The sequence below is a fragment of the Marinobacter sp. EVN1 genome (assembly GCF_000475375.1).
In the GTDB taxonomy this organism is placed as follows: Bacteria; Pseudomonadota; Gammaproteobacteria; order Pseudomonadales; family Oleiphilaceae; genus Marinobacter; species Marinobacter nauticus.
On sequence record NZ_AXCB01000023.1, the window covers coordinates 230,685 to 286,640 of the forward strand.

A 55,956-nucleotide genomic window follows, 5' to 3' on the forward strand; every position below is an offset into this window, starting at 1 on the left:
CTCTGCCGATACCCACCGGGGCATTGCCGGCCATCTGGCCAAATTCTCTGGCTGCGACGTACTGATCCCGGATTACCGGCTGGCGCCGGAGCATCCGTTTCCCGCCGCGCCAGACGATGCCGAAGCCGTATATCTGGCCTTGATCAACCAGGGGGTAAGCCCCGGCTCCATTGCCCTGGCCGGAGATTCCGCCGGCGGCGGTCTGTCGGTGGTACTGGCCATGCGATTGCGCGACCACGGTCATCCACTGCCCTCATCCGTCACCTGCTTCTCGCCCTGGACAGATCTGTCAGAAAAGGATCTTTACACTCCGGAATGTGAACCGGTCCTGCACGCTGCCTGGACCTTCAAAGCCGCGAAAATGTATGCCAACGGCGTACCTTTGACGCACCCGCTGGTGTCGCCTGTCTACGGTGACCTGAGTGGCCTGCCTCCCCTGCTGATTCAGGTCGGAAGCCAGGAAGTTCTGCTCAACGACGCCCGTCGATTGGCGGAGGCGGCCAAACAGGAACACGTGGAAACCACGCTGGAGATCTACAACAATCTCTGGCACGTATTCCAGGTGCACGCCGCGCAGCTTGACCGGGCCAGAGACGCTCTGGCCGTTGCCGGGCGTCACATCAGACATCATCTTCAAGCCTGACGACACCCCGGATCAAAGCTTCCTTTCGAACCTTGGGCCAGCGCTTGACCTGCCATTCCAGGCGGGAGGCGCGGCTCCTGTCGCCGGCAGGCACATGGAACTCCAGGGTTAACGGCCCTTTACCTCTCAGGCTCCGGGCACCTTTGGGTGCCCCCGCCTGATGCTCGGCAAACCGCCGCTCCACATCTGTGGCAATTCCGGTGTAGAGACTACCCGATGCGGTGCGAACAAGGTACAGATACCAGTTTTCAGCCATGGCTCAACGCCTGCTCCCGGTCACGGACCTTCTTCTGCTGCAGCCATAATCCCGCAATGATCAGCACCAGCCCGACGTAGGTCGAGGTGAGAATAACTTCGCCCAGAATGAAGTAGATAAACACCAGGGACAGAAAAGGCGAGATAAAAATCAGATTGCTCACTTTCGAGGTGTTTTCTGCTTTTTTCATGGCCTGGGACCACAGCATAAAGGCTATGCCCATTTCAAAAACGCCGACGTAAACCGCAGCGGCCATCGAACTCCCGACCGGCATGACCAACCCCGCCGTCTGCCAGCACACCAGCACAATGACCGGCAGTCCAAATAGAAAATTCAGAAACAGGCCTACCACCGGGTCCCGGGTATCCCGGGTGGCAATAATCCAGTAAGACGCCCAAACCAGCGTGCTGCCCAACGCCAGCGAGACACCGAGGGGGTCCGAGAATGAGAGCGAGGTTACGGCACCGCGGGTGGCGATCACTACCACTCCGGCGTAACACACCAACCCCGCCAGAATATCGATCCTGCGCAGTTTCTGCCCCAGAAACGGCACCGACAGATAGGCCAGCACCAGTGCCCAGGTGTAGTTCAGAGGCTGGGCCTCTTGGGCGGGCAGACGGTCGAACGCGCCAAACAGCAGAAAGTAATACAGACAGGGATTGATCAGCCCCATCAGCATGGACTGCAGGTATTGGCCCCGCCGCAAACGGAACACCAGTCCCCAGCGCCCCTGTAGCATGAGGATAGCCGCCATCACGACGATGGATGCGGCACAGGCCACCAGCAGCATCTGAGCCGGCGCAAGATCCGCCAGTGACAATTTGAAGGCGGTAGCAACGGTCGACCACAGCAGCACCGTGGCAAGGCCGTACATCATGGCCTGTTTCTGATCAGTCATGCCCATGCTCCAAATCCGACTCCAGCCAGCGATACAGTGTTCTGCGATTAATGCCGAGTATCTGGGCCGCCCGGCGTTTATTACCATCAACGGCAGCCATGACCCGGCGCACGTAATCCTGCTGGAGCATCTCCAAGGTGGGCCATTCGGAAAGTTTCCCGGGCGAAGCGGCAACGGCAGCCTGAACAATCCCGCCCTGGCGCTTCCGGATGCGTTCGGGCAAATGCTCGGGCTGTATGGTATCGCTTTCACAAAAAGTGACCGCCCGCTCAATCGCACTGGACAGCTCACGCACATTGCCCGGAAACGGATAATCGCGGAGTATCCTTAACGTAACGTCACTGAACTTCAGGAACCCCCGGCTGTGACGACGTGCTGCCTCACCCAGAAAATGCATGGCCAGCAATTCAACATCCTCATCCCGCTCCCTCAGGGGAGGCACCGTTAACGACAGGGTTTCGAGACGATAATACAGGTCTTCGCGGAAATGGCCCTGCTCAACAGCCCGAAGCAAATCCACATGAGTTGCCGCCAGAATGCGAACATCCACCATTTCCTCATGGTCAGCTCCCACTGGTTTGATGCAGCCCTCCTGCAACACCCGAAGCAGTTTGGCTTGCAGAGCCAATGGCATTTCACCAATCTCGTCCAGCAGCAAGGTGCCACCGTTCGCCTCTGCAAACAGCCCCCGACGGGCCTGCCGTGCACCGGTAAAAGCACCAGCCTCGTGACCGAAGAATTCACTTTCCATCAAGTCTCGCGGTATACCGGCACAATTCACCGCAAGGAACGGCCGTGCTGAGCGCTCACTTTGCTGGTGGATTGCCCTCGCAACCAGCTCTTTCCCGGTTCCACTTTCGCCATTAATCAGAACCGCGGCCTGACTGCGGGCAACCTGGCGAATGTCTGACCTGAGGCGATCCATCATCGCACTGCCGCCGATCAAGCCCATGCTTTCATCGCCGCCGCGCCCGGACTGATACTCCGCCAACTGCCGGTTCAGATCCGCCTGGGCCAGCAACCGTTTGATCTTTAACCGGAGATGATCCGTTGAGAGCGGCTTGGTCAGAAAATCATCAGCGCCGGCCTTCAAAGCATCGACCGCCTGGTCCACCGTCCCAAACGCGGTAATCACGATAAAGGGAATACCGGGATGCTCGGCCTGCTGAAGCGACAGAATCTCCAGACCGTCACCATCGGGCAAGCGCAGATCCGATACGATCAGGCCCGGGCGTTCGTCTGCCAGAGCAGTCCGCGCCTCGGACACCATACTGACCCTGCGTACGCGGTATCCATCCACTTCCAACTCCTCCATCAGCAGCTGGCCAAGGCTGGCGTCATCTTCGACCAGCAGGATCGTGACAGGCCGGCTGCTCATTGCCCCACCTCTTTCGGAAAATACAGCGCCATACCACAACCACCCAACTCGCTATCAATCACCTCAACGGCCCCCCCGTGTTCTTTCATGACACTCTGAACCACTGCCAGCCCTAACCCAGTGCCTTCGCCGGCCGGGCGGGTGCTGAAGAACGGCTCGAAAACCCTGGCGTGATGCTCCGCCGGTATACCAGGGCCATCGTCCTCGACCCGGAACACCCAAAACTCCCCGGTCTCGCCGACTGAGAGCGCGACCTGTTCCCGGCCAGCCTGACACGCATTTCTCACCACATTCAGACACGCCAGGCCAACCCGGAGCGGCTCCGCCCGTGTCGGCATCGGCCTGTCAAAAGCGTCGGCTTGCAGCGAAACCGCCTGGCAGCGCCTGTCTTCACGGGCGCGGGTAACGACGTCCTCGAGAATGTCTGCCAGGTTTACGGGTCGCCGGGACTCGGGCACATGCCGGAAACAGTCCAGCAGTTGCTGGATAATCATGGTCATCCGGTCCACCTGATGTTCGATATCATCCAGATGCCGTTGCTGCTCCTGCTCCAGCCCGGCCCTGGCCAGAATGCGGGCCCGGCCCTGAATAACGTTCAGAGGCGCCCCCAGTTCATGAGCTACCCCACCTGCGACCCGGCCAATCATCGCCACTTTCTCCTGGTATTCCAGCTGTTCTGCCAGGGCCCGTTCCCGGGCAATCCTGTCTTCGATTTCCGCCTCGGCCTCGGCCATTCGTTCGCCCAGAGCACGAATGCCCTGCTGAATCTGACACAGCTCCTGTGGCCCTGCCTCCGATGTCTCCAACTGCCAGGCGCCCGGTTGCAGAGAAGCCATGCTCTCCAGCAAACGGTTCACATGTCGCCCCACGGTGCGGTAATGCCCCAGAACGACAACGAGGATGATGGTGGCCGCAATCATCGACCAGATCACCACTGCCCACCAACGGCTGGTGGCCACCAGATCATGGAAATCACTGCGTTGCCGCGTTACCTGCAACAAACCCTGAATCCGCCCGTCTTCCGCAACCAGCGGCGTGAACTGGGAAAACACCGACTCGCCATCCACCCAGCGAAACGCGCCCCCGAGCTCACCACTGGCGATTGCCTTTTCGGCGCTGGCGCTATTGGTGACATCGGAGTCAGCAACACCGAGACTGGCCACCCGGTCACCCCCGGCGTCAAACACCGAGGCCCCGGAAATGCGCCCGATCTGGAAGATGGATTTCAGGGATTCGCCCAGGACCAGTTCATCGCTTTCGGCCAGCGCCTTACTCACCGGCCCGCTGACCGCTCGCGCCACCAGTTCCAGGTCTTCACGAAGGCGATCGTTCAGAGCGCGCTCTACCGCCCCCATGCCAATGTAGATAGCAATGCCACTGAACAGCAGCAGCGGCACTACAATACTGAGCACCAACGTTAATTGCAGCGACCGGAACAGTGCTCCCACCCGTTTTCCCATCAACGCCATAAACACCACTCTGCAGAAATGTCACAGCCTTTCTGCCACATGTGGCATTTTGCCACAAGACAGATTACTGAGCTTTAACCATAGAAAATCCATAAACCACTGTTTTTATTGCCTTTATAGAGAAATTAAAACCTGGCACGGGAATCGCTACTGTCACATCGACATTCACAAGTTTGTGGCTGGACGACCGAGCCGGCCTCATTAAAACCAGGAGTAAAGCTATGAACAAACTGCTTGTATCCATCACCGCATCTCTGGCACTGCTGGCAACCGCACCGGTGATAGCACAACAGAACCCGGCCCCGGCCGAACAGGGCTCGGGTTACAGCAACCCCGCCGCCGCAGGCAGCCAAAGCACCAATTACAGCGATGCTGAGCTGAAACAATTCATTGAGGCACAATCCGGTGTTATGGAAGTGCGCGAAGAATACATCGAGAAGATCGAATCAGCCGAGTCTCAGCAGAAGGCCCAGGAACTGCAGATGGAAGCCAACGACGAGATGGTCTCGGTGATCGAAGACGTGGGTATCGATATCCCCACCTATAACGCCATTGCCACCGCCTATAGCAGTGAGCCGAAGGTACGCAACCGCGTTGACGCTCTGATGTAAATTTCCTGCATCCGGTTCGTCGTCTGGCCCCGCTTCGGCGGGGCTTTTTTGTGGCTGTTCGTCTGGCGTTTACACATCGGCCTTTTCTCCTCGGTCTGTTGTGTTACCTTTTCCCTCTAGACTCAAATGCGCCGGATTCTGGAGCCCTGAATACAATGACCAAACGCCACCCGCTTCTCAGCTTCAGCCTCGTTGCCACTGCGGCAGTGATGCTGCTGACCGGCTGCTCCGACAATGGCTCCTCGTCAGCCGCGCAGAGTTCGGCGGACGGCAAACCAGAGTATCCGGTCACCTGGCGCTTTGCCCTGGAAGAGATTGAAGGCAGTGTTCAGCATCTTTACGCACAGCAGTTCAGGGAACAGGTCGAAGCGCTGTCTGGTGGAAGGATTGAGGTCGATGTCTTTCCTTATGGCTCTTTGGGCACCTCGGCCCAACTGACAGAACTGACTCGCAACGGCTCAGTCAACCTGGCCTTTGCCTCGCCCGGCCACCTGGCCGATACCGTTCCGGAAACCGGCCTTTTTAATCTTCACTTCCTGCTTCCGGAAGAACAAGAACCGGCCCGTCGCCTTCTGGAGGCGCCCGAGTTTATTTCCGCATTTGAACCGGCCTACCACAACGCTGGCCTGCAACTGCTGGGGTTCGTGCCGGAAGGCTGGATGACCTGGACGGCCAACAACCCCCTGAGAACCCCCGCCGATTTCCAGGGGTTAAGATTTCGCACCATGACCTCGGAAACCGCAGCAGAGGCTTTCCGAAGCTATGGTGCTGACCCCGTACAGACGCCTTTCGCCCAGGTATACAGCGATCTCCAGCTCGGCAACATCGACGGCCAGAGCAACCCGGTGTTTGCTATTGAGGAAATGGGGTTCCATGAAGTCCAGAACGTCATGACCATGGCCAGGGCCTCACGGTTTATCGCATCTGTTGTGGCCAATGAGGACTGGTTCGCAGGACTCCCCTCGCAGGAACGGAAATGGCTGGAGGAAACCATTGCACAGTTATCCGAGGAAGCCTGGACTCTCCAGGAGGACCTGAACAAGGCGCGGCTGGAGACCATACTGGAACAGGGCGGTATCCGGGTCGTACGGCTAACGGAAGCTGAAAGGGCGGCCTTCCGCGATGCGAGCCTGCCCGCCCGGCAACGCTTTATCGAACTGACCGGAGAGAAAGGCCAGGCGCTGATTCAGCGGGCAACGTCGATTGCGGGTGACTGATCAGCCCTGCCCGGATCAGGCTTTCTGAGCCTGCAGATAAGGGTAGGAGACCATCGGGACACCCTCGTCACCACAGATCTCCGCGGCCCTTGCGGTCAGGTCTGAAATGAAACGCGCCTGCTCTCTGGGCTCCAGCGGGTAGGCTTTCAACCGATAGCACATACCGGCTTCCCGTGCGGCAACCGTGACCAGCACCGGCTGGTAGGTTTTGGTGAGCGGGCAGGCAAAGATCGCATCCCGGAACAGGCCCAGCATCCGGCCGACATCGTGGTTCGGGTCCAGAAAAACCTCGGCCACGCACATCAGGTTATCCGTGCCGTCATTGCCATTGGCCAGCAGTGTATTCCACAGCAGGCTGTGGGGAATCACAATCACGGTATCATCCAGCGTCACGATTTCTGCGGCCCGGGTACCGATACTCCGCACCTCACCATAGCGACCGTTCACTTCGATCCAGTCACCCGGTCGGTAAGGCATTTCATAGAGCGTAACGATACCTGCAATGAGGCTGTTGGCGTAGTCCTTGAACGCAAAACCCAAGGCAAGACCCAGGGCACCGAAGATGGCAATCATGTTCTCGAATGAGGGTTCCACCAGAATGGGCACCACCACAATGATCGTCAGAACAATGACCAGAAGCCGGAAAAGAGGAACGGATGCGAGAAGGTACAGCCTCGGTTTTCCCGATAGTTTCGCAGCCAGTACCGGAACTGCTTTCTGAACCATCAGGATCAGCAACGAAGCCGCAACGATGACCGCCAGGGCTTCCAGCAAAGCCTCGGAGGTAATTGAAGACAGTGCGTCCTTGATACCGAAATCGCCCATAACCGTTTCTCCTAGAAGCTGTCCACCGGATACCCTTTGGATTGCAGATACCGCCGCACAGCCGGATACGCCAATGCCTGCACCCGAAAGATGCCTTCCTGCTCATCCCCGGTCACTACATCGGCTCGTTCCAGCCGGGACAGCGCTATCCGCAATTCTTCGCCAGGCAACCCCGACGTCAGCTCCAGCTGCCCCAGGCTCAGGCCGCCATGCATCAACAACGCATGCAGCAGGTAGCCAGACCGCCGGGCTGAACTCTGGGGCACGGCAGGCAAACTCAGCTGATCCAGTGGCGCCACCCAGCACTGGCGGCCCTCTTGATGTGCATCCCCTTCCCCTTGCTGCTGCGCCTCATCCTCGGGCCGTGCCCGAAGAGTTCGGCGCCAGATAGCCAGGGCAACCCCCGGATTTCCCCGAGCCAAAGTGGCCAGATCCCGGGTAAACAGGCTGTATTTTCGCTCGTCGTCCCCGGTTGGCGCCGGCAGTACATACAGGCCATCCTGGGTCATTCTCGCCGTCAGTGGTCCTTGCGAGCGCTCCCCCGCCAGATGTCCAAGCCAGTTGGTAAGACGATCCCCCGACAAAGGGCTGGGGGTCAATGGGGCCAGGTGGAGCTCTGGCAGGTACTGAGTCCAGAACTGCCAACACCAGCTGGAACAGCCAATGATGCCCTCACCCACTTTATCCCGCGCCAGGCGCGCGAATAATTCACGCAACAAGCCAAGACCGGACCGGTGTCGCAGCCAGAAATCTGCCAGTTCCGGTATTACCCAGTCATCGTCCTGAAGCTGGTGATCCCACCAGCCGGTAATGTCTCTTTCAGGCATTAACAGATTGTCCGGCGGGGCGATCACCCGCCGCCCCGAGGCCCCCAAAGCTTCGGCAATACCTGAGAATGGTGGTGCCACCAGAAAACTGGCCTTGCGTGACTGCCCGCCTGACCGGCGCAACTGTTCCAGCTCGTTCAATAAAGCCCGGGCAAGTTCTTCACGATCCGGTACCGGGGCATAGTCCTGAATCTGGCGTTCCGACAGGGTAGGCAAATCATCCAGACTTCTGAACGCCTGTTCGTCAGGATGAATGCCCGCTTTTAACTGATCCAGAATATCCCGGAGACCACTGCGAATGGTTCTGCGGACGGAGGTCTCCGGAACCCGCCATTGCTCCAGAGGAATCAGCCCGCCAGGCAGGCATGGGTGATCAGCTTGGTTGTTGTCTGTCAAAGGAGATACTCCGGGCCTATTCAGGCACCAGCCAATCCATGGAAGGCGACAGACCGAGCCGATCGGGGCCGGTCAGATCCGACATCATGGCCGCAAAACGTTCATCGAACCCCCAGGGCGGGTTCACAATCAGCATCCCGGAACCCACCATGCCCCGTTCGGGCGGCTGATCCAGCATAACCTCGCACTGAAGAATCTTGCGCACCGAACCGGACGCCCTCAGCGAATCCATCAGCTGTTGCTCCAGGCCACTGGTTAACAGGGGATACCAGATAAGATAGACGCCATGGCGGCATTTTTTCCACGCGTCCATCAATGTCCGGGCTACGGCCTCATAATCGGTTTTGATTTCGTAAGAAGGATCAATCAGCGCCAACAGTCGCGGCTGTGCCGGCGGCAAGCATTTCAGGAGCCCTTTCAGGCCATCCTCATGGCGCACCTTCACCCCCACTTCATCCGCCCACTGAGCCAGCTGACGCTCTTCAGAAGGGTGCAGCTCGAAAGCGGTGACGGAATCACCCGGACGGCAAAATTCCGCAAACCATGCCGGTGAGCCCGGATACGTCCGTAGCGGCCCATTGCCTGGGTTGTACCGCGCCAATACCTCCAGAACCGGCTGCCAGTCGCCGGTGGCCAGTTGCTCCCGGATCCGCCACAAGGCCTGAACACCAGCATCAGCTTCGCCGGTTTTTCTTGCCCGCTCGCTGCCCAAATCGTAACGGGCGCTGCCCGCGTGGGTGTCAAAACAGGCTATGGCAGATTTCTTGGATTGCATCATGGCCAGCACCAGTGACAGTGCAGCATGCTTCTGAACATCGGCAAAGTTGCCGGCGTGGAAGGCGTGAAGATAACTCAGCATAAAAGGCTCCCGGAATCAGGAGCCCATTAAGCCGCAGTCACCTTGACCACGCAAGCGGCCCAACAATCACCTATATCAAAAACCCCTTGCTATGTAGGGTTTCCAAACCCATAATCTGAACGCTAATATTTCTTATTTACAAAAAGACCTCATCAACATGGAGTTTGAAATGAAAAACCTGTTTCGCCCAGCCCCATTGGCACTGACCATTGCCACAGCCCTTACCGCGGGCTGCGCAAACGCGCCCTGGTCCGCCGAGCAAAGTGCGCAGGCCACCAAAGCATCGGTGGTAACCCATTACGCCGATCTGGCCCATGCCACCTACGAGGATGCCCTGATTACTGCGCGTGCGCTGGACGAGGCTACTGACCGTCTGATTGCCAACCCCACCGAAGCCAACCTCAAAGCGGCAAAAGAAGCCTGGCTGGCCTCACGGGTTCCTTACCAGCAGTCAGAGGTTTTCCGCTTCGGCAATGCCATCGTGGATGACTGGGAAGGCCAATTGAACGCCTGGCCACTGGACGAAGGCCTGATCGACTACGTCAAAGCCGACGACTACCAGCACGAACTCGGTAATGCCGGTGCAACCGCCAACATCGTTGCCAGCAACAGCATTAACGTCGGCGGGGAAACTCTGGATGTGGCAACACTCACCCCCGAACTGCTGGCTGACCTGAACGAAGTGGGCGGTTCCGAAGCCAACGTAGCCACCGGATACCATGCGGTCGAATTCCTGCTGTGGGGCCAGGATCTGCACGGTTTTGAAGGTGGCGCAGGCGAGCGCCCGGTTACTGACTACGCCAAAGGCAACGACTGCACCAACGGCAACTGTGAGCGCCGTGCCCAGTATCTGGATGCCGTGACTGATCTGCTGGTCGATGATCTGGAGTGGATGGTTGCCCAGTGGGCCCCGGGCACCTCAGACAACTACCGTTCCCAGCTGACGTCCGCAAACGCCGACGAGGGCATCCAGAAAATGCTGTTCGGTATGGGTTCCCTGTCCCTCGGCGAGCTGGCCGGTGAGCGCATGAAAGTTGCCTTGGAAGCCAACTCCTATGAAGACGAACACGACTGCTTCAGCGATAACACCCACAACTCGCACTACTACAACGGCCAGGGCATCCAGAACGTGTATACCGGCACCTATCGTCGCGTAGATGGCTCTGTGGTTTCAGGCCCGTCCCTGTCTGACCTGGTTGAGCAGACCAACCCGGAGCTGGATGCTCGCCTGAACCGTCAGCTGGACGCGTCAATGGAAGCCTTGGCGCTCATGAAAGCCCGCGCCGAGAGCAGCCAGAACCCGATGGCCTTTGACACCATGATCGCCCCGGGCAACGCGGAAGGCACCCGCATTGTCAACGGTGCTATCATGGCGCTGGTTGAGCAGACCGGCTCTATCGAGCAGGCTGCACGGCAACTGGGCATTGAAGCCCTGTCACCGGACGACGCCGGCCATTCATTCTGATTGATCCGGTTGCAGTAAGCGGATACCGGGAGATAGAAACTCCCGGTATCCTGCTAACAAGAACAAGCCATGGAAAACCCTCCTTTATGCCCGAAGGTCGATTTTCCATGGCTTCTTCCATTCTGAAACGCGAGTAGTTATGAAACGAGCACTCATCTTCTGTCTGTTGCCGCTGGCCATCAGCACTCAACCCCTGATTGCAGAGACTCACGCTGGTTACCCGATACAAACTACACCGGCCACGGGCGGTGAAGGCACGGTCAATCAGGCCGACACCAACGCCTACTCCCTGCCCCAGGGCAACCTGTCCATGACCAAACGCCTGGATTTCAGCGTTGGCAACAGTTTCTTCCGCAATCCCTGGGTGGAAGCACCGGCCAGCACCGATGCCCGGGACGGCCTGGGCCCCCTGTTCAATACCAACTCCTGCCAGGGTTGTCACATCAAGGATGGCCGCGGACACCCGCCCGGCGTTGATGAACCGCCTGTCTCCCTGTTCCTGCGGCTGGCAGTACCCGCCGATCCGGTCAAGGATGCAGAACTCCTGCGCAAGCACGGTTTCAAACCTGCACCGGTCTACGGCAGTCAATTGCAGACTGCGGCCCTGCCGGCCGCAAAACCGGAAGCGGATCTGGTGATTGACTGGGAGCCCGTTCAGGAAACACTTGGGGATGGAACGGTGGTTGAACTGCGCAAACCGGAATATCGCATCGAGAACCCCAACTATGGTCCTATGCCGGCAAATTTGCTGGTCTCTCCCCGGGTGGCACCACAAATGATCGGCATGGGACTGCTGGAAGCCATCCCTATTGCCGATCTTGAGGCATTGGCCGATCCGGAAGATACCGACAACAACGGGATTTCCGGCAAGCTTAATCAGGTGTGGGATGTCGCCAGCCAGCAAACGCTGCCGGGCCGGTTTGGCTGGAAAGCCGCGGAACCGGATGTGCACCAGCAAAGCATGGGCGCCTTCGCCGGCGATATGGGCCTGACATCGTCCATCAAACCCACCACCGACTGCACCCCGGAACAACAGTGCGAACGGTTTACTCACGGTGGTGAGCCCGAAGTGAGCGACAAGGTCGCCGACTTTGTCACCTTCTACGCCAAGAGTCTGGCGGTACCTGCCCGTCGGGATCTGGGCGCTGAATCCGTGCAGAAAGGCGCCAGGCTGTTCAATGAAACCGGCTGTGCCGGTTGCCACACCCCGAAACACCGGACCGGAGAAGTGGCCGACCGCCCGGATCTGAGCAACCAGACCATCTGGCCCTACACCGACCTGTTACTGCACGACATGGGCCCGGCCCTGGCAGACGGCCGGGACGAGTTCCTCGCTGACGGCAACGAGTGGCGCACGCCACCGCTTTGGGGCATCGGCCTGGCCCAGGTGGTTAACCCCCAGTCCGGTTTTCTGCATGACGGCCGCGCCCGCACGCTGGAAGAAGCCATTCTCTGGCACGGTGGCGAAGCCCGGCCGGCAGCTGACCGCTATCGTCAGATGGCCGAGTCGGAGCGCAGCGCCCTGATCGATTTTCTGAATTCACTCTGAGGATCCACTATGCAACCGATCACCAGACTGTTCTTCGCCTCCGCCCTGCTTGTCTGCACTACGGCGGCACTCGGGGCCAACGCCGATACCCAGGCCCGCGAACAGTGGCATGGCGCAATTCAAAACGGCTACGAATCGCTGGCAACCAAAACCGAACAACTGGCATCGGCGGCGGTCGGCTACTGCAACGCACCGACGTCCGACAGCCGACCGGCCCTGAACGATGCCTGGCTCGATGCCTTCCTGGCCTGGCAGCGGGTCCGCTTTGTTGACTTCGGCCCGGTGGAGAACAACAACCTGTCCTGGCAATTCCAGTTCTGGCCGGACCCGAAAAACCTGGTCGCTCGCAAGGCCCGGTATCTGCTTGGCACCGAAGCCCCCGTTAACGCCGAGGTGATCAACCAATCCGGGGTGGCGGTTCAGGGCTTTCCCATGGCCGAATACCTGCTGTTCGACGAGCAACTCAACAGTGGAGAGAACGCCCTGCCCGCAGCCAAAAACTGTGAGGTGCTCTCGGCGGTCACCCGGCATATGGCACGTAATGCCCGGGGGCTCGCAGACAGCTGGGCGAGTTTCAAACAACACTATCTGGACACCGGGCCATACCGCGACACCACCATCAAAGCCGGCATGACGGCGCTTGAAATACTGGAAGAGCGCCGGCTGGCGCAGCCCATGGGGCTAAGGGGCAATGGCAAACGCAATCCTTACATCACCGATGCCTGGCGCAGTGGCCAGAGTCTGATGGCGGTGGAAGCAACAGTGGCAGGGCTCGAGAAATTCTACCTTCCCGGACTGATCACCTCACTGAAAACCGACGGCGAGACCGAACTGGCAGAGCGCATTCAGAGGCAGTTTGAGGAAGTGGCTGACAACTTTCCGGAAGCCCATGGTGCCATGGCAACGCTCATGGAGAGTGATGAGCGGTTCCGCATTCTGCAAGGGCTCTTTGTGGATGTTTCCCAGCTTTCAACGCTGATCAATGACGAAGCCGCCGTGGCACTTGGCGTAGTGCGTGGCTTCAACTCAAGTGACGGCGACTGAACAGGTATACCCATGCTCATCCATCGCAGAACCCTGATCAAAGCCACCGTCGCCGGAGGTATGGCCGCCACCTTCACCGGCTGCTCGTTGCTCCCCCGCAAAACCGGCCCACAGCCCGAACGCTATGCCGGCGCGGTTGGCCTGCCGGATGGACGCTTTGGCGTGAGTGCCTTTGATCGATCCGGCAACGTTCAGTGGCAGGCGCCGGTAGACACCCGATGCCACAGCGGCTGTAACCGGCCCGGCCGAAAAGATACTCTGTTTTTTGAGCGCCGACCGGGCTGGTCGTTCTATGTGTTTGATGCAGAAACCGGCCAACGCAGACACCGCATCATGGCCCCCGAAGGCGAACACTTTGTCGGCCACGGCGTGTTCTCACCTGATGGCCGGTGGCTTTACGCCACGGCCAGCCGCTACCAGCCCGGCGAAGGCATTGTCGCCGTCTACGATGCCGAGCAGGACTATAAACGGGTGGACACCTTTGAACTGGCCGGCATCGGGCCCCATGAGCTTACCCTGCATCCTGACGGCAACACTCTGGTCATCGGCCTGGGCGGCATTCTGACTCACCCTGATTACGACCGCATCAAACTCAATCTGGATACCATGCAACCCGCCCTGATTCTGATGGATCGCCGGTCCGGCCAGATCGTTGGCCGCTTCGCCCCTGCCCACCACCAGCAGAGCTCCCGCCACGTCAGCGTCAGTACCGAAGGCAAAGTCTATGTTGCCTACCAGTACCAGGGACCGCTCTACGAGAGACCTCCGCTGCTGGCGCGCATAGAAGATGGGCAACTCCGGGAATATCGCTTTGACCCGGAAACCCAGGCCGCTCTCGGCAACTACATCGCCAGCGTGGTGGCCCATCCTGAAAACGACCTGATCGCCGCCGCTTCCCCCGTGGGCGGCACCGCTATTGTCTTCCGCGGCAAGACCGGGGAGCTGGTTGCCAAAGCCCGCATCAATGACTGCGCCGGCATTCAGACTCTGGCAGGAGGCGATTTCCTGGTGTCCTCGGGACAGGGCCGACTGGTGCAACTGAGCGCCGGACAAGCTGCGAAAGACATCGCGCGGCTACCGGTACAGTGGGACCACCACCTTGTTTAACGCGCACTGGCTGATCCTCCGGCTTAAGCACACCCGAGCTAACTGGTATGCTTGGCAAACATTTTTCCGGAGGACGGCCCTTTGCCAGCAACCAAACCCGACACCATCGACCAGCTCTACGGACTGATTGCCAACGAAGAGGACGCACGGGTCTGTAAAGACATCCCGGAGGAAGCCTGTCTGGAAGTACCCCGAAACTTCTTCCTGATTCTGTTCAGCAATGTGCTCACCAAACTTGGAGACTTGCTGATCAGCCCCAAGACCGTGCTGGCCTGGCTGATGAGTGCCGTTGGCGCACCGGCTCTGGTAGCCTGGTTGGTGCCTATCCGGGAATCCGGCTCCATGGTGCCGCAGATGGTGATCGCCGCCTGGGTGCGTCGCAAGGCGGTGCGCAAATGGTTCTGGACCCTGGGCAGTTTCGGGCAGGCCGTCAGCGTGGCTGCGATGGCGGCAAGCGTGTGGTTTCTTGAAGGCTATGCGGCCGGTGGCGGCATTGTCGCGGCGCTTATTGTGTTTTCACTGGCCCGGGGATTCTGCTCGGTCTCCATGAAAGACGTTCAGGGCAAGTGTATCCCCAAAACCCGCCGGGGCCGGCTGTCTGGGCTGGCAACCACCATTGGTGGCACCGCCACGGTGGTGCTCACAGGACTGCTGTTCTGGGATCGGGGCGACCCCAGCATTGCGTTCTACACCACATTGCTGCTCCTGGCAGCTACGCTGTGGGTGATTGCCGGGGTTCTGTTTGCCAATGTGGAAGAGTATGCCGGGGAAACAGGGGGCGGTGGCAACGCGATCAACGAGGCTTTTAAAAGTCTGTCGCTGCTACGGGACGATGCGCCCTTCAGGCATTTTGTCATCACTCGTGCACTGCTTTTGTGTTCGGCTCTGGCGTCTCCCTATTTCGTGGTGCTCGCCCAACAGGAATCCGATATTGGCTGGATGCTGGGCGTCTTTCTGCTCGCCAGCAGTCTGGCCAGCTCCCTGAGCGCCAGCTTCTGGGGTTGGGCCGCCGACACCTCCAGCCGCCGAGTGATGATTCGGGGTGCCGCCATGGCCAGCTCGGTCTGCCTGGTGGTTGGTGTTCTGGCACTGGTGCTGGGCCCCGGGTTTGGCGGTGCCTGGTTCTATCCGGTCGCGTTTTTTGTGCTGAGTATTGCCCATGCCGGCGTGCGCCTGGGGCGCAAAACCTATCTGGTGGATATGGCCGGAGGCAACAAACGGACAGACTACACAGCGGTCAGCAATACCGTTATCGGTGTGTTGCTGCTGGTAACCGGGGGGTTCACAGCCGCCATTTCCATGATTTCGGACGTGGCGGTGATTCTGGTATTGGGGCTGATGGGGCTGGCGGGCATGCTGAGCGCATTACGCCTTGAAGAAGTGACGGAAGACTGAGCCATCAAGACCCCGTTAAATCGGGGTCTTGCCATCGTTCAGGGCCAGGGCACCTTTGACAATTCGGTAGATCACCCAGATCGCAATACCCAGCAGAATAAACCAGCCCACAATCAGCATGGTGGTAATCACCCCGATGACTGTCCACAGCAAACCAATCCAGAAGGTGCGGATCTGCCAGCGGAAATGGGGCTCTATCCAGGTACCACGGACATCATCCAGTTTGACGTAGTTGATGATCACGCCCACCAGTGCCGTCACCCCCCCCAGGAAAAAAGACAACGCCTGCAGGATGTAAACCACCACCGCCAGATTCCTCGTGGAGCTGGGCTCCTGTGATTGCTGGCCGTCAGGTTTTGCGGGGATATACTCGGTTTCGGGCACAGGCGTTCTCCTTGTTACGTCCCCGGCAGTCTATCACAGCCTTGGCGGGTGCCCAGTGCGATCAATTCCCCGCCGGCCGATACCCAACCCGGAACCCGCCCCAGTGCTTGCCGTTCACATAGATGGGCACCGACAGATCGTGCATGATTTCACCGGTGTCCCGGCGATAGGTCTGGAGCAGCATACTTTCGGTATGACTCCCGCAGCGAATGCCAGTGCGATCATTGAACAGTCGCTTGCTCCGGCTTTTCACCAGGTCCACTTCCGGATTACCACTCGGCGGGTGGGCAAAATCCTTGTTATGGGTAGGCACATAACCGTCCGGCGCGCAGGCGATGGAGAACACAATGGCCTCATGGGATTTCTTGATGGGCTCCTGTATTGCCGGAAACATCTGGTCAGTAAACCGATCGAAGCTGCTGGAATACTGTTGGGGCTGGGTGTTGGCAATCGGTGTTCGCTTTTTGTCAAACAGCGCCGCTTCACTCAAACGGCCCTCTCGAATTGCCGCCTCAAACAACTGGCCAATCTGCTGCGCCCCTTCCAGTGCTTTCTCATAAAACGGCCGGTGGTAGCTTTCGCTGCTGTTCAGCGCAAAGGCAGCATTCGCCTTCTCCGCCAGCTCCATCAACGTGGAAGCCTGGTCCGCCAGCGATGCCACACTGGTATCACTTTCGGATATATGGTCACGGACAGACTCAATAGCCGAAAACACCTGGGCCAGACTCTGCTCGTTGTTCTGGTCGATCTCGGCAATACGGGCAACCTGCTGCTGAACCCGGTCGGATTGATCCCGAATCTGATCCAGCTGGCCGCCAACGCTCTCTACAGATGTCAGCCCGTCTTCCACGGTTTTCGCCAGAGATTCAATGCGGGACACAATCTTGGTTGTGTCATTCTGAATTTCGTCGAGGGTGTCCGCCACTTCACTGGTGGCCTGGGCAGTGCGCCCGGCCAACTGCCGGACTTCATCAGCCACCACCGCAAACCCTCGCCCCTGCTCACCGGCGCGGGCCGCCTCAATAGCGGCATTCAGTGCCAATAGATTGGTCTGCTCGGCAATGCCCTGAATGGTTGAGGTCACGCCCTGGATCTTGCCAGATTTTTCGTGCAAGGCCTGAATCAGCCGGAGGTTTTCTTCCGATTGCTGATGCACCAGGCGCACACTTTCAATGGCCGACACCAATGACTGACGCCCTTCCACACTGACTTCGCGATTCTGCAGAGCCATGGTGGCAGCGTTGGTGGCCTGTTCCGACGATTCCCGAACCGATTCTGTGATCTGGCCGGCGTAATCGGCCATCTGGGCGGTTTCTTCCACCTGTCTGTCCAGGCGCTGCTTCACCTGATCCGCCGCAAACGAGACTTCGGCGGCCGAGATGGCACTCTTGTCGGCACTGGCCGAGAGCGTTTCAACCAGGGCCTTGCCAGCCCGGGCATCGGCCAGAAGCTGCGCACATTGAGCCCGCAACGGGTGGTTATCAGCCAGGGAGCCATCATTCAGGCCGTTAATCCCACGCTCTATTGGTTCCAGCACCCTCAATATCAGATAGCCGGCCGCGGCGGCGAGACCAACCAGGAGTCCGATCAACAGAGACGCGGCATCGAGCCCCATCATCGGAGCCACCAGAATGCAGGCAATACCGAGCGCAACAGCAATGCCCACCCCCCATAAAATTGCAGTGCGATCGAGTAAACCCATGGTGCCCTCATCTTTATCATTGCTAACGCAAGCATGTTGTTATTGCAGGCCATCCCTGAGAGTAAAGAAATGATATGGGTTAATAACTGCTACTTTAGTGTGTTTATCAGCTATCGGCCGCCCCTCGATTTTCTTTATTTGCGGTAGCTACCTTTCAGCGTCACTCACAAGGTGCTTTAGGGCTATAGGTCCACTGCAAAAGTTTCTTCTTCAATATGTCACCGATCTGAATCAAAACTGTCACTTACCTTGGCGATCCTTATTTTCTTCGTCGAACTGCCGACCGTCTTGGTCAGCAAATCGAAACGTCCTCCATTCAGTGTCGTGACATAAGGAGAGTAAAATGGGACATCATCCAGTCGAAGACAGCAATCGAAGCAACAATCGGCCATTTGATGAAGTGATCAAAGCGCGTCTTTCGCGACGTAAACTGCTCACTGGTACAGCGTCTGCAGCCACTGTGGGTGTTCTTGGCTCATTGGGCCTGAGCGGCTGCGGAGGCAGCAGCAGTTCAAACAGCCCTGCCACGAGTCCGGACTCTGTTACGATGAACCCGACACAACTGGGTTTTTCTTCGATCCCGGGTGGAATTGAAGACCGGGTTATTCTACCCCCTGGTTATAAAGCTGACGTTCTCTACGCCAAAGGCGACCCCCTGTTCTCCGGCCTGGCGCCCTTCAAAAACGACGGAACCGATGTTGATTATGACAGTCGATCAGGCGATGAGCATGACGGCATGCATTTCTTCGGCATGAATGCATCAGGACAGTACGATCCCGAGGCGTCCGACCGAGGAATTCTGGTTCTTAACCACGAAAACCTTGAAGACAACACGCTGCATGAGACTGCGACGGCCAAAGCAGATGCCATTTTCGCCAACGACATTCAAGAGCTCAAAAAAATCGTTGACCGTGAGATGAACGGGCACGGCGTCTCCTGTGTCGAAATTCGTAAGGAGAACGGTAAGTGGTCCGTCATCACGGATTCACCCTACAATCGTCGCCTGACTGTTTTCACCGAAATGCAGATGCAAGGGCCTGTTGCAGGAGAAGATTTCGTCAAAACCAAACTGACGCCAACCGGAACAACTCGCTACGGCACGATGAACAACTGTGCCAACGGCTACACCCCATGGGGCACGTATCTCGCAGCAGAAGAAAACTGGTACGCTTATTTTCGCGTTGGCAATGTCGATGCCCTGTCCGAAAAGCAGAAGGGCTGGCTCGCACGTTACGGCATCAGTGGAAATGGCTGGGCATACCGCCAATGGGATGAAGTGCCAGGGGATCAATATCAGCGCTTTGGCGTAAACACCAGCGGCTCAACGGCAACCGAGGACTTCCGCTATGAACCCAACCTTCATGGCTACGTGACCGAAGTTGACCCGTTCCGCCCTACACAAAAGCCCAGGGTACGAACAGGACTGGGTCGTTTTTCCCATGAAGGCGCCTGGGTTGCACCAGCGAAAGAAGGTGCCCCTATCGTTATCTATTCGGGCGATGACTCTCGCCGCGAGTACATGTACAAGTTCGTATCGAAAACAGCGTGGACCGAGTCCGACCGCAATGGTGGTTTGGCGGCAGGCGACAAATACCTTGATGAGGGCACACTCTACGTTGCGGTATTCAATGATGATGGCACCGGTGCCTGGAAGGCTCTGACCATTTCCAATCCGGAGCTCAACGGCGACCACACCTACAATGATGACGGCACAACTTACCAGTACAGCTTTGCCTCTGAGGCAGAAGTTCTAGCGAGCGCCCGCCTGGCAGCCGACGTCTTGGGCGCAACGCCAATGGATCGACCCGAATGGGCAGTGGTGCACCCCACCAATGGCGATGTTTATCTGACATTGACCAACGGTAATCCCAGCAACCGTCCGTCCACTGACCTGGATGCAGTAAACCCCCGTGCGGTAAATTCCAACGGCCACATCATTCGCTGGCGCGAGCAAGACGGAAACCATGCCGCCACCGCTTTTGAGTGGGACATTTTCCTTTTTGGCTCGAGTGCCGATGCTTCCGCAGACTACAATGTTTCTGGCCTCACCCCAGACAACGAGTTCTCAAGCCCGGACGGACTTTTTATCGACCCACGCGGTGTAATGTGGATCCAGACTGATGACGGCTCCTCCGGGATTCGCAGCAAAACGAACAACCAGATGTTGGTCGCCATTCCTGGCAGAGTAGGTGACGGCGAAAGCGTTACGGTCACGACATCTGACAACAACGGCCAGGAATCAGTAAACACTTTCATTGGCGGCGACGCAGATGCGGTCAAGTTGAAACGATTCCTTGTTGGACCAAATGGATGCGAAATAACCGGCATCTCGATGACGCCGGACGCTCGCTCCATGTTCATCAACATCCAGCATCCCGGAGAAGGCGGCTCTAAAGAGGCCTTCAACACCGACGTAAGTAATTGGCCTGCCACTTCCCGCGATGCGACCGCATTCGGTGAGGCTGGCAATAGGCCACGTTCAGCTACTATCGTTATCTACCGCGAAGATGGAGGGGAGCTCGCACTTTAATGGTGGGATAAGGAGACCTTAATAAAAGCCTGGCCAGACTCTGTGCTGGCCAGGCTTTTCACTATTGAAGCGAGTAATTACTGAGTCATTTCGTCATAGCCTTCTTCCATGGAGTCAGCTGCTTCTTCCATGGAGTCACCCGCTTCATCCGCGGCTTCTTCAATCTCGTCGCCAGCGTTTTCGGCACCTTCCTGCATTTCACCAATCACGCCTTCATCCTGACCCGTGGCTTCTTCCCAGGTCTCTTCGGTGGCGTTAGCGGCGTCGTCCATCATTTCCTCGGCATTTTCACCCGCTTCTTCAAAATCCGCGCCTTCATCGCTCTCAGAGCTGCAGGCAGAAAGCCCAAGCGTGGCAACCAGTGCGAGTGCGCTCAAGGTAAACTTGTTCATAACATGTCCCTCTGTCGGTATATGTGTACAACGCCAACAGAGTAGAGGCAGCCCGCGGTCAATAGCAATTACCGGGCGATTACTCTTTCGTTAACCGCTCGCCGTCGATCATGATGATGTGGTCCGCCGAGACCACCTGTCCTTTTCCCAGCACCACGAAATCCCGCCCGGCCCGGCTAAGCACTTCCCGGATAACGCCGTGAACCACGCAGACCTGCCCATTCGGGTCCTGATAGATGATTTCCGCCAGTTTCATGGCGCGCGCGTATTCCTGAAGCCGTTGTTGCAACGTCCAGGACATAGTAGCCGGAGATGGATTGGTGGCACTCATTCGACGCTTCCCTGTTTTTTTTTGTTTCCAGAAGTCTGGACCACAAGCTCTGGATTCGCCAGCTGGAGCCTGATTGTCATTAGAGGCCAGTTCGCTTAACCAGACTCTCTTACTTGTTGTATTGCAAGATTGTCCGACATAAATTGAACAAACAAACACAACGAGTTCCACGGAGAGCCCATATGAACGCCAAAGTGAAATCCTCGCTCGACACGCACCAGGTCGCCGCGCCCCGGAAAACCGGGGCACCGGATTCAAAAGACACCGCCACCAAGGCCGAGACCTGGAAAGATCCCAAGCGCTATATGTGGCTGTTGGGGCCTGCGCTTCCAGGCATTGGACTTGCCGCTCTGACTGGCTATGCCCTGGCCCCGAAACGACTGAAGGCTCTGGCCTGGACCGGGCCGGCACTGGTGCACGGCATTATTCCGGCACTGGACCGGGCGATTGGTGAAGACAAGAGCAATCCTCCTGAATCGGCGGTAAAGACCCTGGAGCAGGACAAGTATTACGACCGTATTGTGAAGGCGTTTATCCCCACCCAGTACGCCATGACCTTCATGGGCGCCTGGCTGGCCAGCCGGAAAAACACACCACTTGAGGACAAGATCGGCCTGACCCTGACCGTAGGCGCCATCAACGGGGTAGGCATCAACACCGCCCATGAACTGGGCCATAAGTCCAATAAACTGAACAAACTGATGGCCATGGCCGCCTTGGCTCCCACCGCCTACACCCACTTTGTGGTTGAACATAATTTTGGTCATCACAAGCGGGTAGCCACACCTGAGGACCCCGCCAGCAGCCGAATGGGCGAGAGTTTCTGGAAGTTCCTGCCCCGAACCGTGTTCGGCGGCATCAAGTCGTCGGTCAAGATCGAAAAGGCTCGGCTGGAACGCAAGGGTAAGAGCTTCTGGAGTTTTGATAACGAACTGCTACAGGGTTGGGCCATGACGGCCGGGTTCTTTGGCGCCACGACGCTGGTCTGTGGCCCAAGGGCGGTGCCGTTCCTGGCGGCGCAGGCGGTTTATGGCGCGAGTCTTTTGGAGAGTGTGAATTACATCGAGCACTATGGCCTGTTGCGGCAGAAGGACAAGAATGGCAAGTATGAGCGCACGAAGCCGGAGCACAGTTGGAACAGCAATCACATTGTGACCAACCTGTTCCTGTATCAGTTGCAACGGCATTCTGACCACCACGCCCATCCGACCCGGAGTTTCCAGGCCTTGCGCCATTTTGAGAAGGCGCCGCAATTGCCAGGAGGGTACGCATCGATGTTGTTGCCGGCCTACCTGCCCCAGTGGTGGTACGAGACGATGGATAAGCGGGTGATTGACCACTATGAAGGGGATCTGTCGAAGATCAACTGGGACCCTGATCGCAAGGAGGAGTTGATGGCCAAGTATGCGGATTACGCTGCGAAAGTGGCGGCGGAGGCTGCGGCTCGGGGGGCAGACTCTGCTTCTGAGTCTGAAGCTGCCTGAGATCTGACTGGTTTATTGGCTTGATTGCTGGCCCTAGCCTGTCGGTTATGGTGCCGGCTGCGGGTTGGGGCCACCCTTCCGGGAGACGCCGTGAACCCATCCATGGGGGCTTGAGCGCAGCATCCCTGCTGCGCACACTCCCGGAAGGGTGGCCCCAACCCGCCGCTTTCGCTTCCGTGGGATAGTCGCTGATTCGACGATTCGCTACGGACTAAATCTCGATTAACAGGGCAATCCTGCTACTTGCCTTTGAACACCGCCTCTCTTCTCTCCAGGAATGACTGGATTCCTTCTTTTACATCTTCGCTGGCCATGACCGGGCGTAGTTCCGGGAACAGGCGTTCCTTGGCCGCTTCCTGGCCTTCGGACACGACAATCTTGGACGATTTCAGGCTGCCCTGAACGCCCAGAGGTGCGGCTTTGGCAATCTTTTCGGCGATTTCCATGGCTTTGTTGAGCTGTTCGCCGGGTTCCACCAGTTCCTGAATCAGGCCCCACTGGTAAGCCTGTTCCGCGGTCCATTCATCACCAGTGAGCAGGTAGCGCTGGGCGTTGCCCCAACCGATTTCCCGCTGCAGGCGAATGGTGGCGCCACCGCAGGCGAAGATGCCGCGTTTCACCTCCAGCTGAGCGAAGCGGGTGCCTTTCGCGGCCACGCGGATGTCGGTGTTGAGCATCATTTCGACGCCACAGGTGAAGCAGATGCCCTGGGCGGCGAATACCACGGGTTTGGTGAGGCTATCGCCGGTAATGTCAAAGGGGTCGAGTTCGCCTTCGCCGGGTTCAATGCCTTTACCGTTGGCGAACACGCCAGCCCAGTCATCCAGTTGCAGGCCGCTGGTGAAGTGGTCACCTTCAGCGTACATCACTGCCACGCGCAGCTCCGGATCGTTCTGGATCTGGTAATAGGCGGCAGCGATTTCGTGGTACATGGCCCGGTTCATGGCGTTCATTTTTTCCGGGCGATTCAGTCCGATCAGCAAAATATGATTTTTCTTATCAACATTTACCAGAGCCATTGCGCTTTCCTTTCATGTTTTCTTGTCAACAGGCTATGCCCATGTGCGGGCGCGAACGGCTGGGAGTCCTTTCAGGGACCGTCTTTGGCCATGGATGGCCAAAGTCGAGCGCACATGGACGTGCTCGTAGCGTGTCCCTGAAAGGACTCCCAGCCGATCGTGCCTGCTCTCAAACCAGCAGGCTACATCAAGAACAAAAGCACCAAACTCAGAACCAATCAGCCTTCATATTCAGGCACGTATCATCCTGATTCCGCAGCAGCACCAGATCCTGAGCCACGGTGGGTAATTCCCAGTGGAAGAAGTACTGGGCGGCCTGCAGTTTGCCCTGGTAGAAGTTGCGTTCGCTGTCGCTGTTGGCAGACCCCAGTGCGTGGGCTGCGGCATTGGCCTGCCGCAGCCACATCCAGGCCACGATAATGTGGCCGAACAGGTGCAGATAGCAGCTGGCGTTAGCCAGGGTTTTGTCGACTTCGCCGCCCATCAGGGATTTACCCAGGCTCTGGGTGACTTTTACCGCCTGCTGCAAAGTCTCACTCAGAGACAACGCCCACTGCTGGCAGCGCTCAGTGATGGCCGCCTGCAGATCCACCTGCATTTCCTGCATCAGCAACTGCAGGCCGTGGCTCTGGTCCTGCCAGATTTTACGGCCCAGCAGGTCCAGAGCCTGGATGCCGTTGGTGCCTTCGTGGATGGGGTTCAGGCGGTTGTCGCGCCAGCACTGCTCGACCGGGTATTCGCGAGTGTAGCCAGCGCCGCCGTAGACCTGGATTGCCAGATCGTTGGCTTTCGGACCGTATTCCGAGGGCCAGGCTTTGATCACCGGGGTAAGCAAATCCAGCAGCTTGCCGGCTTCCATTCGTTTCTGCTCATCCGGGTGGGTGTGCTGATCATCCATCAGGCGGGCGCCGTAGAGGCAGAGAGCCAGGCCGCCTTCGCTGTAGGCCTTCTGGGCCAGCAGCATGCGGCGTACGTCCGCGTGGTCGATGATGGGTACTTGAGGGCTTTCCGGATTCTTTTCGCTGGCCTTGCGGCCCTGCAGGCGGTCCTTGGCGTATTCCAGGCTGTGCATGTAGCCCCGATAGCCAATCACAGCGGCGCCAAAGCCAACGCCGATGCGGGCTTCGTTCATCATCTGGAACATGTACTTCAGGCCCTGATGGGGTTCACCTACCAGGTAGCCGTGGCAGGGGGCATCATCGCCGAAGCTCAGGGCAGTACTGGTAGTGCCGCGATAGCCGAGTTTGTGGATCAGGCCGGCGAGGCTGACGCCGTTGCGGTCGCCCGGATTGCCGTTCTCGTCCACATGGAATTTCGGGACGATGAACAGGGAGATGCCTTTTACGCCCGCCGGTGCGCCTTTGATTTTCGCCAGCACCATGTGAACGATATTTTCGGTGATGCTCTGCTCGCCACCAGAGATGTAGATTTTGGCGCCTTTGATCAGGTAGTGGCCGTCGTCGGTGGGCGTGGCGGAGGTGCGGATGTCTGCCAGGCTGGAGCCGGCGTGGGGCTCGGTCAGGGCCATGGTTCCACTGTAGCGGCCGCTGAGCATATTGGACAGGAATTTGGTCTTCTGTTCGTCGTTGCCGAATACACGAATCAGGTTGGCGGCGGCGGTGGTCAGAAACGGGTAGCCGGCGGTGCCGGGATTGGCGGCGGTGAAGAAGCCGTTGCAGGCCGCCATGACGGATTCCGGCAATTGCATGCCGCCGAGGTCGTAGTCGTATCGGCCAGCGAGGAAGCCGGCTTCGGCGTAGGCATCGAAGGCCTGTTTGACGTCCGGGAGCATTTCTACCTGGCCGTTGACGAATTTGGGTTCGTCTTTGTCGGCGGCGCTGTTGTGGTTGGCGAATTTTTCTTTCGCCATTTTGTCGGCGGTTTCGATGACGGCGTCGAATGTGTCTTTGCTGTGTTCGCTGAAGCGCTCGCGCTGGGTGAGGGATTCTGTGTCCATCACCTCGTAAAGTTGAAATGCGAGGTCGCGGCGGTCGATCAGGGTGTCGGTCATTCTTGGTCTCCTGTTGATTGGCCATAGCGTCTCATAACGGCTATGGTTGTTGGAATTGTCATTTCTGACTTATTCTTGGCTGAATCCGCCAACCTTTGCGTTAGCAAGACGGCCACTGCCATGGGGATTCTCTTCCGGGAGACGCCGTGAACCCATCCCTGGGGGCTTGAGCGCAGCTTCCTTGCTGCGCACACTCCCGGAAGAGAATCCCCATGCCAGCGGCCTGATTTAGAGAATGCCGTCATGCCAGTTCATGCAACGCCACAAGCCAGAAAACAGGAATTTTCCCAGTGAAAACCGTCACCATCATCGGCTTTAACGGAGCTCTGGCCAGCGCCATCACCGGTATGATTGACCTGTTTCGTCTGGCCGGGGTGACCTGGGCACGAATCCATGGCGAGCAGCCGACGGCACGGTTCAGAACCCGGCTGCTGACCGAGGATGGCGAGCCCTGCCGATGCATCAATGGCGTGACCCTGTTGGCGGATGGTTCCTGGCAGGATGTTGACGAACTGGGTGCCGATGACCTGCTGATTATTCCGACCATTGGTGCGCCCATTGATGAAGTTCTGCAAACCAACCCCCTCCTGATTCAGTGGCTTTCAAGGTTTGAGGCCGCGACGCCCGGCGATGTTCAGGTGGCCAGTAACTGTACCGGCGCGTTTTTATTGGCGGCGGCGGGGTTACTGGACGGTCGGGAGGCCACCACACACTGGGGGTTTGGTGAACAGTTCAGACGGCAGTTTCCGGCTGTAAATCTCCATGCCGAAAAGCTGGTCACGGTTGATGGCCCTGTGGCCTGCGCCGGGGGTGGTATGGCCTGGTGGGATCTGGGGGTGTATCTGGTTGAGCGGCTGGCAGGTGCGCAGGTGGCCAGGGAGTTGGCGAAGGCGTTTGTGATTGACGCCGGGCGCACGAGCCAGGCTCCCTATAGCGTGCTGCAGGCCAAGCGATACCATTCAGACAAGGTGGTTCACCAGGTTCAGGATTGGCTGGAGGCGCATTTCAGAGAGCCGGTTTCATTGCCAGAGCTTTCCAGCTTCGCCGGATTGTCCGAGAGGTCGCTGTTACGTCGGTTCCGGCAGGCGACAGGGGATTCACCGTCCAGCTATCTGCAACTACTCCGTGTGGAGGAGGCTCGCAGGCTACTCGAATCCTCAACGGGGGGGCTTGAGTCGGTCACCCGGGCGGTCGGATACGAGGATGTGAGCTCGTTCAGCCGGCTGTTTCGTCGGCATACGAAGCTTTCACCGGGCGCCTATCGGGCAAAATTCGGCCGATAGTATGGTGTTACAGGTCACAATTCAGTCTTTGGTAGCGTTTCTGTGGCGCGGGTTATGCATCAAACTGTCTTGTAGGCGATTTTTTGCCGCTGTACGTAAATAATCTTGACAGTATTAACCCTTCGGGGGAGGTCGTTTCCATGAACGCACCGTTGAAGCAGAGCCGGGCCGATGTACTTAACCGGCTATACGATATGAAGCGCAAGCAGCTCGCGCAGGCCAGTCAGCAGGGTAACAGCCTGCGTTGCCAGGTATTGGAAGCCGAAGCAGAGGCGATTTCCAATGCCCTGAAAACCGTTCGATAGCCATTTATCCAGGCAACAGCTATCGAACGCCACTTCCGGTCAACTGATGACGTAGCAGGTCACTTTTTAAATGGCCGCCGCGATTTCGGTTCCCTGACGGATGGCCCTTTTGGCATCCAGCTCTTCCGCCACATCAGCACCGCCAATGAGGTGCGCTTTCACGCCTTTATCCGCAAGCTGGTCGAACAGTTCCCGATAGCTTTCCTGTCCCGCGCAGATGATCACGTTGTCCACGGCCAGAACTCTGGTCTCGCCGGTCTTTCCGTCCTTGTCGGTCAGGGTAATATGCAGGCCTTGATCGTCGATTCGATCGTAACGGCAACCCCGGAGCATTTCGACGTCCCGATGCTTGAGGCTGCTTCGGTGCACCCAGCCTGAGGTTTTGCCCAGGCCGCCGCCGACTTTGCCGGTTTTACGCTGCATCAGATAGATCTTGCGGGGCGATGGGGTCTGCGCCCGTTCAGCCAGGCCGCCGGGGCCCTCAAACGTGGGATTCACCCCCCATTCCGCCTGCCATGCAGCCACACTCACCTGTTCGCCTTCCGGGTGCTTGCCAAAGTCGTGAGTCAGGAATTCACTGACATCAAAACCGATACCACCCGCCCCGATCACAGCCACCGACTTGCCCACCGGTTTGTTGTGGCGTAGTACATCCAGGTACCCAAGCACTTTCGGGTGGTCGATGCCTTCAATCTTCGGTGTTCGTGGTTTGACGCCGGTGGCGATGATCACGTCGTCAAAGCCCTGTTCGATCAGCTCGTCGGCCCCCACACGGGTTTCGAGCCGCAGGTCGATTTCCAGCAGATCAATCTGACGCTGAAAATAGCGCAGGGTTTCGTAGAACTCTTCCTTGCCCGGAATACGTTTGGCGTAATTGAACTGGCCGCCAATTTTGTCGTCAGCTTCAAACAGGGTCACCTTGTGCCCCCGTTTTGCCGCCGTGGTGGCTGCTGCCAGGCCAGCGGGACCGGCGCCGACCACCGCTACGCGCCTGACAACAGGCGCTACCGTGAGCACCAGTTCGGTTTCGTGGCAGGCGCGGGGGTTTACCAGACAGGAGGCGCGCTTGGCCTGGAACACATGGTCCAGACACGCCTGGTTGCAGGCGATACAGGTATTGATCTCGTCGCCGCGTCCCTGTTCCGCCTTGCGGACAAACTCGCTGTCGGCCAGCAGCGGGCGAGCCATGGACACCATGTCAGCCTTACCGGCAGCAAGGATTTCCTCGCCTTTTTCAGGCGTATTGATACGGTTGGTGGTACACACCGGGATGTCCACCTCGCCATAGAACTTGGCTGTCACATCCGCAAAGCCGCCGCGGGGCACCGAGGTCACGATGGTGGGGACGCGGGCCTCATGCCAGCCAATACCCGTGTTGATAATGGTTGCACCGGCTTTCTCGATGGCCTTGCCCAGAGTGACGATCTGCTCCCAGGTCTGGCCGCCTTCCACCAGATCCAGCATGGACAGGCGGTAAATAATGATGAATTCCGGCCCGACCGCCTCACGCATGCGGCGAACGATCTCCACCGGCAAGCGCATTCGGTTTTCATAGGGCCCGCCCCACTTGTCGGTTCGCTTGTTGGTGCGCTCACACAGGAACTGGTTGATAAAATAACCTTCGGAGCCCATCACCTCAACGCCGTCGTAGCCGGCGAATTTAGCCAGCTTGGCGGCATTCACGAAGTCATTGATCTGCCGTTCCACACCTTTTGTCGAGAGGGCTCTGGCCTTGAACGGGCTGATCGGTGCCTTGGTGGCCGAGGCCGACACGATCAGCGGCTGATAACCGTAACGCCCGGCGTGCAGCAATTGCAGGCAGATTTTTCCGCCCGCTTCATGCACGGCCCCGGTCACATGACGATGCAACAAAGCAGTCGCACGGTTATTCATCGTCGACGCCAGCGGGGCCAGCTGCCCCACCAGGTTGGGAGAAAAGCCACCGGTTACCATGAGCCCGACGCCACCTTCCGCCCGTTCGGCAAAATACCGGGCAAACTTGTGGATGTTCCAGAAACGGTCTTCGAGGCCGGTATGCATCGACCCCATCAGCACCCGGTTCTTGAGCTCAGTGAACCCCAGATCAAGCGGTTTCAGCAGGTTGGGATAGGCGTTGGTCATGGCGCACTCTCATCGAATATTTATCGGGAGTATACACTTGATCAATGGCAAGTTGACTTGACCTGACCGACGGGCCACGTATCATCGCATTTCAAGTTTGACTGACGGAGCAACCATGACCGCAAGGTCCTTCGGCTGCATTAGAATCACCCGCCCACCCGTTACCGCTGACATCGCGCGGCATCGGGGACGCCTTCCGTATTTCCCGGACCCGCCTGTTTCCTGCTGAATCCACCCGATCCATGCCGACCCGATCCCGATGCTCATCGTGCACGGTGGCTGGTCGGAGACTAGACTCAGGCAAACACGCCTTTGGTACTCATGTAAAAGAACACCGATAACGAGGTTGCGATGTCGCTACCGCTGGTTGTATTTCTGCCATTTCTGGGGGCTATAGCTGCCCCGCTGTTTGCCCTTGGAGGGCGAACAGCAATTGCGATTGCCTCTTCTGTTCCGGCGCTTATTGCCCTGGCTGCCCTGTTTCCGCACTGGGAAACACTGGCCAACGGTGGCACCGTCCTGCAATCCTGGGAGTGGTTACCGGCGATCGGCATTTCCTTCAGCTTCCGCCTCGATGGACTGTCTCTGCTGTTCGCACTGCTGATTCTGATTATTGGCGTGCTGATTATTCTCTATGCCCGCTATTACCTGAAGCCGGCCGAGAATATCGGGAAGTTTTACGCGCTGCTGCTCTGTTTCAAAGGCTCCATGCTGGGCATCGTACTCTCCAGCAATCTCTTGCTGATGATGATTTTCTGGGAACTGACCAGTCTCACCTCGTTCCTGCTCATCAGTTTCTGGAACCACAAACAGGACGCTCGTCGTGGCGCCCGCATGGCGCTGGCGGTGACCGGTGGCGGTGGGCTGGCGTTGCTCGCGGGCATTCTGATCATCGGCAACATTGTCGGCAGCTTTGAACTGGACGATGTGCTGGCGGCCGGCGATGTTATCAAAGCCCACGCCATGTACCCCGTCGCCCTGACGCTGGTACTGCTGGGCGCCTTTACCAAGTCTGCCCAGTTCCCGTTCCATTTCTGGCTACCCCATGCCATGCAGGCGCCAACGCCGGTTTCGGCCTACCTGCACTCCGCCACCATGGTCAAGGCCGGGATTTTCCTGATGGCGCGTTTGTATCCGGCGTTGGCTGGTACGGAACAATGGTTCTACATGGTCAGTTTTACCGGCATGGCAACTTTGCTGATTGGCGCCTACGTGGCCATGTTCAAGCACGATCTGAAAGGGCTGCTGGCGCATTCCACTGTCAGCCACCTTGGCCTGATCACGCTGCTGTTCGGTATGGGTACCGAGCTGGCGGCGGTGGCAGCGGTATTCCACGTAATCAACCATGCCACCTTCAAGGCCTCACTGTTCATGGCCGCCGGTATTATCGACCATGAAACCGGTACCCGGGACATGCGCCGGATTAACGGCCTGTGGCGATATATGCCCCACACTGCCACTCTGGCCATGGTGGCCGCGTCATCCATGGCGGGGGTTCCGCTGCTGAACGGCTTCCTGAGCAAGGAAATGTTCTTTGCCGAGTCCCTGCAACTGAATCTGCCCGGCATCTGGGCCTGGCTGCCACCGATCGTCGCCACGCTGGCCGGTATTTTTGCGGTCGCCTATTCCGCACGTTTTATTCACGACGTGTTCTTTAACGGCAAGCCCGTCAATCTGCCCATCTACCCGCCCCACGAACCGCCCCGGTACATGAAAATCCCGGTGGAGATCCTGGTCTTCGCCTGCATCATGGTAGGCATGTTCCCGGCGGTATCGGTCGGGCCTCTGCTATACGCTGCCGCCCACGCCACCCTTGGCGGCGAGGTGCCGGATTATCAACTGGCGGTTATCCATGGCTTTAACCTGCCACTGATCATGAGTTTTGCGGCTTTCTTTGGCGGTTTGATCATGTATAGCCAGCGCCAGAAGTTCTTTGATTTCCACGCGCGCTTCAAGGAAATCGACGAGAAGGCCGTATTCGAAGCGATCGTACTGCGGATTGTCGACCTGGCGAACGGCTTTACGGCAAGAATCGAGAACGGCTCTCTGCAAAGATACGGCATGCTGCTTGTGGTCAGCGTACTGGCAGTCGCTGCCATGCCACTGCTGGATCTGGGCATCTTCATTGGTGAGACCGGGCTGAGCCCTGTGGACTGGCCCACCGCCATTGCCGCAGGCGTACTGATCATTTGTGCCCTGTTGACGGCGGCCGTACACCGGCAGCGGTTTTACGCGCTGGTTGTGCTGAGTGTGGTGGGCCTGATCGTTGCACTGGCTTTTGCCCGCTTTTCGGCGCCCGACCTGGCCATGACCCAGTTGTCGGTGGAAGTGGTGACCATTGTTCTGCTCATGCTGGCGCTCTACTACATGCCGGGCTGGACACCCGTGGAAACGCCGCTGAAACGTCGCTTCCGGGACATCGCCATCGCGGGTATTGCGGGTATTGGTATGACTCTGGTTACCCTGGCCATGCTGACGCAACCGTTCAGTTCGATTTCCGATTTCTTCCTTGAGAACAGCAAACCGGGCGGTGGCGGCACCAACGTGGTCAACGTCATCCTGGTGGACTTCCGGGGCTTTGATACCCTGGGCGAAATCACCGTTCTGGCGATTGCTGCCCTGGGCATTTACGCGCTGCTGAAAAATACGCCGCTGACGCCACCACCCAGTGATGGCGAAGGCCATGCCTGGTCACGGGATGCCTACCCGTTAATGCTGCGCTTGATTGCCCGGCCACTGTTGCCGCTGTCCCTGATGGTGTCGGCATTCATCTTCCTGCGTGGACACAACCTGCCCGGCGGCGGATTTATCGCGGGTCTGATCACCTCGATAGCCCTGATCCTCCAGTACATTGCCAGTGGCCTGAACTGGACCCAGGACCGGATTCCGTTCAAATATCACAACGTCATTGGCCTGGGCCTGTTGTTCGCAACCATTGCCGGCGCGGCCAGCCTGGCCTTCGGCTATCCGTTCCTGACCTCAACATTTGGCTATATCACCTGGCCGGTAGTCGGCAAGTTCGAGGTAGCCTCAGCACTGGTCTTCGACCTGGGTGTTTATCTCACGGTAATCGGGGCCACCCTGTTGGCGCTGGTGACCATTGGCCGCATATCGCCGCATTCGGCCATCAAGAGTAAGAGGGAGGGCGCGTAATGGAACTTGTCTATGCATTGGTGATTGGTGCCCTGACCGCCTCCGGCGTTTATCTGCTGCTGCGGGCGCGCACGTTCCCCGTGGTGGTTGGCCTGACACTCCTGTCTTACGGGGTAAACCTTTTCCTGTTCTCCACTGGCCGGCTGGCTACCGGCAAGCAACCGATTATCGGCACTGCGGAAAGCTATGCCGACCCACTGCCGCAGGCGCTGGTTTTAACGGCCATCGTGATTGGCTTCGCCATGACAGCCTTTGTGGTGGTGATGTCGCTACGAAACCTTGCGGATAACGAAGATGACCATGTTGATGGCAAACAACCCTATAAATCGCCAGCACCGGAGCAGGAAGACGAGGAGGTAACCGGTAAATGAACCATTGGCTTACCGCTCCGATTCTGATTCCTCTGCTTGGCGGCATTCTGCAGGCACTGATGGGCTATGCCCCCATCACGCTGCGCCGAACCCTGGCACTGGCAACCACCGTGCTGATCCTGGTCTCGGCCATAGTCCTTCTGGTGCTGGCAAACGACGGCAGTTACCGCATCTATGCCTTTGGCAACTGGCAGCCGCCGTTCGGGATTGTCCTGGTTCTGGACCGGCTGGCCGCGCTAATGCTGGTCATGACCTCCGTTCTGGCCCTGTTCTGCCACCTGTATGCCATCGGCGGCGCCGACGAGGGTAACCGACAGTTCCACGCCCTGTTCCTGTTCCAGTTGATGGGCCTCAACATCGCCTTCCTGACCGGTGACCTGTTCAACCTTTTCGTTGCCTTCGAGGTGCTGCTGATCGCCTCCTACGGCTTGCTGATGCATGGTGGAGGCACCATAAGGACTGTGCCTGGCCTCCACTACGTGGTTCTCAACCTGATCGGCTCGGCGATCTTCCTGATCAGTGTGGGCATGATCTACAGCGTCACCGGCACCCTGAATATGGCAGACCTTGCGGTCAAGGTTCCCCAGGTAACCGGTGAAAGCCTGAATATCGTCAAGGCCGGCGGCATGATGTTGCTGGTAGTCTTCGGCCTGAAGGCCGCCATTCTGCCGCTGTGTTTCTGGCTGCCCCGTGCCTACTCCAAAGCCACGGCGCCCGTTGCGGCTCTGTTTGCGGTCATGACCAAGGTGGGCATCTACGCCATCCTGCGGGTGTACCCACTGGTGTTTGGCGACGAAGCCGGTGAGCTCGCCAATCTCGGCATGGACTGGTTGTTCCCGATCGCTCTGGCCACCCTGGCCATGGGCGTCATAGGCGCTCTGGGCTCTGGTAGCCTGAAGACGCTTGTGGCCTGGCAGGTGATCATATCCGTGGGCACCCTGCTGGCTCCCATCTCTCTGGGCTCCGAAGCCGGCTTGTCTGCCGCCTTGTTCTATATGCTCAGCACGACCTGGACCGTCGGCGGCCTGTTCCTTGTATCGGAACTGATAGCCAACCAGCGCGGCAGCGCGAATGATCGCATCATCACCGCGCCCAGGATGCATAACCGCACCTTCCTGAGCGTGCTGTTTCTGATCGGTGCCGTTGCCGCCGCCGGGTTACCTCCGCTCAGCGGCTTCATTGGCAAGCTGTTGATTCTACAGTCCATTGAGCCCGGTTTCGAAATGGCCTGGCTCTGGTCAGTGCTTCTGGTTGGCAGCTTCCTCACAATCATTGCCTACAGTCGGGCCGGCAGTATTGTTTTCTGGCGAACCGTCGACGGCCACCTGGAAAAGCCGGACCCATTGAATGGTCGGATTTCTGTGGCAGCTGGCGCGCTCACAGCACTGGCGATCGTCCTGGTCGTGTTTGCCGGTCCAATAACACGCTATACCGATGCAACGGCCGAACAGCTACACAATAACAATGCCTATATCGAAATCCTGCAGATGCCTATGGTCGGGGAGGATGACTGATGCTTGATCGACTGAGGTTTCCCCACCCCTGGCTGAGCCTGACCCTGTTCGTCATGTGGCAATTTCTGAGTGACGGCATCAGTGGCGGCAGTATTGTTCTTGGACTGATCCTGGCCTGGATAATCCCCCTGATGACCCAGGGTTTCTGGCCAGATCCACCCACCTTGCTCAAGGCCTGGAAGACACCTGCCTACCTGTTGCGGGTTCTGTGGGACATTGTGGTCGCCAGCGTTGATGTGGCAAGGCTGATACTGAGCCCTCGCGAACCACGCCCGATGTTCATCTGCTACACCCTGGAACTCAAGGATCCGCTGGCTATCAGCATTCTCGCCAGCACCATTTCCCTGACGCCGGGCACCGTTAGCGCGGATGTGAGCGATGACAACACACTGCTGCTGATTCATGCCCTGGACGCCGAGGACGAGCAGGAAGTCATCGACACCATCCGGAACCGGTACGAAAAGCCTTTGCTGGAGATGTTCCAATGATGCTAACCGCGCTCTACATCACCATTGCCATGGTCACGCTGGCCGCCTTGCTGAACGTTTACCGCCTGATCAAGGGCCCGGATGCGCCGGACCGGATACTGGCGCTGGACACCCTCTACATTAACGCCATCGCATTGATCATTCTGTTGGGCATCACGCTGAAAACGCGCATGTACCTTGAGTCTGCGCTGCTGATTGCGGTTATGGGATTTGTTGGAACCGTCGCCATGGCCAAATACCTCAAGCGCGGCAGCGTCATTGAATAACCCGGAGGACACCCTATGAGCACCTTCGCAGAATACGCCATTTCCGCCATGCTGATTATCGGTGGCGTTTTTACTCTCATCGGTGCCATTGGTCTGGCTCGACTGCCGGATTTCTACACCCGGCTACACGGCCCGACCAAAGCCACCACGGTTGGCGTTGGCGCTATCGTGATCAGCTCCGTGATCTACTTCAGCACGCTTGGACGAGGCATCGGGATCGAGGAAATCCTGATCACGGCGTTCCTGTTCATGACGGCGCCCATCAGCGCTAACTTCCTGGCAAAGGCCGCCATGCACCTGGAAGTCAGAACCTCTGAGGAAACTCGCGGTCAGACCTGGGATCAATGAGCCCTTGCTATTCAAGGGCTCATTGAGCCTTTTGTTCAAAACAATCGTATAAATCAAAAGGCTACCGGCACCGATATATTTCAATACGCGTAAAGTCAGGTCTTTAAGGAGTCCTCTCCCATGATGTTACTGGCTGTGCTATCCGGATTTATGCTGGCGGTCGCGGTACCGGCGCTATATCGTTTGGCAGGCAGTTACATCGGCTGGGTACTGGCTCTGCTACCCGCCTCCCTCACCGCCTACTTCGCCAGCCTGATTCCCGCGATCCGTGGTGGTGAAAAACTCCTGTTTGAAACGCCCTGGATGCCAGGCCTCGGGATTACCCTGGACTTCATGGTTGATGGCCTGTCCCTGGCGTTCGCCCTTCTGATCAGCGGCATCGGCACCTTCATTCTGATCTACGCGGGTTCCTATCTTAAAGGCCACAAAGACCTGGCAAGGTTCTACATCATCATGTTGTCGTTCATGGCCTCGATGCTCGGGCTGGTACTCTCGGACAACCTCATTACCTTTTTTGTGTTCTGGGAACTGACCAGCATCACCTCCTACATGCTGATCGGCTTCAACCATGAAGATACCGACGCGCGCAAGTTTGCCCTCCAGGGCCTGTTCGTAACCGCAGGTGGCGGGCTCGTGTTGATGGCGGGCCTGATCCTGCTGATTATTATCACCGGGGATTCCTCCTTCTCGGGCCTTCTGGCGACAGAACTGTCCATTCATGAGCACCCGTATTACACCGCGGCAGCAGTCTGCATACTGATTGGCGCCTTTACCAAATCCGCGCAGGTGCCTTTCCACTTCTGGTTACCAAACGCCATGGCTGCCCCCACCCCGGTTTCGGCCTACCTGCATTCCGCCACCATGGTGAAGGCAGGTGTGTATCTGCTGGCCCGCCTGAACCCGTCAATGAACGGAGACATGCTGTGGAGCGGCTCGCTGTTGGTGTTTGGTGCCGTCACTATGCTCACCGGCGCCTATCTTGCCTACAGCAGCACCGGCATCAAAAAGGTTCTGGCCTATTCCACGGTGATGGCGCTGGGCACCCTGACCATGTTGGTGGGCGTGGGGACGGAACTGGCCATCACAGCTTTCATCTGTTTCCTGGTGGCCCACTCGCTGTATAAGGGCGCCTTGTTTATGCTCGCCGGCGCACTGGACCACGAAACCGGCACCAAAGACATTACCAGGATGGGCGGCCTCAGGCATCGCATGCCCAAAACAGCCGTGATCACCGGCCTCACGGCCTTATCGCTGGCGGGCCTGCCGCCGTTGTTCGGTTTCGTGGCGAAGGAGCTGTTGCTGGAGTCGTTGTTGAATGCGCCGGTATGGCAAACCGGGCTGCTGGTGGCAGCCGTTCTCTCGGCCATTCTTGTGGTAGCCGTCGCCGGCCTGGTGATTATCAAGCCTTTTTTCGGCCCGGTTGTCAAAACACCCAAACTGCCCCACGAGGCTCCGTTTGCGATGCTGATCGGCCCCGGCGTGCTGGCACTGCTCGCCCTGGTTTTCGGAATCATGCCATCTCTGCCCGCAAATCTGGTTCTGGACGCCGCTATTTCAGCAGTCTCCGGCTACCCGGTAGAAACCGCCCTCGCCCTCTGGCATGGCATCAACCTTCCCCTGATGCTTTCCGGTCTCAGTCTCCTGGCAGGCTCGTTCCTGGTGGTAGGCTGGCGCCGACTGCAGCCAACCCTGTATGCGCTTAATACCGCCGCCAGCCGAATCGGCCCCGAGGCGGGTTATTTCCGCTTTATGGAAGGGATCAGTCAGGTTGCGGGCTGGCAGACCCGGCTCCTGCAGAACGGCGTTCTCGGAATCTATCTTCTGGTACTGGTTCTTGTCACCTTCTCTCTGGCAGGCTATACCCTGCTGACCCGGCATGGTCTCCAGCTGGATTTTGACTTCAGTGACAGTTATTTCTACGAGTGGGGAATCGCGCTCCTGATTGTCGCTGCGACCGTCTTTGCCTGTGTCACCCGGTCCCGGCTTGGCTCGGTTGCTTCGCTGGGGGTACTGGGCTTTGGTGTGGCCCTGACCTTCATTCACTTCAGTGCACCGGATCTGGGCATTACCCAACTACTGGTGGAGACCCTCACCGTCATTCTGCTTGTGCTGGTGCTGTTCCGGCTGCCACCGTTTGCCAAGCTGTCCTCGTCCTGGGAACGTTACCGGGACCTGTCTGTCGCAGTGTTTGCGGGCGTGGTGATGACGCTCATCATTCTTGCTGTTCTGGATATCCAGTACTTTGACAGCATTTCCAGCTACTACGTTGAAAACAGCTATGGTCTGGCGTTTGGCAAAAATATCGTCAACGTAATTCTGGTGGACTTCCGGCAACTGGATACTCTGGGGGAAATATTTGTACTGGGTCTTGCCGCAATTGGCGTTTACTCCATGATCAAGCTCAGGGCGGAGGACCAGTACAAGCCATGAAATCCAACACCGTGATTCTCCACACCGCGGCATTGGCGATCATGCCGCTGCAGCTGATGTTTTCGGTGTTCCTGCTTTTGCGCGGGCACGACGAACCCGGCGGCGGTTTCATCGGGGGCCTGGTCGCTGCAAGCGCGTTTGTTCTCTACGCCTTCGCCTTCGGCGCGGAAGCCACCCGCAAACTCCTTCGGGTGCACCCGAAGGATCTCCTGGCAGCCGGCCTGCTGTTCGGGCTGGCATCCACAATTCCGGCCCTGTTGTCTGGTCAGGCCATGCTCACCGCCCACTGGTGGGAGCTTCCGCTGCCGGGTGACAGCTACCTGAAGTTATCGACCGTACTCGTCTTCGACATTGGCGTGTATCTGGCGGTCCTTGGCACACTGATGACATTCGTGATCGGTCTGATGGAGGTTGAGGGATGAGGCGAACACAGTTTTTTGAACGGGGAGCATCGCTATGGAAAGCCTGATGGCCCTTGTGGTTGGTATCTTGTTCGCGGCCAGTATCTACATGATGCTCAGACGCTCCATCGTGAAAATCGTTATTGGCCTGATCATTCTGAGCAATGCGGCAAACCTGCTGATTTTTGTGGTGTCGGGTCTAACCCGGGGCGCACCTCCGCTGATAGCCGACGGCGCGAAGCAGGTGGCTGGAACGGTGGCAGATCCGTTACCCCAGGCCCTCATCCTTACGGCTATCGTGATCGCGTTCAGCGTTCTGGCCTTTGCGGTGGTTCTGATCCGCCGGGCATACGAAGTTGTGGGCACCGATGATCTGGACAAGATGAAGGATACCGACACTTGAACCTGGAAGTTGTTCTCCCGATTCTGATCCCCCTGACCGCCGGCGCCCTGTCCCTGGCGCTGTGGCGCTCGGTTCAGCTGCAACGCCTGGTTGGCGTGGTAGCCACCGCTCTTTTGCTGGCCGCCAGCATCTGGCTGATGCGCTCAACCATCGACAAAGGCTTTCTGGTGGTTGAAATGGGCAGCTGGCCGGCGCCGTTCAGCATTGTGCTGGTGGCGGACATCCTCAGCGCCATCATGATTGTGCTGACTGGCATTATCGGGCTCGCCATCGCCATCTACTCCCTGGCTTCAACGCCTCCGGGCCACGAAAGGTTCGGCTACTACCCGCTGATGCACCTGTTGCTTGCCGGGGTCGCTGGTGCCTTCCTGACCGGCGATATTTTCAACCTCTTCGTCTGGTTTGAGGTCATGCTGCTGGCCTCCTTTGCCCTGCTCACCCTCGGTGGCGAGCGTGCCCAGATGGAAGGCGCCATCAAATACGTTACCCTGAACCTGTTCTCATCGGCCCTATTCCTGTCAGCCGTCGGCCTGCTGTACGGCATGGTGGGCACCCTCAACATGGCGGATATCGCCCAGAAGGTAAGCCGGGTTGATGATCCAGGCATGATCACGGTGGTGTCGCTCATGTTCATGGTGTCGTTCGGTATCAAGGCGGCGGCATTCCCACTGTTTTTCTGGCTCCCGGCCTCGTACCACACCCCTCAGGTCGCAGTATCCGCACTGTTTGCGGGATTGCTGACGAAGGTCGGGGTGTATGCGCTCTATCGGGTATTCACACTGATATTCACCCAGGATGTTGAATACACCCACACCATCCTGCTCTGGGCGGCGGCACTGACCATGCTGACCGGTGTACTCGGCGCCGCCGCACAGTTCGAGTTCCGCAGGATTCTGTCCTTCCACATCGTCAGCCAGATCGGCTACATGCTTCTGGGACTAGCCTTGTTTACGCCCCTGGCGCTGATTGGCGGTGTGTTTTACATCATGCATCACATCATCGTTAAAACGAATCTGTTCCTGGTGAGCGGCATCACCTATCGCCTGCTGGGCAGCTATGAGCTGAAAGACCTGGGTGGCGTGTATCGTCAGCGCCCTTACCTGGCGTTACTATTCCTGATTCCGGCCCTGTCGCTGGCAGGTATTCCGCCCTTGTCCGGCTTTTTCGCCAAGTTCGTTGTTGTCCGTGCCACACTGGAATCCAGCGAATATCTTGTCGCAGCGGTCGCCTTGCTCGTGGGCTTGCTGACCCTCTACTCCATGATCAAGATCTGGGCGGAAGTGTTCTGGAAGAAAGTCCCCGAGCACGTTACCGACACCAGACGGCTCAATGGTGACATCAAAGACAAACGCAGTTGGGCCTACTACACCCCGGTGGTCGGGCTTGCGGTGTGCACACTGATTATTGGCCTCTATGGTCAGCCCATTTACGTGCTTGCAGAATCCGCCGCCGAGCAGCTGATGAACCCGCAGCTTTACATAGAAGCGGTTCTGGGAGGGCAACCTGAATGATCGGCCTGTTCTGGAATTTACTGCTGGCTCTGGCCTGGGTAACCCTCACGGGTAGCATCACGGCCATGAACCTGCTGGCAGGTTTTATCTTTGGCTACGTCGCCCTCATGGTGCTGCAGAAACAGGTGCCGGTGCTGAAAGGGTATTCCCGCCGGATTCCCCGTCTCGCCGCTTTCCTGGTGTATTTCCTGAAAGAACTGGTGAAGTCGAATCTGAGGGTCGCCTATGACATCGCAACGCCGGTCTGGCACATGAAGCCGGGAGTGATCGCGTTTCCGCTCCGGGCCGAGACCGATATGGAAATTCTCTTTGTCAGCAGCGTCATTTCTCTCACCCCCGGAACCCTGAGCCTGGATGTTTCTGACGATCGAAAGGTGCTGTTTATTCACGCCATGTTTCTTCACGACGAAGAGCAACTCAGAAACGACCTGAGAGAACTCGAACGCCGAATCCTGAAGGTGACACGCTAGGAGGCCAGCCATGCTGAGTGTTGTGATCAATATTGTCTATCTGATGCTGTCTCTGGCGCTGCTCTTTGCCTTCATTCGGCTTACCCGTGGTCCGTCCCTGCCGGACCGGGTGGTCGCACTGGAGCTGATCGCCTCCATCGTGGTTGGCTACGTGGGTGTGCACGCGATTGATACCGGCGTAGCCAGTTTCCTGGATGTTGCCATTGTTATCGCCCTGACAGCCTTTCTGGCAGCCATCGGCTTCGCCAGATTCGTGGAGCGCGGAGGCGTTAAGAATGATTGAAATACTGGTATCCGTTCTGCTTCTGGCAGGCGCTGCTTTCATGGTACTGGCCGCCATCGGCGTTCTCAGGTTGCCCGATCTCCCCACCCGTATGCACGCCACGACCAAAGCCGGTGCCCTCGGGGCCATGATGACCATGGGTGGCGTGGCGTTCTATTTCGGGGATAGCACCGTGGCCGCTCGCGCCGTTGCCATTGTTATCTTCATTCTTTTGACCGCTCCCATTGCCGCCCATGTCATAGGCCGGGCCGGTTATTTCACCGGCACCAAACTATGGGCAGGCACTATCAAGGATGAACTGCAGGAACGATACGACCCGGAGACCCATAAGCTCAGTAGCGGTCTAGAGGAGCTAGAGCCAGAGATGCCAACCCACACTGAAAAAGGCACCTCAAACCAATAGTTTGTGATTGGCAGCACAGGAATTTCCAGTATAGTAGGCTGCAAACCATTTCAAGGAATACCAGACATGCTGACAGTCAATGAATACTTCGATGGCAAGGTAAAATCAGTGGCTTTCCAGTCCAGCACACTGCCTGCCACAATCGGTGTTATCAGTGCCGGGGAATACGAATTCGGCACCTCAGAAAAAGAAACCATGACGGTCGTCAGCGGTGAACTGACCGTGCTGCTGCCAGGCCAGCAAGACTGGCAAACCTTCGGCGCCGGCGAGAGCTTTGAGGTAGCGGGGCAAGCAAGCTTCAAAGCAAAAACGGATGCCGATACTGCTTATCTCTGTACCTACGGATAAGCCCCACTCAGCCCGTCTTTCTTACCGTGACAACAAACATAAGCAGAGAAAGAGGACAACAACATGGCTCAACCCCGAATTCTCAAACCGGCTGACAATGCCCACCAGTACCAGCTCCTGATCAAGCGGTTACTGATGTCCGGCCCCCGCTACAACCCGGACCAGGAAATCGTTTACGCCGATCGCAGCAAGTACACCTACAAGGACCTTGTCGAACGCATCCATCGACTTGCCAATGCCCTGACAGACGCCGGTATCAAACCCGGCGATACCGTGGCTGTGATGGATTGGGATACCCCACGGTACCTTGAGTGTTTCTTTGCGATTCCGATGATTGGCGCCATACTGCACACGGTCAACGTGCGCCTGTCGCCGGAGCAGATCGTTTACACCATGAACCACGCCGAAGACGACGCGGTACTGGTGCACGATGACTTCCTGCCCATCATCGAGGGCGTGAAAGACGAGATCAAAACCGTCAAAACCTGGATTCAGGTAACCGACAGCGACAAGCCGGGCAATGCCTCTTTCGACACCCACGGCGAGTACGAAGCCCTGCTCGCGGGGGCCAGCGACCACTTCGACTTCCCCGATTTCGACGAGAACAGCGTCGCCACCACTTTCTACACCACCGGCACCACCGGTAACCCGAAAGGCGTGTATTTCAGCCACCGCCAGCTGGTACTGCATACGCTTTCCATGGCCGGCAGCATCTCCCATTTCGACGAAATGCCGCTGTTGCGTTCATCCTCGGTGTATATGCCGGTTACGCCCATGTTCCACGTTCACGCCTGGGGCGTGCCTTACGCGGCCACCATGATGGGAATAAAGCAGGTCTATCCCGGTCGCTATGAACCCGAGTTGCTGGTGGATCTGCTCAAGGAGCACAAAGTCAGCTTCTCCCACTGCGTGCCCACCATCATGCAGATGATGATGGCCACCGAGTCCATCAAGACCGCGGACCTGAGCAACTGGCATGTGCTCATCGGTGGCAGCGCCCTGACCAAAGGCCTGTGCGATGCGGGGGCGAAACTGGGCATCAAGATGTTCACCGGCTACGGCATGTCGGAAACCTGCCCGCTGCTGAGCACCACGCACCTCTCCCCGGCGGATCTTGAACTGGCCCTGGAGCAGCAAACCGCAATCCGGGTGAAGACCGGTAAAGCCGTGCCCATGGTGGAACTGGAAATTGTCGATCCTGATGGCAAACCGGTACCCCATGATGGCGAAGCCAAAGGTGAAGTGGTCGCCCGGGCCCCCTGGCTGACCCAGAGCTACTTCAAACAGCCGGACAAAGGCGAGGAACTGTGGGAAGGCGGCTGGTTACACACCGGTGATGTCGCCTCCATGGAGCCGGACAACACGCTGACCATCAAAGACCGCATCAAGGATGTGATCAAGACCGGAGGCGAATGGCTGTCGTCGCTCGACCTGGAGAACATGATCAGCCAGCACCCTGCCGTTGCCGGGGCTGCGGTGGTAGGTGTGCCCGATGAGAAATGGGGGGAACGTCCCTACGCCCTGATCACCCTGAAGCCCGGAGAATCCATCTCTGAGCAGGATATCAAGCAGCACCTGCAACAGTTTGTCGACAGTGGCGACATTAATAAATGGGCGATTCCCGAGCAGATGCGTTTTGTGGAAGACATTCCCAAGACCAGCGTCGGCAAGATCAACAAGAAATTGATTCGAGATCAGTTGAAAGACTAATCTTCCGGGGAAGCAAAAACGCCGGCGTCCTGGCAACAGACGCCGGCGTTTTTATTTGTGCACTGCCGGAATCGTCGGCTGCTCAGAGACCGGAGAAGGTGAAGTCCACCTCGGGACTCTTGCCAGCCACAATATCCGCCAGAGCGGCCGCCGAGCCACAGGAGTGGGTCCAGCCCAGGGTACCGTGCCCGGTATTGAGGTACAGATTGCTGAAGTGGCTTTTACCGATGTAGGGCACATTGGATGGCGTTGCGGGCCGCAAACCGGTCCAGAATTCGGCCTGATCCCAATAGCCAGCCTCGGGCATGACTTCCGCAGCCCGACGGACAATCGCCCGACAACGGGTAAAGTTCAGGTCGCGACGGTAACCGTTCAGTTCTGCCGTGCCAGCGACACGCATTCGGTCACCCAGACGCGAGTACACGAGCTTGTATTCATCGTCGGTCAGGCTGACGTTAAAAGCTGCTTCTTCGTTTTTCACCGGCACGGTAATAGAGTAACCCTTGGCCGGATAGATATTCAGGAACATCCCGAGCTGACGGGCAAGTACCGCACTGAAACTGCCCAGGCTCAACACATAGCTGTCCGCCCGAAGCGTGTGGTGTTTGCCGTCCTTGAGCGCCAGCACTCCCAGGATCCGGTCACCCGCCCGATCAAAACCCAGCACTTCGGTGCCATATTCAAAAGCCACCCCGGCTTCTTTACATTTCTCAGCCAGAGCCTGGGTAAATTTTCGGGCATCGCCGCTTTCGTCATCAGCGGTGTAAGTCGCGCCGGCAATACGATGACGGATCGGTTCAAGGGCCGGCTCCAGCTCAACCGCACGACCAGCATCGATAACCTGACGGTCACAGCCCAGATCACGCATGATGCGGGAAGGTTCCAGGGCCGCATCGAATTCGGCAGGGTTGGTGTAGAAATGCAGAATGCCCTTGGCTAACTGGTCATAATCGAGCTTCAGTTCGTCTCGCAGTGACTGCAGGCATGAACGGCTGTAAGTACCGAGATTGACCATCTGGCGGATATTATGGGCGGCTTTGGCAGAGGTACACTGAGCCAGGAACGACAGCGCCCAGCGCCACTGGTAAAGATCCAGCCGGGGCCGGAACAACAGTGGGGCATCCGGCTGGAAAAGCCATTTTGCGACTTTCAGGGGCGCCGAAGGATTGGCCCACGGCTCGGCATGGGACACCGATACCTGCCCGCCATTGGCGTAGCTGGTTTCCAGTCCTGACTGGTTCTGTCGGTCGACCACGGTTACCTGGTGCCCCTGTTTCTGGAGGTACCACGCGGTGGTGATACCAACGACGCCTGCCCCAAGTACCGCTATGTGCATGCCTGCCTCCCCTGATTGATCAACTGTGGTAGCTTCAGAACGTTAGCCGCCCGCGCGCTTGACGGTCCAGCCTTCCTGCTCCAGTAACGGCACCAGAATATCTCGCTGGTCGCCCTGTATCTCCACCACTCCGTCTTTTACTGTACCACCTGTACCGCATTTGGCCTTTAGCTGTTTGGCGTAGGCTTTCAGTTCTTTGTCGTCGAGCGGAATACCGGTCACCAGGGTCACGCCCTTGCCTTTGCGCCCCTTTGTCTCCCGGCTGACGCGCACAATACCGTCTCCGACCGGCCTCTGCGCTCCCCGGCAGGTGCAGTCATCCACCGGGTTACGGCACTCCGGGCACATCCGCCCCTGGTCCGTGGAGAACACAAGGCCGCCTTTGCGCTTGTTCATACCCATGGTTACGCCTTTATCTGCAATCAGTTCAGGCCCGGAGGGTATTTGGAAAACATTTCCGAGACAACCTCGTCAATCAGTTTCCGACGGGTTTCCGGCGACTGGTTTTCATTGAGATAGCGCCGGCTCGCGGCTTGCCAGACCACTTCCTCGGTGGTCCGATCAACCATTCTCACCACCAGTTTGCCCTCGGTTACCTCTCGCACCGGTGGCGGCGATGAGAGGCCCCAGCCGAAGTTGCCATGGCCGAACCCGAACCCCAGGCCAACGCCTACCTGCTCAAGCCGTTCCTCTGCCACAATCTGCCAGCTGATCAGAAGATCGGCTTCAGTCTCCGTCACTTTTTTCATCGCCTTCCGGTTCAGCTCGCGCTCTACCGCGTCCCGAACCCGGGCGTCATCCAGCGAGGTGAAACCAGAGTCCTGGGCGTTGCTGGCAAAGGCCCAACTGCTGTAATTGCCAAAAACGGTGGCTGGATTGTAGTCGGTCACCACATTGCTGGCACAGCCGGTTATGGCCAACGCCAAAGCAGCGATCATCATAATACGCATAGGCTTAACTCCGTTGTTCCCATATGTCTCCAGTATACGCGTGCCCAGGGCTACCGGCCTGCCTCAGTCAGTCAGGTTTCAAAACGGTAATCCATCTTCTGGGACTCACAAAAAGCGCTGAAGTCCTGTTGCTGAGCCACAGGCAAGGAAACGCTGGCTGTCACCCGCGTAGTATAGGAAATCGCGTCGATACACCCTTCATGACCGTCGCACCAGTGCCGCAGCGGTTGCTCATCGGCAAACCCGAACTGCACCGTTGCCTGCACACGTGCCTGCTGCACCACGCGGTCAACGGCGGACAAGACACTTTCAGCGGCGCCGGCATAGGCCCGAACCAGGCCACCGGCTCCGAGCTTGATACCACCAAAATAGCGGATAACGATCACCAGCACGTCACCCATATCCTTGTGCTGGATCACGCCCAGAATGGGTTTGCCGGCAGTTCCGGAAGGCTCACCATCATCATTCATGGCAGCCTCGGCCGCAGAGCCGGGCCGGCCGATCTGATACCCCCAGCAGACATGACGGGCATCGGGGTAGTCGCGGTGGGCCTGGTCAACATATGTACGTACGTCGTCCCGGTCACTGACGGGATACACTCGGGCAATAAAGCGGCTTTTCTTCACTTCCGTTTCCCGCTCAAGGTATCCTGCAGGAATCGGGTAATCCTTACTCATGGGCGATCCTATGACGACCGAAGACAACGAACAGACCCAACCCGGGACCGCGGCCCCTGCACGGATACGCAAGGCCGCCTGCGGCATCCGGTTTGATGAGGATGAGCTGCAGGAAGGCATTGATTTTTCTGCCGCCAGCAAGCTGAAACCGGGCAGTGACAACGCACCGGATCAAAGCCCGAGCGCCGATTCCTCAGCCTCCGACAAAGACCGGTAGCTCAAGGGCCACTTCCAGGCCACCCTCGTCCCGGTTGCGGGCACTGATGTGCCCGTCGTGGGCCTGAATGATATCACGGGCAATAGCGAGCCCCAGCCCCCAACCTTTGCCACCACGGGATTTGTCAGCCCGGAAAAACGGCTCAAACAAGTGTTGTAGCAGGTCTTCAGGAGCACCCGGCCCCTCATCAGCGACGATCAAACGGATTCTCTCATTGCCCGTGGACAGAGAGAGCTTCACCGATTTGCCCGGCGGAGTGTGGTCCAGGGCATTTTGCAGCACGTTATCAAACGCACGCTGCAATAAACCACCGTCGCCAAGCACAGACACCGCTTTGCTCTCCTCCGAGGCCACCAGTTTGCACTCCACGCGCTGGTGCTCAGCATAATCGGCGGCATCCTGAAGCACGTGATTGACCAGGACCATCGGCTTGACCGGCTCACGCGCCATATCACCGCCGTTCTCGGACACCCGGTACAGGGTCAGAATCTGGCCGGTCATGGTTTCCAGCCGCTCGTTCTGGCGCAGAATACTGGTCATCAATGCCTCATCGGTGCCGCTGTCCGAAGCCAGTTCAATCGCCACCCGCTGGCGTGCCAGCGGAGTACGAAGATCATGGGAGATATCCCGCAACAGCTGGTTCTGACGATCCAGCAGCTGGCACAGCCGGTCTGTCATACCGTTAAATGCAGTCGCCAACTGGCCCACTTCATCACGGCGCCGAGCAATGCGACCAGCAACCCGCAGCCCAGTATCCCCCCCGGCAATCGCCCGGGCCGTCCCCTCCATGTGTCTCAACGGCCGCGAGACCATTCGCGCAATCCACCAACAGGCCAGGGAGATCAACAGGAACGCCAGCCCCATCTCCACAAACCGGAACATTCTCGGGTCCAGCCAACCATCGCCGCCCATCCGGGGCCAGGCAACTAGCTGATAGCCCTCCTGCAGATCCAGAACAGCTGGCCTGTGGGGGTACCAACCGGACTGGATGCGTTCCCGAATCGCCCGGGGCAGTCGATGCTGGCCCTGCTCCTTTTCGATCAGCATCAGGTGCAAATCCAGGCGTTCACCTTCCGAACGCAAAAAACGCCAGGCATCCCCCCGACCCCGCTGTTCACGAATGACTAGAGCCTCGCGAGCCAGTTCCTGTAAACCCACCTGGCGTTCAATCGCCTGGCGTTCCCGGTCCAACAGATAACGCGAGGCAAGGTGGCTGGCCACCACGGTTACCGCCATGGCCAGCCAGATGGATAGAAAAATCCGCCAGAACAGAGGAAACATAAAGCGCTTCAACATGTGGGTATCCGGTAGCTGTATCCCAGTCCTCGCACCGTCTCGATGCGGGGTGGGTCATCATTGCCCAGTTTCTTGCGAAGATTGCTGATGTGCATATCCAGAGTGCGGTCGTAGGCCTCAAGGCGGCGCCCCAGCGCCCACTGCATGAGATCGGTCTTGCGGACCACGCTGCCGGCATGGGCCAGCAACACCTGAAGCACTTCATACTCGGTGCCGGTCAGTTCCAGGGGCGCGTCATTCTGGTAGATGCGGCGCTGTCCAGGCTCCACCCGCAAGTCACCATAAGTCCGGCTGGCGTCCACCTCGGTTTTCTGATCCCAGGCGATACGACGAAGCAGGGCCTGAAGCCGCGCCACCAGCTCTCTGGGATTGCAGGGCTTGGGAATGTAATCATCGGCGCCCACTTCAAAGCCGACGATTCGGTCAGTTTCATCGCCACGGGCCGTCAACAGGATCACGGGTAAGTGCGTCTTGCCCCGAAGTTCCCTCAGAACATCCAGACCATTGATATCAGGCAGCATGATATCGAGCACCACAATGTCACAATCCTGGCCCAGAGCGAGAGCCAGTCCATCACGACCATTGGCGGCCTCACGCACACTGAAGCCCTGGCTGGCCAGGTAACGGGCTAACAGCTCCCGTAACTCATCGTCATCTTCAATCAACAGTACCCGGTTCTGCATAGTCTTCTCTCTGGGATGTGCCGGTCACAGTCTAGCATGGCCATCCTGCAGCGCTGCGGGCGGTCTCCCGGCCTTTACCGAACCTTTACGTAGCCCTGACACCATCTGACGTTGCGTCCGCGTAGCATGGCCATCATCCATTGTGAACAACGACGAGGAAAGACCAATGAAAGTAAAAACCACCCTGTTAACCGCCGGTGTACTGGTGGCAAGTCTGATGGCCGCCAGCCCGGCTGTTCTCGCGGAACGGCACGGCAAACACAACCAGAACGGTAAGTGGGACAAACAGGAACTGTGCGAGAACTTCCGTGAAGGCAAAGGCCCCTTTAACCGTGAGGAGCGCCGGGCCGAGAGGGAAACGTATCGGGCAGAAATGGCCGATCGCCTGAAACTGAATGAGGAACAGCGCCAGATCTGGGCGGAGATTCATCAGGAACGACAGGCCAAACAGGAAAAACGCATGAATCAATGGCAGGAAAAAATGCAGCAACGCTGTAGCAACAGTGGGAAGCAAGACAAGGAGTGATCAAATGACGGGTTCTGGCGTATGGTAGAAGGTATTCGTCAACGACCTGAAACCAACCATGTCAGAAAACGCGCCACGCGAACTCACTCTGGAGACCCGAGCCAGTATTGCCGCCATCCCGAAATCGGACTGGCAACGACTGGCGGGGGTCTCCAATCCGTTTCTTCGATACGAATTCTTTCAGGCACTGGAAGAGAGCGGCTGCACCCGCACCGAAACGGGCTGGCCCCCCAGCCACCTGGTATTCAAACACGAAGGCCGGATTGTGGGCCTGGCACCCGCCTACCTGAAAACCCACTCCATGGGTGAATATGTGTTCGACTGGTCCTGGGCCGAGGCCTACCAGCGATACGGCCTGCCCTATTATCCAAAGCTGTTGCTCGCCATTCCGTTCACACCGTCTGCCGGACCCCGGCTGCTGCTGGACGCTGAGGTGCGGCGACAGCTGACACCCGAACGCCTGCACGACTTGCTGGATACCCTGACACACCACCTTGGGGCACACTCCTGGCACCTGCTGTTTCCCAACGCCGAAGACCAGCAACTGCTGGCGCATGACGATGAACTGCATCGCATCGGCTGCCAATTCCACTGGCACAACCACAACTACCACAGCTTCGACGATTATCTGGCGGCATTGAATTCCCGCAAACGCAAATCCATTCGCAAGGAACGCCGGCAAGTGACGGAACAGGGCATCACCTTTGCCCGCTTCCATGGCAAGGATATTTCAGACCAGGTTCTTGCGACCTTCTATGTGTTCTACCAGGCCACCTATCTGAAGCGGGGCCAGAGACCATACCTGAACAAACAGTTTTTCGAGTTACTGAGAGAGCAGCTACCCGAGCATATGCACGTGATCATGGCGATCAAACACGGCGAAATGATCGCCGGGGCCCTGTTTCTGTCGGGGCAAAACACGCTTTACGGCCGGTACTGGGGCTGTCTGGACGAGTACAATCACCTCCATTTCGAGACCTGTTACTATCAGGGAATCGAGCTGGCGCTGGCGCTTGGGCTGACACATTTTGATGCCGGCGCCCAGGGCGAACACAAACTGGTTCGGGGGTTTGAACCGGTGATCACCCATTCCTGGCACGGTATACAGCACCCCGGATTCCGAGACGCCATTGCCGACTTCACCCGCGAAGAAGCAGACCAGGTGCAAGGGTATTTTGCCGAGGCGGAAACCTTACTGCCGTTTAAACAACAAACACCGCAATAGTCTGTATACTGAGCGATCAGGACAGGACTTCAATCAGGTGAACGGCCATGGATACCGGTCTGCCAGGAAGCATACTCACCGCATTTGATCCACCCCTGATGGTGGCATTGGGTGCCTTTGTGCTGGCGCTTCTCAGCCTGATACTGGCATCCCGGTTACGGAACAAAAACCAGAGCCAGCTCAGCGCATTGAGGGAAAGGTCGGACACCCTCTGGCGTGAAATGGATGACATCCGGGTCAGCCAGTTCAACCGCTCAGATCATAGCCCGTCGACCAGCCATTCCTCACTGGACCAAGCCCGTTACCAAACGGAAATGGAAGCCTACCAGAAGACCTGGCCGGCCATCTGGCTTCTGCACGAACGCCTGGGGCAGTTTCTGCGAACTGTCGAAACCGGTGAATCCGCCAACGACTTACGTCTGGAGGCCAGAAACGCTGCGCTGGACGCCCGAAATCACCTGAACCAGCACCGCCCCTTCTGTCACGAAACGGTGGATGAACTGCTCACCCGGCTCATTGACGTGGAAATCAAGGCCCACCTCGCCGCCTGCCAGTACCTGGACCTGGTGAAGGAAGTCCGGCACGGCGCTTCCGATCACGACCGGAGAGTCCTGCACGACAAGTTTCACAGCCTGCATGAGGGCGAGGCTCGGGAGCTTTTGAATCACCTGGTGACCACCATCCGGCACCGCGCCATAAGAAGCGGCTAAGTTTGCTTAGCTATCGGCAATCCGGAAACCGATTTTCAGGCCCACCTGATAATGACCGACCTTTCCGTCGACAATGTGGCCACGGGTTTCCGTTACCTCGAACCACTCCATATTGCGAACACTTCTCCCACACTCATCCAGCGCGTTCTGAATGGCATCTTCAATGCTTGTCTTTGATGAGCCTACGATTTCCACTTTTTTGTAGACATGGTGATCAGACATGACAGCCTCCTGACTCAAGAATATTTACACGTTGAGCCTAGAAGCCAGCGTGAGCTTGGGCAAACTACCATTCTTTAACCTGCTTCATCCATTGACCGTTAAAAGGCGTATCATCTTGCCTGTAGCATGCTGGAAATACTCGAACCGGACCTGTAAATGAAACGACTTCTCAAATACGCCGCGGGCCTGCTCGGCGCCCTGCTGTTGCTTCTGGGCGGCCCCCTTCTGTTGGCCGCCAGCAGCAGCCTTGAGGTTGCGGAGAGCTGGCGTACCGCCAGCCGGGAAAGCGCCGGTATAGCGCCTCGACCGGAACAGGTGGAGGAAGCCATTATTCAGGTCTATGGCGCACGCGCCTGGAGCTGGCGAGGCTACTTTGCGGTACATACCTGGATTGCGACCAAAGAACAGGGCGCTGATTATTATCAGGTGCACGAGGTCACCGGCTGGCGCACCTACGTGGTCAATTCCCGCCCCGGCGACCCGGACAGACACTGGTACGGCGCCAGGCCGGAACTGTATGCAGACATTCGGGGAGAGAAAGCCGCGGCCTTGATTCCTCAGATCTACCAGGCAGTGGAAAATTATCCCTACCCCACCCAATACGAAGCCTGGCCGGGGCCAAACAGCAACACCTTCGTGGCCTGGGTGATACGGGAAACGCCGGATTTCGACGTAGCCCTGCCCAGCCACGCCATCGGCAAGGACTACCTGGGTGACCGACTGATCGCCCCAAGCCCGGGTGGCGCGGGCTATCAACTATCCCTGGGTGGATATTTCGGTGTCTTGGCCGGGGTTCGAGAGGGTCTGGAAGTGAATATTCTGGGGTTGTCGCTGGGTATCAATCCCATGGCGCTGGGGATCAAATTACCGGGACTCGGCGAGCTGGCCTTGCTTGACACAAACCCCATGCACGAGCAACCAGCTCGCTAGACGCTCAGGGGTGGGGGTGGTCTCCCAAAAATGTCGGAGGCCATGGATGGCCGGAGAGAAGCGCACATGGAAGTGCTTGTAGCGGTTTTTGGGAGGCCACCCCCAACCCAGAGCTGGCTCAGCTTCGGCATCAAGTTCAAAGCTTGGCGAATTCCAGATACCGACTGGCAGCTTGCTTCTTCTCATCCTGGCTGTTCAGCAACTCCAGCCGCAATTCATCAATGATCTTCAGATAACCATCCAGCGGGGACTTTTCTTCGCCCTGCTCTTTTGAAGCCTCAATAAACGCCTGCTGCTTCTCACGAATTTCGTTCAGTTTTTCTATGGCATTGCGGATCGCTTCCTCTCGTGCAGAAGCTGCGCCGCTCATCTCGGGTTCAGCGTTACGAACCCCAAGAACGGTTTCAACCGCCGGGGCCGATTCGGTGTTCTGTTCCGCCAGGTCCAGCTCTTCCAGAGTCCGAACTTCACCGTCAGTGGTCAGGTAAATACCAGAGGCCTTGATCTGCCCCAGGGGCACGCCCTGAGGATTGGTCAGAGTGAAGCGGTCGTCCATGCTGTCGACATACAGTGCCTGGACACCAACCTCCGCCAGCGAGCGCAGATCCTGGCCGCCATCAGCCGTCTGTACCCACACCGACAGGGACTGAAAAATCTCATCGTTAGCATCTATCCAGCGATTACCATCGTCATCAAACGCAGCCAGCTCGCTGAAGCCAGATCCACTTTCCGGGCCGAACAATTCGCTGCCATCGTCCACTTTACCGTTACCATTGCGGTCAAAAACCAGATATCCGCTGCCCGCGCCCAGAGAGGCGAACTGCGCAGTCTCGCCGTTGCCCGTCATGTCGAATTCAAACAGGGTGTCGGTCAGTCTTGCGGTAGAAGCACCAAAGTTGATCACCAGCGGATCAGTCAGGGGACGCTCCTGAATCTGGATCAGCTCGGAATATTCATAGCTACGCGACTGGGACTGCCTGAGCGACAGGGTAAAGTCGATGGTTTCACCATTGTCGAGGGTAATACTGCCAGTCGACGCGAAGCTGCGGGTTTCGCTTTCGGAGTAGAACATATAGCGACCGGCAGAAACCGACAGACTCTTCAGCGATTCCGCAGCTGCTTCACCTCCCAGGGCGGCTCGGCTGACCGTCAGCGCCTGCTGCCCCATCAGGAACAGCTCTGAAGACTTTTCGACCAGTTCCGAACTGGTGAAGGTGGCCGCTCGGTTGGCCCCGGTCACCTCACTGGTGCTGGAAAAGGCCATCTGCTCCTGGCTGCTGTAGCGATACGCCGCCTGTCGGATCAGCGACACTTCGCTGCCCCGATTGGTCTGCCCCTGCGGCTCCGGGGCGGCAGACTGGCGGATTCTCAGTTGGGAACTGTCAAACGCCGAGACCTGGCGGCTGCTGTCCTGAAACAGCGAAATCTGGCTGGATGCAATCATGGAGTGGTACCTCAGTGACACTGGGTCACTTAACGGCACCATCACCGAAAACTTGAGCAGATTTCAACCACACCCACCGACGACATCAGAGCAAATAACGAACCGTCGCAGCGGCCAGCAAGCCAATAGCGATAGCGGGAAGCGGCTTGTGGAACACAAGCATGGAAACCGTCGTGGCTACCAGTGCTGCCAGCGCACCCAGATCGCCACCCACCGCCATGGGTACAATGATGGCGATCAGCACCGAGCTGGCCATGGTATTGATAAAACTCTCTACCCTCGGATTGATGCGCACAAACGACATCACGAACACGCCGCCAAAACGGGTAATCAGTGTCACCACTGTCATGATAGTGATCAGCGCCAGCACACCGAGGGTGGTAGTTTCAATGGTCACCAGACACCTCCCGCTGGCTATCCGCCACCTCGGTTTTGTGTTCCAGCCAGAACAAACCGACCAGACCACCAGCGATCGCGCCAACCACCACGTGCATATTGGGCGGTAGCCATTTCCAGGCGGCAAGGGAGGCTGCGCCGGAAACGCACCAGGCGACCAGCACCCGCGGGGATTTATTGCCACCCAGTGCCATGGCCAGCAGGAAGCAACCCAGCACCATATCCAGCCCGAAGGCTTTGGGGTTCTGTAACAAACCGCCGAAGTAGACACCCAGGGCTGTACCAACAATCCAGGCCAGCCACAGAACCAGGCCACCCCCGATAATCACTTCCAGATTGCGCCTGCCATTCTGGTAATCCTGGGCCGAGACCGCCCAGTTGGCATCGGTCAGCAATAGCAAGAGCGCATAACGCCGCCCGGGAGAGACTTCCCTGAGCATCGGGTATAGCGAGGCGCCCATCAGCAGGTGCCTGGAATTGATGGCAAAAACCACGGCGATCAAAGGCAGAACCGAGACATCGGCGCCCCAGATATCCACCGCCGCAAACTGCGAAGCGCCAGCAAACACGGTCGTGCTCATCAGGATAGACTGCAGCGGCGTCAACCCTTCCTGAATGGCGGCCAGACCAAAGGCAGCACCAAACGCCACCACAAAGAATGAGATGGGGAGCAGGCGGAAGAACTCGGAACGGACTTTCCGCGAATCAAACTGATAAGGATAGGAGGCGACAGACATCTGAAGAAGCTAAGCCGGATAGTGCAAAACGCGTATAGGTAGAAACCACCATTAAGCGTTTTTTTTCTTACCAGTGCTCAGGCAGTTAGATGATTAAATCAAACAAGTTCACAATTCCGCCGGCCGCCAAGGTTGACGTTCACGTAAACTTGCATTAGCTTGAATTTCGTCCGGCCCCAAAAGGGCAACCCGACCAATCCTTCGGGAGGACACCTGAAATCGACACCCTGGCCACAAGCCAGACCGACAAAAACAAGACAGAACCTGCCGCCGGGATCCGGCTGTGCGGGAGAGGATTTCAACATGCTGTTCAGCCATCCGGAGTTCGATCACCACGAACACCTGTCGTTTTTCTGCGATGCCGAAACCGGCCTCAAAGCCATTGTCGCTATTCACAACACCTCCCGCGGCCCCGCTTTAGGCGGTTGCCGAATGTTCCCTTACGCCAGTGATGAAGAAGCGCTGCGAGATGTGCTTCGCCTGTCCAGGGGAATGACCTACAAATCGGCCCTGGCCAATCTGGACCTGGGTGGTGGCAAATCCGTGATTATTGGCGATCCGCGCAAGCACAAAACACAAGCCCTGCTGGAGGCTATGGGCAAGCACCTGGAAAGCCTGGGAGGCCATTACATTGCGGCCGAAGACTCCGGCACCAGCGTGCCGGATCTGAAAGTGATGGGGCGCCATACCCGCCATGTGGCCGGCGTTGCCTACCGTACCGGATTCGACGGCACCCCCAGTAACGGGGATCCCTCTCCTGTCACCGCTTACGGCACCTTTGTTGGCCTCAGAGCAGCAGTAAAACACCGGCTCGGCAGCAACGACCTTACCGGCCTGAAAGTAGCCATCCAGGGCATCGGTAATGTCGGGTTCCGCCTGGCCCAACACCTGAAAGACGCTGGCGCTGAACTCTGGGTGAACGATATTCACGCCGACAACATGCAGCGAGCTGTCGACCAGCTCGGCGCACACGCCGCCTCGGCGGAAGACATACTGACTCTGCCCGT

General features: G+C 58.0%; 57 protein-coding genes (2 of these 57 running past the window's edge). 33 read left to right on the forward strand and 24 right to left on the reverse strand.

The window, feature by feature from the left end:
* Positions 1–643: the 3' portion of an alpha/beta hydrolase gene (locus Q674_RS32650; protein ID WP_023009116.1), read on the forward strand. It extends 251 nt beyond the left edge of the window; the window shows 643 of its 894 coding nt (coding positions 252–894); the start codon falls outside the window, past its left edge; its stop codon occupies positions 641–643.
* Here Q674_RS32650 and Q674_RS32655 read toward each other — a convergent pair.
* Genes Q674_RS32655 through Q674_RS32670 form a run of 4 tightly spaced genes read right to left on the reverse strand, consistent with a single transcriptional unit; the run spans position 621 to position 4,644 of the window.
* Positions 621–899, reverse strand: a complete 279-nt coding sequence (locus tag Q674_RS32655) for a GIY-YIG nuclease family protein (RefSeq protein WP_011786268.1) — start codon at positions 897–899, stop codon at positions 621–623. The two genes, Q674_RS32650 and Q674_RS32655, sit on opposite strands and share 23 nt — an antisense overlap.
* Positions 892–1,797: a DMT family transporter gene (locus tag Q674_RS32660; RefSeq protein ID WP_031210202.1), complete on the reverse strand. Its 906-nt coding sequence runs from the start codon at positions 1,795–1,797 to the stop codon at positions 892–894. The genes Q674_RS32655 and Q674_RS32660 overlap by 8 nt, the downstream gene beginning before the upstream one ends.
* Entirely contained in the window at positions 1,790–3,175 is a 1,386-nt protein-coding gene (locus Q674_RS32665) for a sigma-54-dependent transcriptional regulator (protein ID WP_023009118.1), read from the reverse strand. Before Q674_RS32665 ends, Q674_RS32660 begins: the two co-directional genes overlap by 8 nt.
* Positions 3,172–4,644 carry an ATP-binding protein gene (locus tag Q674_RS32670; RefSeq protein ID WP_023009119.1) on the reverse strand — a complete coding sequence of 491 codons (1,473 nt, stop codon included), beginning with the start codon at positions 4,642–4,644 and terminating at the stop codon, positions 3,172–3,174. The genes Q674_RS32665 and Q674_RS32670 overlap by 4 nt, the downstream gene beginning before the upstream one ends.
* 221 nt (positions 4,645–4,865) lie before the next feature.
* Between Q674_RS32670 and Q674_RS32675 the strand changes: the two genes are divergently transcribed.
* Positions 4,866–5,255 carry a DUF4168 domain-containing protein gene (locus Q674_RS32675; protein ID WP_014422193.1) on the forward strand — a complete coding sequence of 130 codons (390 nt, stop codon included), beginning with the start codon at positions 4,866–4,868 and terminating at the stop codon, positions 5,253–5,255.
* Positions 5,256–5,410: 155 nt separating this feature from the next.
* Positions 5,411–6,472 (forward strand): TRAP transporter substrate-binding protein DctP, encoded by a 1,062-nt coding sequence (gene dctP, locus Q674_RS32680; protein ID WP_023009120.1) that lies wholly within the window; start codon positions 5,411–5,413, stop codon positions 6,470–6,472.
* 15 nt (positions 6,473–6,487) lie between these two features.
* On the opposite strand, the gene Q674_RS32685 is transcribed toward dctP, so the two are convergent.
* From Q674_RS32685 to Q674_RS32695, 3 genes are read right to left on the reverse strand one after another with little or no spacing between them, the layout of a single operon-like run.
* Positions 6,488–7,297: a mechanosensitive ion channel family protein gene (locus tag Q674_RS32685; protein WP_011786274.1), complete on the reverse strand. Its 810-nt coding sequence runs from the start codon at positions 7,295–7,297 to the stop codon at positions 6,488–6,490.
* Positions 7,298–7,308: 11 nt separating this feature from the next.
* A complete protein-coding gene (locus Q674_RS32690; RefSeq protein ID WP_023009121.1) occupies positions 7,309–8,520 on the reverse strand; it encodes a hypothetical protein in 1,212 nt (403 codons plus the stop codon).
* 16 nt (positions 8,521–8,536) lie between these two features.
* The gene (locus Q674_RS32695) at positions 8,537–9,379 is read right to left on the reverse strand and encodes a 23S rRNA (adenine(2030)-N(6))-methyltransferase RlmJ (protein WP_011786276.1); all 843 of its coding nucleotides are present in this window, start codon (positions 9,377–9,379) and stop codon (positions 8,537–8,539) included.
* A gap of 169 nt (positions 9,380–9,548) precedes the next feature.
* Between Q674_RS32695 and Q674_RS32700 the strand changes: the two genes are divergently transcribed.
* The 5 genes from Q674_RS32700 (at position 9,549) to Q674_RS32720 (ending at position 15,939) form a co-directional block, all read left to right on the forward strand.
* Positions 9,549–10,844 carry an imelysin family protein gene (locus tag Q674_RS32700; RefSeq protein ID WP_031210205.1) on the forward strand — a complete coding sequence of 432 codons (1,296 nt, stop codon included), beginning with the start codon at positions 9,549–9,551 and terminating at the stop codon, positions 10,842–10,844.
* A gap of 139 nt (positions 10,845–10,983) precedes the next feature.
* The gene (locus Q674_RS32705; RefSeq protein ID WP_023009123.1) at positions 10,984–12,393 is read left to right on the forward strand and encodes a di-heme oxidoredictase family protein; all 1,410 of its coding nucleotides are present in this window, start codon (positions 10,984–10,986) and stop codon (positions 12,391–12,393) included.
* Positions 12,394–12,402: 9 nt separating this feature from the next.
* Positions 12,403–13,437, forward strand: a complete 1,035-nt coding sequence (locus Q674_RS32710; RefSeq protein ID WP_023009124.1) for an imelysin family protein — start codon at positions 12,403–12,405, stop codon at positions 13,435–13,437.
* Positions 13,438–13,449: 12 nt separating this feature from the next.
* Positions 13,450–14,544 carry a DUF1513 domain-containing protein gene (locus tag Q674_RS32715; RefSeq protein WP_023009125.1) on the forward strand — a complete coding sequence of 365 codons (1,095 nt, stop codon included), beginning with the start codon at positions 13,450–13,452 and terminating at the stop codon, positions 14,542–14,544.
* Positions 14,545–14,625: 81 nt separating this feature from the next.
* Positions 14,626–15,939, forward strand: a complete 1,314-nt coding sequence (locus Q674_RS32720; RefSeq protein WP_023009126.1) for an MFS transporter — start codon at positions 14,626–14,628, stop codon at positions 15,937–15,939.
* Between the two features lie 15 nt (positions 15,940–15,954).
* Here Q674_RS32720 and Q674_RS32725 read toward each other — a convergent pair whose 3' ends face one another.
* Both Q674_RS32725 and Q674_RS32730 read right to left on the reverse strand, forming a co-directional pair.
* Entirely contained in the window at positions 15,955–16,323 is a 369-nt protein-coding gene (locus tag Q674_RS32725) for a DUF4870 family protein (RefSeq protein WP_023009127.1), read from the reverse strand.
* Between the two features lie 61 nt (positions 16,324–16,384).
* Positions 16,385–18,025 (reverse strand): methyl-accepting chemotaxis protein, encoded by a 1,641-nt coding sequence (locus Q674_RS32730; RefSeq protein ID WP_011786283.1) that lies wholly within the window; start codon positions 18,023–18,025, stop codon positions 16,385–16,387.
* A gap of 343 nt (positions 18,026–18,368) precedes the next feature.
* Between Q674_RS32730 and Q674_RS32735 the strand changes: the two genes are divergently transcribed.
* The gene (locus tag Q674_RS32735) at positions 18,369–20,555 is read left to right on the forward strand and encodes a PhoX family protein (protein ID WP_011786284.1); all 2,187 of its coding nucleotides are present in this window, start codon (positions 18,369–18,371) and stop codon (positions 20,553–20,555) included.
* Positions 20,556–20,632: 77 nt separating this feature from the next.
* Here Q674_RS32735 and Q674_RS32740 read toward each other — a convergent pair whose 3' ends face one another.
* Both Q674_RS32740 and Q674_RS0120785 read right to left on the reverse strand, forming a co-directional pair.
* Complete coding sequence (locus tag Q674_RS32740; protein ID WP_011786285.1) at positions 20,633–20,947, reverse strand: hypothetical protein; 315 nt, start codon at positions 20,945–20,947, stop codon at positions 20,633–20,635.
* A 79-nt stretch (positions 20,948–21,026) separates the two neighbouring features.
* On the reverse strand, positions 21,027–21,278 hold the full coding sequence (locus Q674_RS0120785) for a hypothetical protein (RefSeq protein WP_031210206.1): 252 nt from the start codon (positions 21,276–21,278) through the stop codon (positions 21,027–21,029).
* Positions 21,279–21,460: 182 nt separating this feature from the next.
* On the opposite strand from Q674_RS0120785, the gene Q674_RS32745 reads away from it, so the two are divergent.
* A complete protein-coding gene (locus Q674_RS32745) occupies positions 21,461–22,762 on the forward strand; it encodes an alkane 1-monooxygenase (protein WP_023009129.1) in 1,302 nt (433 codons plus the stop codon).
* Between the two features lie 239 nt (positions 22,763–23,001).
* On the opposite strand, the gene Q674_RS32750 is transcribed toward Q674_RS32745, so the two are convergent.
* Both Q674_RS32750 and Q674_RS32755 read right to left on the reverse strand, forming a co-directional pair.
* Positions 23,002–23,781, reverse strand: coding sequence for a crotonase/enoyl-CoA hydratase family protein (locus tag Q674_RS32750; protein WP_023009130.1), 780 nt, complete (start codon positions 23,779–23,781; stop codon positions 23,002–23,004).
* Between the two features lie 208 nt (positions 23,782–23,989).
* Positions 23,990–25,792 (reverse strand): acyl-CoA dehydrogenase, encoded by a 1,803-nt coding sequence (locus tag Q674_RS32755; protein ID WP_023009131.1) that lies wholly within the window; start codon positions 25,790–25,792, stop codon positions 23,990–23,992.
* 290 nt (positions 25,793–26,082) lie between these two features.
* Between Q674_RS32755 and Q674_RS32760 the strand changes: the two genes are divergently transcribed.
* Together Q674_RS32760 and Q674_RS41345 are read left to right on the forward strand one after the other, a co-directional pair.
* Entirely contained in the window at positions 26,083–27,075 is a 993-nt protein-coding gene (locus Q674_RS32760) for a GlxA family transcriptional regulator (RefSeq protein ID WP_023009132.1), read from the forward strand.
* A gap of 140 nt (positions 27,076–27,215) precedes the next feature.
* Positions 27,216–27,380, forward strand: a complete 165-nt coding sequence (locus Q674_RS41345) for a hypothetical protein (protein WP_011786291.1) — start codon at positions 27,216–27,218, stop codon at positions 27,378–27,380.
* Positions 27,381–27,446: 66 nt separating this feature from the next.
* Here Q674_RS41345 and Q674_RS32765 read toward each other — a convergent pair whose 3' ends face one another.
* On the reverse strand, positions 27,447–29,501 hold the full coding sequence (locus Q674_RS32765) for an NADPH-dependent 2,4-dienoyl-CoA reductase (RefSeq protein WP_023009133.1): 2,055 nt from the start codon (positions 29,499–29,501) through the stop codon (positions 27,447–27,449).
* 351 nt (positions 29,502–29,852) lie between these two features.
* Between Q674_RS32765 and Q674_RS32770 the strand changes: the two genes are divergently transcribed.
* The 15 genes from Q674_RS32770 (at position 29,853) to Q674_RS32840 (ending at position 43,600) form a co-directional block, all read left to right on the forward strand.
* Positions 29,853–32,654, forward strand: coding sequence for a monovalent cation/H+ antiporter subunit A (locus Q674_RS32770; protein ID WP_011786293.1), 2,802 nt, complete (start codon positions 29,853–29,855; stop codon positions 32,652–32,654).
* Entirely contained in the window at positions 32,654–33,025 is a 372-nt protein-coding gene (locus Q674_RS32775) for a Na+/H+ antiporter subunit C (protein WP_011786294.1), read from the forward strand. Before Q674_RS32770 ends, Q674_RS32775 begins: the two co-directional genes overlap by 1 nt.
* Positions 33,022–34,539 carry a monovalent cation/H+ antiporter subunit D gene (locus Q674_RS32780; protein WP_023009134.1) on the forward strand — a complete coding sequence of 506 codons (1,518 nt, stop codon included), beginning with the start codon at positions 33,022–33,024 and terminating at the stop codon, positions 34,537–34,539. Before Q674_RS32775 ends, Q674_RS32780 begins: the two co-directional genes overlap by 4 nt.
* On the forward strand, positions 34,539–35,027 hold the full coding sequence (locus tag Q674_RS32785) for a Na+/H+ antiporter subunit E (RefSeq protein WP_023009135.1): 489 nt from the start codon (positions 34,539–34,541) through the stop codon (positions 35,025–35,027). The genes Q674_RS32780 and Q674_RS32785 overlap by 1 nt, the downstream gene beginning before the upstream one ends.
* Complete coding sequence (locus Q674_RS32790; protein WP_011786297.1) at positions 35,024–35,293, forward strand: K+/H+ antiporter subunit F; 270 nt, start codon at positions 35,024–35,026, stop codon at positions 35,291–35,293. The genes Q674_RS32785 and Q674_RS32790 overlap by 4 nt, the downstream gene beginning before the upstream one ends.
* Positions 35,294–35,308: 15 nt before the next feature.
* Complete coding sequence (locus tag Q674_RS32795; RefSeq protein WP_023009136.1) at positions 35,309–35,641, forward strand: Na+/H+ antiporter subunit G; 333 nt, start codon at positions 35,309–35,311, stop codon at positions 35,639–35,641.
* Between the two features lie 120 nt (positions 35,642–35,761).
* Entirely contained in the window at positions 35,762–38,071 is a 2,310-nt protein-coding gene (locus tag Q674_RS32800; protein ID WP_023009137.1) for a putative monovalent cation/H+ antiporter subunit A, read from the forward strand.
* Complete coding sequence (locus tag Q674_RS32805; protein ID WP_011786300.1) at positions 38,068–38,493, forward strand: Na+/H+ antiporter subunit B; 426 nt, start codon at positions 38,068–38,070, stop codon at positions 38,491–38,493. The genes Q674_RS32800 and Q674_RS32805 overlap by 4 nt, the downstream gene beginning before the upstream one ends.
* 34 nt (positions 38,494–38,527) lie before the next feature.
* The gene (locus Q674_RS32810) at positions 38,528–38,875 is read left to right on the forward strand and encodes a Na+/H+ antiporter subunit C (protein WP_014422217.1); all 348 of its coding nucleotides are present in this window, start codon (positions 38,528–38,530) and stop codon (positions 38,873–38,875) included.
* Positions 38,872–40,386 (forward strand): Na+/H+ antiporter subunit D, encoded by a 1,515-nt coding sequence (locus tag Q674_RS32815; RefSeq protein ID WP_023009138.1) that lies wholly within the window; start codon positions 38,872–38,874, stop codon positions 40,384–40,386. The genes Q674_RS32810 and Q674_RS32815 overlap by 4 nt, the downstream gene beginning before the upstream one ends.
* Entirely contained in the window at positions 40,383–40,856 is a 474-nt protein-coding gene (locus tag Q674_RS32820) for a Na+/H+ antiporter subunit E (RefSeq protein WP_014422219.1), read from the forward strand. The genes Q674_RS32815 and Q674_RS32820 overlap by 4 nt, the downstream gene beginning before the upstream one ends.
* A gap of 10 nt (positions 40,857–40,866) precedes the next feature.
* Positions 40,867–41,139, forward strand: a complete 273-nt coding sequence (locus tag Q674_RS32825) for a monovalent cation/H+ antiporter complex subunit F (RefSeq protein ID WP_022991468.1) — start codon at positions 40,867–40,869, stop codon at positions 41,137–41,139.
* Positions 41,132–41,542: a monovalent cation/H(+) antiporter subunit G gene (gene mnhG, locus Q674_RS32830; RefSeq protein ID WP_014422220.1), complete on the forward strand. Its 411-nt coding sequence runs from the start codon at positions 41,132–41,134 to the stop codon at positions 41,540–41,542. The genes Q674_RS32825 and mnhG overlap by 8 nt, the downstream gene beginning before the upstream one ends.
* A gap of 66 nt (positions 41,543–41,608) precedes the next feature.
* Positions 41,609–41,890, forward strand: a complete 282-nt coding sequence (locus Q674_RS32835; RefSeq protein ID WP_011786306.1) for a pyrimidine/purine nucleoside phosphorylase — start codon at positions 41,609–41,611, stop codon at positions 41,888–41,890.
* Between the two features lie 63 nt (positions 41,891–41,953).
* Positions 41,954–43,600 carry a fatty acid--CoA ligase gene (locus Q674_RS32840; protein WP_023009139.1) on the forward strand — a complete coding sequence of 549 codons (1,647 nt, stop codon included), beginning with the start codon at positions 41,954–41,956 and terminating at the stop codon, positions 43,598–43,600.
* Positions 43,601–43,682: 82 nt separating this feature from the next.
* Here the strand turns inward: Q674_RS32840 and Q674_RS32845 are convergent, their stop codons facing one another.
* From Q674_RS32845 to Q674_RS32860, 4 genes are all read right to left on the reverse strand, one after another.
* Positions 43,683–44,936 (reverse strand): D-amino acid dehydrogenase, encoded by a 1,254-nt coding sequence (locus Q674_RS32845; RefSeq protein WP_023009140.1) that lies wholly within the window; start codon positions 44,934–44,936, stop codon positions 43,683–43,685.
* 42 nt (positions 44,937–44,978) lie between these two features.
* Positions 44,979–45,338 (reverse strand): translation initiation factor Sui1, encoded by a 360-nt coding sequence (locus Q674_RS32850; protein WP_023009141.1) that lies wholly within the window; start codon positions 45,336–45,338, stop codon positions 44,979–44,981.
* Between the two features lie 20 nt (positions 45,339–45,358).
* The gene (locus tag Q674_RS32855) at positions 45,359–45,886 is read right to left on the reverse strand and encodes a DUF4136 domain-containing protein (protein WP_011786310.1); all 528 of its coding nucleotides are present in this window, start codon (positions 45,884–45,886) and stop codon (positions 45,359–45,361) included.
* 71 nt (positions 45,887–45,957) lie between these two features.
* Positions 45,958–46,563: an IMPACT family protein gene (locus Q674_RS32860; protein ID WP_023009142.1), complete on the reverse strand. Its 606-nt coding sequence runs from the start codon at positions 46,561–46,563 to the stop codon at positions 45,958–45,960.
* Between the two features lie 10 nt (positions 46,564–46,573).
* Between Q674_RS32860 and Q674_RS32865 the strand changes: the two genes are divergently transcribed.
* The gene (locus Q674_RS32865) at positions 46,574–46,780 is read left to right on the forward strand and encodes a hypothetical protein (protein ID WP_224849769.1); all 207 of its coding nucleotides are present in this window, start codon (positions 46,574–46,576) and stop codon (positions 46,778–46,780) included.
* Here Q674_RS32865 and Q674_RS32870 read toward each other — a convergent pair.
* Both Q674_RS32870 and Q674_RS32875 read right to left on the reverse strand, forming a co-directional pair.
* Positions 46,757–48,076, reverse strand: a complete 1,320-nt coding sequence (locus Q674_RS32870; RefSeq protein ID WP_023009143.1) for a sensor histidine kinase — start codon at positions 48,074–48,076, stop codon at positions 46,757–46,759. The two genes, Q674_RS32865 and Q674_RS32870, sit on opposite strands and share 24 nt — an antisense overlap.
* Entirely contained in the window at positions 48,070–48,759 is a 690-nt protein-coding gene (locus tag Q674_RS32875) for a response regulator transcription factor (RefSeq protein ID WP_022991478.1), read from the reverse strand. The genes Q674_RS32870 and Q674_RS32875 overlap by 7 nt, the downstream gene beginning before the upstream one ends.
* Before the next feature lie 166 nt (positions 48,760–48,925).
* Here Q674_RS32875 and Q674_RS32880 point away from each other — a divergent pair, with 166 nt between their 5' ends.
* From Q674_RS32880 to Q674_RS32890, 3 genes are read left to right on the forward strand one after another with little or no spacing between them, the layout of a single operon-like run.
* Positions 48,926–49,285 (forward strand): hypothetical protein, encoded by a 360-nt coding sequence (locus Q674_RS32880; RefSeq protein WP_022991479.1) that lies wholly within the window; start codon positions 48,926–48,928, stop codon positions 49,283–49,285.
* Positions 49,286–49,343: 58 nt separating this feature from the next.
* Entirely contained in the window at positions 49,344–50,510 is a 1,167-nt protein-coding gene (locus tag Q674_RS32885) for a GNAT family N-acetyltransferase (RefSeq protein ID WP_023009144.1), read from the forward strand.
* Positions 50,511–50,557: 47 nt separating this feature from the next.
* Positions 50,558–51,220, forward strand: coding sequence for a hypothetical protein (locus tag Q674_RS32890; RefSeq protein ID WP_022991481.1), 663 nt, complete (start codon positions 50,558–50,560; stop codon positions 51,218–51,220).
* A gap of 6 nt (positions 51,221–51,226) precedes the next feature.
* Here the strand turns inward: Q674_RS32890 and Q674_RS32895 are convergent, their stop codons facing one another.
* Positions 51,227–51,442, reverse strand: a complete 216-nt coding sequence (locus Q674_RS32895) for a dodecin (protein ID WP_011786317.1) — start codon at positions 51,440–51,442, stop codon at positions 51,227–51,229.
* Positions 51,443–51,598: 156 nt separating this feature from the next.
* On the opposite strand from Q674_RS32895, the gene Q674_RS32900 reads away from it, so the two are divergent.
* Positions 51,599–52,372 carry a DUF3750 domain-containing protein gene (locus tag Q674_RS32900; protein WP_014422234.1) on the forward strand — a complete coding sequence of 258 codons (774 nt, stop codon included), beginning with the start codon at positions 51,599–51,601 and terminating at the stop codon, positions 52,370–52,372.
* A 136-nt stretch (positions 52,373–52,508) separates the two neighbouring features.
* Here Q674_RS32900 and Q674_RS32905 read toward each other — a convergent pair whose 3' ends face one another.
* The 3 genes from Q674_RS32905 to Q674_RS32915 all read right to left on the reverse strand — a co-directional run bounded on the left by Q674_RS32905 (position 52,509) and on the right by Q674_RS32915 (position 54,949).
* The gene (locus Q674_RS32905) at positions 52,509–53,816 is read right to left on the reverse strand and encodes a hypothetical protein (RefSeq protein WP_023009145.1); all 1,308 of its coding nucleotides are present in this window, start codon (positions 53,814–53,816) and stop codon (positions 52,509–52,511) included.
* Between the two features lie 85 nt (positions 53,817–53,901).
* On the reverse strand, positions 53,902–54,213 hold the full coding sequence (locus Q674_RS32910) for an AzlD family protein (protein WP_023009146.1): 312 nt from the start codon (positions 54,211–54,213) through the stop codon (positions 53,902–53,904).
* On the reverse strand, positions 54,203–54,949 hold the full coding sequence (locus Q674_RS32915; RefSeq protein WP_014422238.1) for an AzlC family ABC transporter permease: 747 nt from the start codon (positions 54,947–54,949) through the stop codon (positions 54,203–54,205). The genes Q674_RS32910 and Q674_RS32915 overlap by 11 nt, the downstream gene beginning before the upstream one ends.
* Positions 54,950–55,252: 303 nt before the next feature.
* Between Q674_RS32915 and Q674_RS32920 the strand changes: the two genes are divergently transcribed.
* Positions 55,253–55,956: the 5' portion of a Leu/Phe/Val dehydrogenase gene (locus tag Q674_RS32920; RefSeq protein WP_022991484.1), read on the forward strand. Its footprint extends 394 nt past the window's final position; only the first 704 of its 1,098 coding nucleotides appear in the window; the start codon lies at positions 55,253–55,255; its stop codon lies beyond the right edge, outside the window.

What these genes read in the sequence shown, in the direction of transcription:
- Q674_RS32655 (WP_011786268.1), bottom strand. Translation starts at nt 899, where the DNA reads ATGGCTGAAAACTGGTATCTGTACCTTGTTCGCACCGCATCGGGTAGT.
- Q674_RS32660 (WP_031210202.1), bottom strand. Translation starts at nt 1,797, where the DNA reads ATGACTGATCAGAAACAGGCCATGATGTACGGCCTTGCCACGGTGCTG.
- Q674_RS32665 (WP_023009118.1), bottom strand. Translation starts at nt 3,175, where the DNA reads ATGAGCAGCCGGCCTGTCACGATCCTGCTGGTCGAAGATGACGCCAGC.
- Q674_RS32670 (WP_023009119.1), bottom strand. Translation starts at nt 4,644, where the DNA reads ATGGCGTTGATGGGAAAACGGGTGGGAGCACTGTTCCGGTCGCTGCAA.
- Q674_RS32675 (WP_014422193.1), top strand. Translation starts at nt 4,866, where the DNA reads ATGAACAAACTGCTTGTATCCATCACCGCATCTCTGGCACTGCTGGCA.
- dctP (WP_023009120.1), top strand. Translation starts at nt 5,411, where the DNA reads ATGACCAAACGCCACCCGCTTCTCAGCTTCAGCCTCGTTGCCACTGCG.
- Q674_RS32685 (WP_011786274.1), bottom strand. Translation starts at nt 7,297, where the DNA reads ATGGGCGATTTCGGTATCAAGGACGCACTGTCTTCAATTACCTCCGAG.
- Q674_RS32695 (WP_011786276.1), bottom strand. Translation starts at nt 9,379, where the DNA reads ATGCTGAGTTATCTTCACGCCTTCCACGCCGGCAACTTTGCCGATGTT.
- Q674_RS32700 (WP_031210205.1), top strand. Translation starts at nt 9,549, where the DNA reads ATGAAAAACCTGTTTCGCCCAGCCCCATTGGCACTGACCATTGCCACA.
- Q674_RS32705 (WP_023009123.1), top strand. Translation starts at nt 10,984, where the DNA reads ATGAAACGAGCACTCATCTTCTGTCTGTTGCCGCTGGCCATCAGCACT.
- Q674_RS32710 (WP_023009124.1), top strand. Translation starts at nt 12,403, where the DNA reads ATGCAACCGATCACCAGACTGTTCTTCGCCTCCGCCCTGCTTGTCTGC.
- Q674_RS32715 (WP_023009125.1), top strand. Translation starts at nt 13,450, where the DNA reads ATGCTCATCCATCGCAGAACCCTGATCAAAGCCACCGTCGCCGGAGGT.
- Q674_RS32730 (WP_011786283.1), bottom strand. Translation starts at nt 18,025, where the DNA reads ATGGGTTTACTCGATCGCACTGCAATTTTATGGGGGGTGGGCATTGCT.
- Q674_RS32735 (WP_011786284.1), top strand. Translation starts at nt 18,369, where the DNA reads ATGGGACATCATCCAGTCGAAGACAGCAATCGAAGCAACAATCGGCCA.
- Q674_RS32740 (WP_011786285.1), bottom strand. Translation starts at nt 20,947, where the DNA reads ATGAACAAGTTTACCTTGAGCGCACTCGCACTGGTTGCCACGCTTGGG.
- Q674_RS0120785 (WP_031210206.1), bottom strand. Translation starts at nt 21,278, where the DNA reads ATGAGTGCCACCAATCCATCTCCGGCTACTATGTCCTGGACGTTGCAA.
- Q674_RS32745 (WP_023009129.1), top strand. Translation starts at nt 21,461, where the DNA reads ATGAACGCCAAAGTGAAATCCTCGCTCGACACGCACCAGGTCGCCGCG.
- Q674_RS32750 (WP_023009130.1), bottom strand. Translation starts at nt 23,781, where the DNA reads ATGGCTCTGGTAAATGTTGATAAGAAAAATCATATTTTGCTGATCGGA.
- Q674_RS32755 (WP_023009131.1), bottom strand. Translation starts at nt 25,792, where the DNA reads ATGACCGACACCCTGATCGACCGCCGCGACCTCGCATTTCAACTTTAC.
- Q674_RS41345 (WP_011786291.1), top strand. Translation starts at nt 27,216, where the DNA reads ATGAACGCACCGTTGAAGCAGAGCCGGGCCGATGTACTTAACCGGCTA.
- Q674_RS32765 (WP_023009133.1), bottom strand. Translation starts at nt 29,501, where the DNA reads ATGACCAACGCCTATCCCAACCTGCTGAAACCGCTTGATCTGGGGTTC.
- Q674_RS32770 (WP_011786293.1), top strand. Translation starts at nt 29,853, where the DNA reads ATGTCGCTACCGCTGGTTGTATTTCTGCCATTTCTGGGGGCTATAGCT.
- Q674_RS32775 (WP_011786294.1), top strand. Translation starts at nt 32,654, where the DNA reads ATGGAACTTGTCTATGCATTGGTGATTGGTGCCCTGACCGCCTCCGGC.
- Q674_RS32780 (WP_023009134.1), top strand. Translation starts at nt 33,022, where the DNA reads ATGAACCATTGGCTTACCGCTCCGATTCTGATTCCTCTGCTTGGCGGC.
- Q674_RS32785 (WP_023009135.1), top strand. Translation starts at nt 34,539, where the DNA reads ATGCTTGATCGACTGAGGTTTCCCCACCCCTGGCTGAGCCTGACCCTG.
- Q674_RS32790 (WP_011786297.1), top strand. Translation starts at nt 35,024, where the DNA reads ATGATGCTAACCGCGCTCTACATCACCATTGCCATGGTCACGCTGGCC.
- Q674_RS32795 (WP_023009136.1), top strand. Translation starts at nt 35,309, where the DNA reads ATGAGCACCTTCGCAGAATACGCCATTTCCGCCATGCTGATTATCGGT.
- Q674_RS32800 (WP_023009137.1), top strand. Translation starts at nt 35,762, where the DNA reads ATGATGTTACTGGCTGTGCTATCCGGATTTATGCTGGCGGTCGCGGTA.
- Q674_RS32805 (WP_011786300.1), top strand. Translation starts at nt 38,068, where the DNA reads ATGAAATCCAACACCGTGATTCTCCACACCGCGGCATTGGCGATCATG.
- Q674_RS32810 (WP_014422217.1), top strand. Translation starts at nt 38,528, where the DNA reads ATGGAAAGCCTGATGGCCCTTGTGGTTGGTATCTTGTTCGCGGCCAGT.
- Q674_RS32820 (WP_014422219.1), top strand. Translation starts at nt 40,383, where the DNA reads ATGATCGGCCTGTTCTGGAATTTACTGCTGGCTCTGGCCTGGGTAACC.
- Q674_RS32825 (WP_022991468.1), top strand. Translation starts at nt 40,867, where the DNA reads ATGCTGAGTGTTGTGATCAATATTGTCTATCTGATGCTGTCTCTGGCG.
- mnhG (WP_014422220.1), top strand. Translation starts at nt 41,132, where the DNA reads ATGATTGAAATACTGGTATCCGTTCTGCTTCTGGCAGGCGCTGCTTTC.
- Q674_RS32835 (WP_011786306.1), top strand. Translation starts at nt 41,609, where the DNA reads ATGCTGACAGTCAATGAATACTTCGATGGCAAGGTAAAATCAGTGGCT.
- Q674_RS32840 (WP_023009139.1), top strand. Translation starts at nt 41,954, where the DNA reads ATGGCTCAACCCCGAATTCTCAAACCGGCTGACAATGCCCACCAGTAC.
- Q674_RS32845 (WP_023009140.1), bottom strand. Translation starts at nt 44,936, where the DNA reads ATGCACATAGCGGTACTTGGGGCAGGCGTCGTTGGTATCACCACCGCG.
- Q674_RS32850 (WP_023009141.1), bottom strand. Translation starts at nt 45,338, where the DNA reads ATGGGTATGAACAAGCGCAAAGGCGGCCTTGTGTTCTCCACGGACCAG.
- Q674_RS32855 (WP_011786310.1), bottom strand. Translation starts at nt 45,886, where the DNA reads ATGCGTATTATGATGATCGCTGCTTTGGCGTTGGCCATAACCGGCTGT.
- Q674_RS32860 (WP_023009142.1), bottom strand. Translation starts at nt 46,563, where the DNA reads ATGAGTAAGGATTACCCGATTCCTGCAGGATACCTTGAGCGGGAAACG.
- Q674_RS32865 (WP_224849769.1), top strand. Translation starts at nt 46,574, where the DNA reads ATGACGACCGAAGACAACGAACAGACCCAACCCGGGACCGCGGCCCCT.
- Q674_RS32870 (WP_023009143.1), bottom strand. Translation starts at nt 48,076, where the DNA reads ATGTTGAAGCGCTTTATGTTTCCTCTGTTCTGGCGGATTTTTCTATCC.
- Q674_RS32875 (WP_022991478.1), bottom strand. Translation starts at nt 48,759, where the DNA reads ATGCAGAACCGGGTACTGTTGATTGAAGATGACGATGAGTTACGGGAG.
- Q674_RS32880 (WP_022991479.1), top strand. Translation starts at nt 48,926, where the DNA reads ATGAAAGTAAAAACCACCCTGTTAACCGCCGGTGTACTGGTGGCAAGT.
- Q674_RS32885 (WP_023009144.1), top strand. Translation starts at nt 49,344, where the DNA reads ATGTCAGAAAACGCGCCACGCGAACTCACTCTGGAGACCCGAGCCAGT.
- Q674_RS32890 (WP_022991481.1), top strand. Translation starts at nt 50,558, where the DNA reads ATGGATACCGGTCTGCCAGGAAGCATACTCACCGCATTTGATCCACCC.
- Q674_RS32895 (WP_011786317.1), bottom strand. Translation starts at nt 51,442, where the DNA reads ATGTCTGATCACCATGTCTACAAAAAAGTGGAAATCGTAGGCTCATCA.
- Q674_RS32900 (WP_014422234.1), top strand. Translation starts at nt 51,599, where the DNA reads ATGAAACGACTTCTCAAATACGCCGCGGGCCTGCTCGGCGCCCTGCTG.
- Q674_RS32905 (WP_023009145.1), bottom strand. Translation starts at nt 53,816, where the DNA reads ATGATTGCATCCAGCCAGATTTCGCTGTTTCAGGACAGCAGCCGCCAG.
- Q674_RS32915 (WP_014422238.1), bottom strand. Translation starts at nt 54,949, where the DNA reads ATGTCTGTCGCCTCCTATCCTTATCAGTTTGATTCGCGGAAAGTCCGT.